Source organism: Pseudomonas sp. EA_5y_Pfl2_R50 (genome assembly GCF_963970475.1).
Taxonomy (GTDB): Bacteria; Pseudomonadota; Gammaproteobacteria; order Pseudomonadales; family Pseudomonadaceae; genus Aquipseudomonas.
In genome coordinates this window covers 172358-230028 of the sequence record NZ_CAXAPT010000007.1, presented here as the reverse complement: position 1 = coordinate 230028, position 57671 = coordinate 172358, and the positions used below count along the sequence as shown (strand labels likewise).

General features: G+C 53.8%; 41 protein-coding genes, 1 tRNA gene and 1 pseudogene (2 of these 43 running past the window's edge). 17 read left to right on the top strand and 26 right to left on the bottom strand.

Annotation, left to right across the window (positions count from 1 at the left end):
* Positions 1-789 carry the final stretch of an ATP-binding protein gene (locus tag AACY19_RS14475; RefSeq protein WP_339451216.1) on the top strand. 2064 nt of this gene lie to the left of the window's left edge, so only the last 789 of its 2853 coding nucleotides appear in the window; its start codon lies off the left edge, out of view; the stop codon is at positions 787-789.
* On the opposite strand, the gene AACY19_RS14470 is transcribed toward AACY19_RS14475, so the two are convergent.
* Together AACY19_RS14470 and AACY19_RS14465 are read right to left on the bottom strand one after the other, a co-directional pair.
* Positions 754-2223: an ATP-binding protein gene (locus AACY19_RS14470; protein ID WP_339451214.1), complete on the bottom strand. Its 1470-nt coding sequence runs from the start codon at positions 2221-2223 to the stop codon at positions 754-756. The two genes, AACY19_RS14475 and AACY19_RS14470, sit on opposite strands and share 36 nt — an antisense overlap.
* Before the next feature lie 90 nt (positions 2224-2313).
* Entirely contained in the window at positions 2314-3264 is a 951-nt protein-coding gene (locus tag AACY19_RS14465) for a GlxA family transcriptional regulator (protein WP_339451212.1), read from the bottom strand.
* 224 nt (positions 3265-3488) lie between these two features.
* On the opposite strand from AACY19_RS14465, the gene AACY19_RS14460 reads away from it, so the two are divergent.
* Positions 3489-4211, top strand: coding sequence for a pirin family protein (locus tag AACY19_RS14460; RefSeq protein WP_339451210.1), 723 nt, complete (start codon positions 3489-3491; stop codon positions 4209-4211).
* A gap of 49 nt (positions 4212-4260) precedes the next feature.
* On the opposite strand, the gene AACY19_RS14455 is transcribed toward AACY19_RS14460, so the two are convergent.
* Positions 4261-4722 carry a hypothetical protein gene (locus tag AACY19_RS14455; RefSeq protein ID WP_339451208.1) on the bottom strand — a complete coding sequence of 154 codons (462 nt, stop codon included), beginning with the start codon at positions 4720-4722 and terminating at the stop codon, positions 4261-4263.
* Between the two features lie 217 nt (positions 4723-4939).
* Positions 4940-5815, bottom strand: a complete 876-nt coding sequence (locus tag AACY19_RS14450; RefSeq protein WP_339451206.1) for a LysR family transcriptional regulator — start codon at positions 5813-5815, stop codon at positions 4940-4942.
* Positions 5816-5928: 113 nt separating this feature from the next.
* Here AACY19_RS14450 and AACY19_RS14445 point away from each other — a divergent pair, with 113 nt between their 5' ends.
* From AACY19_RS14445 to AACY19_RS14430, 4 genes are all read left to right on the top strand, one after another.
* Positions 5929-7200, top strand: coding sequence for a YbfB/YjiJ family MFS transporter (locus AACY19_RS14445; protein WP_339451204.1), 1272 nt, complete (start codon positions 5929-5931; stop codon positions 7198-7200).
* Positions 7201-7272: 72 nt separating this feature from the next.
* Positions 7273-8271 carry an NAD(P)H-quinone oxidoreductase gene (locus tag AACY19_RS14440; protein WP_339451202.1) on the top strand — a complete coding sequence of 333 codons (999 nt, stop codon included), beginning with the start codon at positions 7273-7275 and terminating at the stop codon, positions 8269-8271.
* 112 nt (positions 8272-8383) lie between these two features.
* Positions 8384-9328: an alpha/beta hydrolase gene (locus AACY19_RS14435; RefSeq protein ID WP_339451200.1), complete on the top strand. Its 945-nt coding sequence runs from the start codon at positions 8384-8386 to the stop codon at positions 9326-9328.
* A 177-nt stretch (positions 9329-9505) separates the two neighbouring features.
* Positions 9506-10147 carry an SGNH/GDSL hydrolase family protein gene (locus tag AACY19_RS14430; protein ID WP_339451198.1) on the top strand — a complete coding sequence of 214 codons (642 nt, stop codon included), beginning with the start codon at positions 9506-9508 and terminating at the stop codon, positions 10145-10147.
* 63 nt (positions 10148-10210) lie between these two features.
* Here AACY19_RS14430 and AACY19_RS14425 read toward each other — a convergent pair whose 3' ends face one another.
* A complete protein-coding gene (locus AACY19_RS14425; protein ID WP_339451196.1) occupies positions 10211-10540 on the bottom strand; it encodes a hypothetical protein in 330 nt (109 codons plus the stop codon).
* A 736-nt stretch (positions 10541-11276) separates the two neighbouring features.
* Here AACY19_RS14425 and AACY19_RS14415 point away from each other — a divergent pair.
* Complete coding sequence (locus tag AACY19_RS14415; protein ID WP_339451192.1) at positions 11277-11465, top strand: hypothetical protein; 189 nt, start codon at positions 11277-11279, stop codon at positions 11463-11465.
* Positions 11466-11519: 54 nt separating this feature from the next.
* Here AACY19_RS14415 and AACY19_RS14410 read toward each other — a convergent pair whose 3' ends face one another.
* Positions 11520-12311, bottom strand: coding sequence for a DUF6694 family lipoprotein (locus AACY19_RS14410; RefSeq protein ID WP_339451190.1), 792 nt, complete (start codon positions 12309-12311; stop codon positions 11520-11522).
* Positions 12312-12628: 317 nt separating this feature from the next.
* Positions 12629-13090 carry an anti-virulence regulator CigR family protein gene (locus AACY19_RS14405; protein WP_339451384.1) on the bottom strand — a complete coding sequence of 154 codons (462 nt, stop codon included), beginning with the start codon at positions 13088-13090 and terminating at the stop codon, positions 12629-12631.
* 524 nt (positions 13091-13614) lie between these two features.
* Here AACY19_RS14405 and AACY19_RS14400 point away from each other — a divergent pair.
* The 4 genes and pseudogenes from AACY19_RS14400 (at position 13615) to tnpB (ending at position 18842) form a co-directional block, all read left to right on the top strand.
* Positions 13615-15069, top strand: a pseudogene (locus tag AACY19_RS14400) (tyrosine-type recombinase/integrase).
* A 365-nt stretch (positions 15070-15434) separates the two neighbouring features.
* A complete protein-coding gene (locus tag AACY19_RS14395) occupies positions 15435-18005 on the top strand; it encodes an AAA family ATPase (RefSeq protein ID WP_339451188.1) in 2571 nt (856 codons plus the stop codon).
* 220 nt (positions 18006-18225) lie between these two features.
* Positions 18226-18543, top strand: a complete 318-nt coding sequence (tnpA, locus tag AACY19_RS14390; RefSeq protein WP_084317901.1) for an IS66-like element accessory protein TnpA — start codon at positions 18226-18228, stop codon at positions 18541-18543.
* 77 nt (positions 18544-18620) lie between these two features.
* On the top strand, positions 18621-18842 hold the full coding sequence (gene tnpB, locus AACY19_RS27935) for an IS66 family insertion sequence element accessory protein TnpB (protein WP_143521905.1): 222 nt from the start codon (positions 18621-18623) through the stop codon (positions 18840-18842).
* A gap of 43 nt (positions 18843-18885) precedes the next feature.
* Here the strand turns inward: tnpB and AACY19_RS14385 are convergent, their stop codons facing one another.
* From AACY19_RS14385 to AACY19_RS14365, 5 genes are all read right to left on the bottom strand, one after another.
* Positions 18886-19449: a condensin complex protein MksE gene (locus AACY19_RS14385; protein ID WP_024678242.1), complete on the bottom strand. Its 564-nt coding sequence runs from the start codon at positions 19447-19449 to the stop codon at positions 18886-18888.
* Entirely contained in the window at positions 19433-20839 is a 1407-nt protein-coding gene (locus AACY19_RS14380; RefSeq protein ID WP_339451180.1) for a hypothetical protein, read from the bottom strand. The genes AACY19_RS14385 and AACY19_RS14380 overlap by 17 nt, the downstream gene beginning before the upstream one ends.
* Positions 20836-23784: a hypothetical protein gene (locus tag AACY19_RS14375; RefSeq protein ID WP_339451178.1), complete on the bottom strand. Its 2949-nt coding sequence runs from the start codon at positions 23782-23784 to the stop codon at positions 20836-20838. The genes AACY19_RS14380 and AACY19_RS14375 overlap by 4 nt, the downstream gene beginning before the upstream one ends.
* 2 nt (positions 23785-23786) lie before the next feature.
* On the bottom strand, positions 23787-24638 hold the full coding sequence (locus tag AACY19_RS14370; RefSeq protein WP_090473897.1) for a hypothetical protein: 852 nt from the start codon (positions 24636-24638) through the stop codon (positions 23787-23789).
* Positions 24639-24831: 193 nt separating this feature from the next.
* Entirely contained in the window at positions 24832-28575 is a 3744-nt protein-coding gene (locus tag AACY19_RS14365; protein WP_339451171.1) for a hypothetical protein, read from the bottom strand.
* A gap of 593 nt (positions 28576-29168) precedes the next feature.
* Between AACY19_RS14365 and AACY19_RS14360 the strand changes: the two genes are divergently transcribed.
* From AACY19_RS14360 to AACY19_RS14345, 4 genes are read left to right on the top strand one after another with little or no spacing between them, the layout of a single operon-like run.
* Positions 29169-30218 carry a ComEC/Rec2 family competence protein gene (locus tag AACY19_RS14360; protein ID WP_339451169.1) on the top strand — a complete coding sequence of 350 codons (1050 nt, stop codon included), beginning with the start codon at positions 29169-29171 and terminating at the stop codon, positions 30216-30218.
* Positions 30218-31492 carry an ABC-three component system protein gene (locus AACY19_RS14355; protein WP_339451167.1) on the top strand — a complete coding sequence of 425 codons (1275 nt, stop codon included), beginning with the start codon at positions 30218-30220 and terminating at the stop codon, positions 31490-31492. Before AACY19_RS14360 ends, AACY19_RS14355 begins: the two co-directional genes overlap by 1 nt.
* Entirely contained in the window at positions 31464-32015 is a 552-nt protein-coding gene (locus AACY19_RS14350; RefSeq protein WP_184336804.1) for an ABC-three component system middle component 1, read from the top strand. The genes AACY19_RS14355 and AACY19_RS14350 overlap by 29 nt, the downstream gene beginning before the upstream one ends.
* On the top strand, positions 31996-35190 hold the full coding sequence (locus tag AACY19_RS14345) for an AAA family ATPase (RefSeq protein WP_339451158.1): 3195 nt from the start codon (positions 31996-31998) through the stop codon (positions 35188-35190). Before AACY19_RS14350 ends, AACY19_RS14345 begins: the two co-directional genes overlap by 20 nt.
* A 456-nt stretch (positions 35191-35646) precedes the next feature.
* Here AACY19_RS14345 and AACY19_RS14340 read toward each other — a convergent pair whose 3' ends face one another.
* The 3 genes from AACY19_RS14340 to AACY19_RS14330 all read right to left on the bottom strand — a co-directional run bounded on the left by AACY19_RS14340 (position 35647) and on the right by AACY19_RS14330 (position 39874).
* On the bottom strand, positions 35647-36897 hold the full coding sequence (locus tag AACY19_RS14340) for an RES family NAD+ phosphorylase (RefSeq protein ID WP_339451157.1): 1251 nt from the start codon (positions 36895-36897) through the stop codon (positions 35647-35649).
* Positions 36898-36974: 77 nt separating this feature from the next.
* Positions 36975-38744 (bottom strand): alkaline phosphatase family protein, encoded by a 1770-nt coding sequence (locus AACY19_RS14335; protein ID WP_339451155.1) that lies wholly within the window; start codon positions 38742-38744, stop codon positions 36975-36977.
* A gap of 5 nt (positions 38745-38749) precedes the next feature.
* Entirely contained in the window at positions 38750-39874 is a 1125-nt protein-coding gene (locus AACY19_RS14330; protein ID WP_339451153.1) for a DUF4062 domain-containing protein, read from the bottom strand.
* 437 nt (positions 39875-40311) lie between these two features.
* Here AACY19_RS14330 and AACY19_RS14325 point away from each other — a divergent pair, with 437 nt between their 5' ends.
* Complete coding sequence (locus tag AACY19_RS14325; protein ID WP_339451151.1) at positions 40312-45642, top strand: ATP-binding protein; 5331 nt, start codon at positions 40312-40314, stop codon at positions 45640-45642.
* A 299-nt stretch (positions 45643-45941) separates the two neighbouring features.
* Here the strand turns inward: AACY19_RS14325 and AACY19_RS14320 are convergent, their stop codons facing one another.
* On the bottom strand, positions 45942-47126 hold the full coding sequence (locus tag AACY19_RS14320; protein ID WP_339451149.1) for a GNAT family N-acetyltransferase: 1185 nt from the start codon (positions 47124-47126) through the stop codon (positions 45942-45944).
* A gap of 354 nt (positions 47127-47480) precedes the next feature.
* Positions 47481-50459, bottom strand: coding sequence for a DEAD/DEAH box helicase (locus tag AACY19_RS14315; protein WP_339451147.1), 2979 nt, complete (start codon positions 50457-50459; stop codon positions 47481-47483).
* Between the two features lie 232 nt (positions 50460-50691).
* On the opposite strand from AACY19_RS14315, the gene AACY19_RS14310 reads away from it, so the two are divergent.
* Positions 50692-51495, top strand: coding sequence for a DUF4365 domain-containing protein (locus tag AACY19_RS14310; protein WP_339451145.1), 804 nt, complete (start codon positions 50692-50694; stop codon positions 51493-51495).
* 207 nt (positions 51496-51702) lie between these two features.
* Here AACY19_RS14310 and AACY19_RS14305 read toward each other — a convergent pair.
* The 9 genes from AACY19_RS14305 to thrS all read right to left on the bottom strand — a co-directional run.
* A tRNA-Pro gene (locus tag AACY19_RS14305) sits at positions 51703-51779 on the bottom strand.
* Between the two features lie 88 nt (positions 51780-51867).
* Positions 51868-52224 (bottom strand): MerR family transcriptional regulator, encoded by a 357-nt coding sequence (locus tag AACY19_RS14300; protein WP_003179985.1) that lies wholly within the window; start codon positions 52222-52224, stop codon positions 51868-51870.
* Positions 52205-52507, bottom strand: a complete 303-nt coding sequence (gene ihfA, locus AACY19_RS14295) for an integration host factor subunit alpha (RefSeq protein WP_002553164.1) — start codon at positions 52505-52507, stop codon at positions 52205-52207. Before ihfA ends, AACY19_RS14300 begins: the two co-directional genes overlap by 20 nt.
* A 3-nt stretch (positions 52508-52510) precedes the next feature.
* Entirely contained in the window at positions 52511-54889 is a 2379-nt protein-coding gene (pheT, locus tag AACY19_RS14290; protein WP_339451143.1) for a phenylalanine--tRNA ligase subunit beta, read from the bottom strand.
* A 26-nt stretch (positions 54890-54915) separates the two neighbouring features.
* Positions 54916-55932: a phenylalanine--tRNA ligase subunit alpha gene (gene pheS, locus AACY19_RS14285; protein ID WP_339451141.1), complete on the bottom strand. Its 1017-nt coding sequence runs from the start codon at positions 55930-55932 to the stop codon at positions 54916-54918.
* Between the two features lie 109 nt (positions 55933-56041).
* Positions 56042-56398: a 50S ribosomal protein L20 gene (rplT, locus tag AACY19_RS14280; protein WP_007913489.1), complete on the bottom strand. Its 357-nt coding sequence runs from the start codon at positions 56396-56398 to the stop codon at positions 56042-56044.
* 28 nt (positions 56399-56426) lie between these two features.
* Positions 56427-56621 carry a 50S ribosomal protein L35 gene (gene rpmI / locus AACY19_RS14275; protein ID WP_002553160.1) on the bottom strand — a complete coding sequence of 65 codons (195 nt, stop codon included), beginning with the start codon at positions 56619-56621 and terminating at the stop codon, positions 56427-56429.
* A gap of 60 nt (positions 56622-56681) precedes the next feature.
* The gene (gene infC, locus AACY19_RS14270) at positions 56682-57233 is read right to left on the bottom strand and encodes a translation initiation factor IF-3 (RefSeq protein WP_172604547.1); all 552 of its coding nucleotides are present in this window, start codon (positions 57231-57233) and stop codon (positions 56682-56684) included.
* A protein-coding gene (gene thrS / locus AACY19_RS14265) for a threonine--tRNA ligase (RefSeq protein WP_339451139.1) crosses the window boundary here: on the bottom strand, positions 57233-57671 show its 3' end. The gene runs 1484 nt beyond the window's last position; 439 of the gene's 1923 nt are visible here — the last part of the coding sequence; its start codon lies off the right edge, out of view — the gene reads right to left on this strand; its stop codon occupies positions 57233-57235. Before thrS ends, infC begins: the two co-directional genes overlap by 1 nt.

Below are 57671 nucleotides of genomic sequence, written 5' to 3'. Positions count from 1 at the left end.
GGCTTTGGCGTGCAATACGACCAGAGCGTCGCCTCGCTGACCGTGCTCGCCCGGGTGCTGTGGCTGCAAGGTTTTCCCCAGCAAGCGTGGCACACCGCACGGCAAGCGCTGGACATCGCCGTGCAGATCAATCACGGCACGTCGATTTGCTACACCCTGGCACTCGCCAGTTGCCTGATCGCCCATTACAACGGCGACCGGCAAAACGCCCGGGCGTTATTGCTGATGCTACTGGAGCAATCGCAAAAGCATTCGGTGCTGTTGTTTCACAACTGGGCGCAGCATTACGCCCAGGTCATCGATGCCGATAGCGCGCCGCCGATGCCGTCGGACAGCAGTGGTCTGATTCGCGAAATCATGGTCACGCTGGATGATCGTTTTGTCGATGACGCGCTGTTCGCTCGTGCGCAGACCGGTGACGCCGGATGGAGTACGGCGGAGATTTTGCGCGCGCGGGCGGATCAGCTGCTGGCACAGGAATCAGCCTGCCTGGGTGGCGACCTTCGCGTGCAGGGTCGCGACAGCGTCTCCTCGGACAACGCGCGGATCGCGGCAGCTGAACTCACCCTGCAACAGGCTCTGTCCATCGCCCGCGCCCAAGGCGCACTGGCCTGGGAACTGCGCAGCGCCACTTCGCTGGCACAGGTGTGGATGGACCAATCGCGTTATCGTGAGGCGCAAGCGCTGCTGGCCCCGATCTACCAGCGCTTCACCGAAGGCTACGCCACCCCGGACCTGCGCAAAGTGCGGCGATTACTCGACGAACTGACTTGTCATTTGCAAGGGTGAGGCGCGGCTGATGTGCCCCGGAATGGGCACATAGCGGGGTTCGTCATCGCTGGGTTCGACCCGTGCGGTCCATTGTTGATGGGCATAGCTGCGGGTGGTGTTGAGCATGCGATAGCGCAGCACACCGTTATCCTGCGTCATCGTCAGCAACGACTTGGCCACCAGTTGCGCAATGACCACCACCACCGCCGAGGGTGGCAATTGCACGCAGCAAACCGCTGTCCACGCGTCCTCCAGCGTGAAGCTTTGGCGAAAGATCGACAGTCGTTGCAAGCCCAGTTTTTCCTGCTCGCTCAGGCATTGATAGCTCCAGTCCAACGCGGCTTTCAGGGTCTGGTGGCGCGGCCCGGCGGTGCGTCGACCGTGACTCAACAGTTGCAGGCAATTGCCCAGTTGCGCCTGCAGTCCGACCAGCGCCAGCGCGTCGATTTGCGTCACCGCCAGTTCGATGGCCAATGGCAAGCCATCGAGCTTGCGGCAGATATCACAAACAGCCTCCAGATCCTGTTCGCGCAGCATGAACCCCTGCTGGCGAGTACGCGCGCGGCTGACGAACAACTGCACCGCCGAATAGCCCATCGCCTCCTCCACGCTGGACAACGCGGACGTTTTCGGCACGCTCAGGGGACGCAGGGAGTGCAGTGTTTCCAGGCCGATCTGCAATGCCTCGCGACTGGTCGCCAGCACCGCCAGTCGCGGCCCGGCGTCGAGCAACTGCTGAACCAGCGCCTGACACTCCTCACGCCGCAGCTCGCAATTGTCGAGCACCAGCAACGCGTGGCGAGCGCTAAACGTCGCGAGGTCGATGGCCTGTGTGCTGAGTAGATGCTCAAGCAGCGGCGTGGCGTCGTCGATCTCTGTGAGATCCACCCGCCATACGCCGTCACGGAAATGTTCCAACAATAGCTCTGCCACGCGTAAAGCCACGGTGGTTTTGCCGACACCGGCAGGACCGCAAAGGGTCAGCAACCGACATAGCGGCATCTTGCGCACGAGGCTGCCCACCACTGAATCGCGGCCTATCACCGGGGTCAGGCGCGCCGGCAAATTGTGCTGCGGCGCCTGCAGGCGTTCGACAACCGCTTGTTCGATGTGGTCGTGCGCCACCGGGGCGATAAAGCTGTAACCGCATTGCGGCACATTGACGATGTACCGCTGACCGTTTTCACCGTCACGCAGGGCACGGCGCAGTGCCGCGATGTGCACACGCAGATTGATCTCCTCGACCACCGACGTCGGCCATACGCAGGCGATCAACTGTTCCTTGCGCACCACCCGTCCCGCATGCTCGACCAGCACCTGCAGAATGTCCAGTGCACGCCCGCCCATGCGCAGTTGCCGATCACCTTCGAGGATCAGGCGTTGTCGCAAATGAAACGCGTAAGGGCCGAAACGCAGCACCGGCGCCGAGTTCGAATCGTTGAGATTATCCATGCCAGGTATCTTGGCAGCCTCAGGTGACGGAACAACCGTCACACAGGGCGCAGCACGGACATCCGGGTGCGCCAGACGGACACAACCGCTCTAGCTGAACTGTTCGCGGTACTGCGCTGGGGTCAGGCCGAGCCTTTGCGCGAACAGCGAGCGCATGTGTCGCACGCTGCCGAAGCCGCTTTTATAGGCCACTGTTTTCAAAGGAAGCTCGCTGGTTTCCAGCAGATTTCTGGCGCAATCAATGCGGGCGTTTTGCAGAAACGCCATCGGGGTCATGTTGAGCTCACGGGTGAACACCCGGGCGAAGTGCCGGGGGCTCATGTTGGCCAGGCCGGCCATGCGCTCGATGGTGAACGCTTCGTCGAGGTGTTCGAGCACGTAATGCTGCGCGCGGGTGATTGGCGTTTCCTGCGGTGAGACAGCGGCCATCAACGGGCTGAATTGCGCCTGCCCCCCCTGACGCCGGGTCACCACCAACAGCACCTTGGCCACGTCCTGGGCAAGTTTTTTGCCGTGATCGCGGGCCACCACCGCCAACGCCAGGTCGATGCCGGCCGTGACGCCGCCGGAAGTAATCAGATTGCGGTCTTCGACAAAAATCTGGTCGGTGGCGACGCTCGCCTTCGGGAAGCCCTTGATCAAGCGCTCGGTGTAATTCCAGTGGGTGGTCACGCGGTAGCCGTCGAGCAATCCGGCATGCCCGAGCACAAAGGCACCGGTGCAGATCGATCCATAGCGCTCGACACGGGGAACCGCGCCTTTCAACCAATCGAACAAACCCGGGAATCTTTCGTTGTAGGCACCGGGGCCGCCAGGAACCAGCAGCAAATCATAGTGATCGTGGGCGTCGTCGATATGCCGGTCGGCGTGCAGCCAGACACCATTGGAAGCGCGCAAGGCGCCGTGTTCGGTGCCCAGGGTGATCAGTTGATAATGGAATTCGGGGTTGAGATAGCGGTTTGCGACCGAAAACACTTCCAGCGGCCCGGCCATGTCGAGCAGAAGAAAGTCGGGGAACAGCACCATTGCCACGGTTTTCATTGAAGTTATTTTCGCAGAGATCAAAGAACAATAAACGCACGGAACAAGGTGAGCATTATGGCCAACTTACGGTTGAACGTCGGAAAAGAATGCGTGAACCATGACGCAAAACTGTCAACCTGACGAGGACAGTCTTTCAATTTTCATCTACTTATTGCGCAAAAGGGTTAACAGTAAGCTTCTCCTCACTCGGACGAATTCACGTCCCGCAAGGAGATTTCATCATGCTGACTCTTCGCAAAGCCTCTGATCGTGGCCTCGCCAACCATGGCTGGTTGAAGTCGTTTCACACATTTTCCTTCGCCAGCTACCGCAATCCGCGTGAGCAGGGTTTTTCCGACCTGCTGGTGATCAACGATGACCGCGTCGCCGCCGGTAAAGGCTTCGGCCAGCACCCGCATCGCGACATGGAGATTTTTTCCTACGTGCTTGAAGGCGCCCTGGAACACAAGGACACCCTGGGCACCGGCTCGGTGATCCGCCCCGGTGACGTGCAATTGATGAGCGCTGGCAGTGGTGTGGCCCATAGCGAGTTCAACCATTCGGCCACAAAACCCGTGCACTTCCTGCAAATCTGGATCGTGCCGGAAATCAGTGGCGCCAAACCGCGCTATCAACAGGAGCACTTCAGCGCGCAGAAAAAACGCGGTCGCCTGCAACTGATCATCTCGCCGGAAGGCAAGGATGGCGCGCTGAAAGTACGTCAGGATGCGCGGGTCTTCGCCGGGCTATTCGATGGCAAAGAGAGCGCCACCCTGGAACTGCCCGCCAACCGCTACGCCTATGTGCATGTAGCTCGCGGCAGTGTCGAGTTGAACGGCGTGCAGTTGCAGGAAGGTGACGGCGTGCGAGTCCGTGAAGAACAGGCGCTGACCTTGAGCAATGGCGTCGATGCCGAAGTACTGGTGTTTGACCTGCGGCCGCAGGAGTTGCCACAAATGCCATGAGGCAGTGCCTTGACGCCCACAGAAACGGCCTTCAGTTGAAGGCCGTTTTTTATTGGGAAGGCAAAGGTGTTGGCAACATGTCCCGCCTTGCTGCACCGATGTCCTTACCGACCTGAACAGCCGCAAGCGCCGTCTGCACCGTGGCCAACACGGCAGCCTGATTGGCGAAGTGCGCACCGACAACGAGCGTGATTACGCCAAGAAGATGCACGGTCGTTGCCGCCCAGTAACTCGCTTTTACCGTTGAGGCCTGTTTGTTGGCTGCCTTCGACTCCTCGGTGAGTCTTTGCATCCCTTCCCATATCAAATCGTAGCGTTTGTCTCGTTCCCTATTGTTCTCGAAGTAAGCTTTGTCCCTTTCTGCCTGAGCCAACATAAACGCATCAATTTTTGCCGAGACTTCGTTCACCCACGTATCAATTTTTGCCGACACCTCGTTCACACGAGCGTCCATTCGAGTCTCGATGATCTCGATCCTGGCGTTGAATTCTTCACGTCTGATGTCGCTCATGGCTGGCGGATTCCGACCTTTGCTTGTCGTGTCACTGACTGGATGATGACTGACTTCCCTGACTTTCATTCGACACCTTCAGCAGGTTACCGAGGCCTTCCCTGGCCCAATGACGTCAACAATAGAACCCTCCTCCCCGACCGACAAGCCGGCGTATTCTGACCCTGCTGTAGGCCGTTTCGTCAGCCGATGTAGCCCCGTCAAATCAGCTTCGTCGTCATTCGTTTTCCTGCGCAAAGGCCTCGACAATCTGCTCGATCACCGCCCGCACCCGCGCGGTGTGGCGCAAATCGGCGTGGGTCACCAGCCACACTTCATAAGGCTCTGGCCGGGTGCGCTCGGGCCAGAGCCTGACCAGGCCATCCCGTTCGCCCATATAAACCGGGATTTCCCCCAGCCCCAAACCTGCCGCGATGGACCGACGGACCAACAGACTGGAACTGAGGCCGGCGACGATCCGCCCGCGACTCAGCGGCTCGCTCACCAGCGTCATGTCCTTCTTGCTTTGCAGATACGGTTGGTAGACCACCAGGTCATGGCCTTCGAATGCCGTGCCCGGTTGCGGTACACCTTGCCTATCGATGTAGGCCTGGGCCGCGAAAAGTCCTACGGGCCAGCGCGCGATTCGCCGGGCGATCAAGTCCGGATTGTCCGGCCGCGTATTGCGCACGGCGATATCCGCTTCTCGCTTGGCGAGGTTGAGAATCTGTGTGGAGGCGTCCAGTTGCACCTGCACGTCCACATGCCGTTCATGCAGGCGGGCAATCGCCGGAATCAGAAAGTCGATGGCCAGTGAGTCGGTGGTACTGACTCGCACCGTACCGGTCAGCCGATCATCAAGGCCTTGAATCCGTCGCTCCAGCTCCAGCGCCGAATGCTCCATTTTCTCCACGCTTTTTAGCGCAGCCTCGCCCACCGAGGTCAATGCGTAGCCCTCGGACGTGCGCAAGAACAGCGTGGCGCCGAGGGACTTTTCCAGGGCCGTGATGCGCCGCCCGACTGTGGCCTGATCCACCCCAAGAACCCGCGCAGCCCCACGCAATGTCGCTTCACGACAGACGGCGAGAAACATACGCGCATCATCCCAATTCATGCCTTTCCCCTCTGATGCATTTACGCATCACTGTCATGACAAATCGCTGCATTATCGCAGCAACGATAGCCGATATGCTGGGCGCCATAAACTTTCCACTGGACTGTACCCTCATGCGCACTCCAAACCCCGCCGCGCTCTGGCTGCCGATTTTCGCCGGACTTTGTGCCAGCCTGGTCAGCATTGGTCTGGCACGCTTCGCTTACACACCGCTGATTCCTGCATTGATTCAGGCCCAATGGTTCTCCGCCAACGATGTGGTTTATCTCGGTGCCGCGAATCTGGTGGGTTACCTGATCGGCGCCCTGCTCGGCCGCCCCATGGCCCGTCACCTGGGCAATAAAACCACGCTGCGTCTGATGATGCTGGTGGTCACCGCCGCGTTCTTTGCCTGTGCATTTCCGTTGTCTGTGCGCTGGTTCTTCGGCTGGCGGTTGCTGTCGGGTGTCGCCGGGGGCGCGATCATGGTGCTGGTGGCCGCGACCGTGCTGCCCCATGTCCCGCCGTCGCGCAGAGGTCTCGCCAGTGGCGCAATCTTCCTCGGTATCGGCCTGGGCATTGCCGGTTCCGGAACCCTTGTGCCGCCACTGTTGAGCCTCGGCTTGCACGCGACCTGGCTGGGGCTGGGTGCCTTGGCGCTGCTGCTGACTGCGCTGAGCTGGTTCGGCTGGCCGGCGGACTCCGCACAGCCGACGGTTGCCCACGCGACGACGACTGAGCCGACACCGGCCGGCGTTTATTTGTTGTTTGCCCAATATGCCTTCATGGCTGCCGGTCTGGTGCCAGCGATGGTGTTTCTGGTGGATTACGTGGCGCGAGGCCTCGGAGCCGGGCCCCACATCGGTGCGCTGGTGTGGGTGATGTACGGCGTGGGCGCAATCGTCGGACCGGTGAGTTATGGCTTTCTGGCCGATCAGTTCGGTGCGCGTCTGAGCATCCGGCTGGTGCTGGTGATTCAGGCACTTGCCCTCGGAATGCTGGCCGTTTCCCATTCTTTCCTGGCCTTGGCGTTGCTGGCGGTGATCCTCGGTTCATTCCCGCCGGGCATCGTGCCGCTGGCCCTGGCCCGGGTGCATGAACTGATCCCGCAGCACCATCGCCAGCAAATTGCCTGGAGCCGCGCAACAGTCTCATTCGCCACGTTCCAGGCATTGGCCGGTTTTGCCTACTCGGCGCTGTTCAACGCCACGGGTGGCCATCACGCCTTGCTGTTCGTGATTGCCGGCGGTGCGATTGTCGTGGCGCTGCTGCTGGAACAAGCCCTGAACCTGTGGACCCGCACAAAACGCAGTGACGCAGAACCTGCTCGCGAATGCGATGTTGCTGACGTCACAGTATTGAGTGCCCCGAGCCCTTCGCGAGCCTCCTCGCCCACACAGGGCTAGGGGCAATCGGCCGGAATTTATCAATCACGCAGTACTCCCATTTACACGAACCCTTTGCCTGGAGGAATCACCATGTCCTTGCCCAATGAAATGACCCGAATTGAAATCACCGAACCCGGTGGCCCTGACGTCCTCCAGGCTAAGCAAGTGCCGCTGCCGACGGTCGCAGAAGGCGAAGTGCTGATTCGTGTCCACGCCGCCGGCATCAATCGCCCCGATGCCCTGCAACGGGCCGGCAAATACCCGATGAAACCCGGCATGAATCCGATTCCAGGCCTCGAAGTGGCCGGTGAAGTGGTGGCGCTGGGTGCCGGGGTCGAGCAGTTCGCAGTGGGCGACCGGGTGTGTGCGCTGACCAATGGCGGCGGGTATGCCGAATACGCAGCAGTGCCCGCCGGCCAGACTTTGCCGATTCCCGAAGGACTCGACTGGGTCCACGCGGCCGCGATCCCGGAAACATTCTTTACCGTTTGGGCCAACCTGTTCGGCCTCGGTGGTGCCAGCAAAGGCCAGCGAGTGCTGATCCACGGCGGAACCAGCGGCATTGGCACGACGGCGCTGATGCTCTGCCGCGAATTCGGCATCGACGCCTTCGCCACCGCTGGCAGCACCGAAAAATGCGCGGTGATCAGTAAGCTGGGGGGTCAGCCAATCAACTATCGCGAAGAAGACTTCGCCGCCGTCATCGCCGAGAAAACCGCGGGCCAGGGCGTCAACGTGATTCTCGACATCATGGGCGGCTCGTATCTCAACGCTAACGTCAGCGCGCTGGCGATGGATGGCCGGCTGGTCATGCTCGGTTTCCTCGGTGGCGCGCGTGCCAACGAGTTTGACCTGCTGGCCATGATGGCCAAGCGCGCAGTCATCACCGGCTCTCTGCTGCGTGCCCGCACAGCCGCGGAAAAAGCCGGGATCGCCGATCAATTGCGCAAGCACGTGTGGCCGGCGCTGGCGGCGGGCCGTTGTGCGCCGCAGATCGACAAGGTCTATGCCCTCGCGGACGCCGCCCAAGCCCATGCGCGCATGGAAGCAGGTGACCATATCGGCAAAATCGTCCTGCGCGTCGATTGAGCCATTGCAGCATTTTGTAATCGTTGCATGAGGACGATGGTCGAAAATGTCACGCGCAGACCGAGGCATCTGGTAAAAAGCGTTCTTTGTCTGCGCGCTGGTGAAACGTTTAATGTCCCTTTCCTTCATGACTCGTCTGAGACGCCGCCGTCTGGCGTTCGCCTGCATGGCGGCGCTGATCATTGGCGTGCCGACGAGTTGTGCCGTGCTTGAGCACACCGAACGCAAGCTGCTGTTTCGTATCGAACCCGGCACGGCGGGCTGGTATCGCGGCCTGCCCGACAGCGTGCAGGAACTCGACTTGCAACCGAAGCGCTTCAAGGCGGGGCAAAATATCCATGCCTGGTGGTGGCCGGCAGAAAAGGCCAATGCTCCGGCCATCCTTTATCTGCATGGTGTGCGCTGGAACCTCACCGGGCAGCTGTTTCGTATCGAGCAACTGCGCGCGGCGGGCTATTCGGTACTGGCCATCGACTATCGCGGTTTCGGCAAGAGTCGCGGCGATTTGCCGTCGGAAAGCAGTGTTTACGAAGATGCGCGGGTGGCGTGGGAGCGCTTCAAGCTGCTGCAACCGGACCCGGGCAAACGCCTGATCTACGGTCATTCCCTCGGCGGTGCGGTGGCGATCGATCTGGCGGCGGAGCTCGGTCAGGATGCCGCGCGGAATCACACCCCATCACCGGTGCGCGGTCTGGTGATCGAATCCACCTTCACCTCACTGGCGGACGTTGCCGCGGCGGTCGCCAATACCTCGCTGCCCGTGCGCTGGCTGCTGTCGCAGAAATTCGATTCCATCGACAAGATCGCCGACATTCACATGCCATTGCTGGTCGTGCATGGCCAAGCCGACGCCTTCGTGCCGCCGCGCTTCAGCGAGCAGCTATTCAACGCCGCTGAACAACCCAAGCGCCTGTTGCTGGTCCCCGGTGCCACACACAACAACAGCATGGCGCTGGGCGGGCAGAATTATCGCAAGGCGCTGGATGCCTTGATGCAAACCAGACCACTGCCGCGCGTTGCCGGCCCGGCAATGGTTAAAAACGCCCGGGACACCTGAACGAACCATCGGCCATCCACACAAGAATATTCGCAGCATCGACTGGCATTTGACCGTTCTAACGCGCTCTGGCTGAAACAGAAACTGATGATAGTATTGCGCCTCTTCCGTCACTCCTCCCATCTCGACTCGGTTCACAGACTTCGGTGACTGTGGCAATGCAAGCGGATTTACTTTATGAAAACAATCAGATGGATGGGCGACTCGACGACGATTGGCGCTACCGTTCTGCCCGGTGAGAAGTGGCTGGTCGCGCCAGACAACACCATGGCTACAGCGACACGTCTGCTCAAGGAAAAGTTTGGCGAATCCGCCATCAGCAGTTTCAACGACGGCGCCAGTTCCAGCGCGATCATTGACTGGTATGCCGGTTCCGCAGCGACGCCGAACAAACCGCTGATGCCATCGTTGGCCCAACGGATGACCACGCCCGAGTATCAGGCCATGAGCATCGGTGTGCTGGAAATCGGCATCAATGACGCCACCAAGTCGACCACCACGGCAGACTTCGGATGGTATCTGCAGAAAATCCGCGAAACCTTCAATCAACACGGAAAGACGCTGGTCATTGCTACGCCCAATCCGATCAACCATCCAAACCTGCCACAGCTGCATAACCTTCAGATCGCGATCAAGAGCTTTGCGTCGTGGTTCAGTGTGCCCTTGATCGACCACTACGGCACGATCATCAGCATGCCGAACTGGCGCAGCCTCATGGCCGACAACGGCCATCCCACCAATACGCTTTACAGCGTCAAGGGCGCTCTCGCGGCCTGCACACTGGACGGCCTGATATCGCCAATTCCTCTGCACACCTGAACCATCAGGCCTGGACACCGAGATCAAAAAAAGCCCAACCTCTTCAGGTTGGGCTTTTTCATGTCAGCGCTGCGCCAGTTCGTGCCGGACACACTGCTCGTAATACGTCTGCTTAACGGCCGCAGGCTTGAGCCTGGAAGTGCTGTTGTAAGTCTGCTCGGTGATGCCCATTGCCGTCATACGCATCCACGGTTGCTTGAATTTGCGCACTTGCAGTTGCTTGCGGGCGCCATACAGTGAAACCCCGGACAACTTGGAACGCTGAGCACCGGCGGCGATATCCGACCCCCAAGTACAGGCAAACCGATGACTCTTGCTCAACTCTTTCGCTTCAATACTCGAGGCGACAACAGCCAGGGAAAGCGTTGCAACGGCTATGACAATCGTCCGCATAAAGCCAACCTAACCTTTTGAAAAAAGGCGAGTTTGCCGACGAAATCGGCTTTCGGGGGCCAGCAATTTGCCGCCTTCAGCGTTTTTTTCGAGCAACCCGTGACTGTCTTGCCCTTCTACGCTGGATGCGGATGCCGCCCGTCCGAAGCATGGCACGTTCGGAGCCGGTACTTTTCCAACGCTGTACACGCATGGTTTGGAAGACACCCTCATGAACAGGAAAATAATGGCTCTAGGGCTCACCGCGTTCGTCTCCATTTGCCCACTGTTTGCGCTTGCAGCTGAGAAAACCGGAGGATCTTCCGCACCGCCCACAGCGATGCCTGGGGTGAATCAGGGAGGCTCGGAATCGAAGGAGGACAAGGCTGACAAAAAGGGAGAAGAGGCTTCGGGGTCTAACTCGGGGGCCGAATCCCATGAAACCCAGAAGGATGCAGAAACCTCGAGCGATTCCGCAGATGTGAAGAAATCCGGGCAGTGACTGACCGCAACTCGTCGTCCCAGTAGATGGTGGCGCTGCGCCATAAATGATAGCGTTGGCGATCATAATCACCGATGGTGCGTCATGCTCACACGATGTCTTGCTACAGCGGCGGTCCTGTTGTCTTTTACGCTTGCAGCCCACAGCGCACCTCTGCCCAGCGCTTATGTGGAAGAGTGTCAGCGCGTCGAAAACTCGGCCAAAGCCATAATGAACGCCAGACAAGGTGGAGTTCCCCTCGCGACGGTGCTGGACATGGCCGACACCTACGCAAAGGAAAGCGAATACGTGGGGAACCTGTACAAGGCATTGATCGGGCAAGCCTACGACCTGCCACGGGAGTCGGACGAGGGGAAACAGCAGCAGGTAGTGGCTGATTTCCAGAAGACGTTCTATACGCTCTGCATGGATACGGCACAACGAACAGCCAGCAAAAGCCCCTGAAGAACCAGGCGAATCATCAGACAGCAAAAACCCGCCGAAGCGGGTTAATGAAGATCAGGCGCCGTACTGTTTTAACAATGCATCCAATCGCGCTTGTTCAGCCTCGCTCAAACCGCCGGCATCAAACAAAGCTTTACCGTCCGGGCCATCAAGTCGATAGACCTCGACGGTAAAAATCGCACCTGCCGGCGCTTCGATCTTGCCCCACTTTCCAAACTTGTTGGGCAACAACTGCCAGGTCGCGCCCTCTCCCATTTCGAGGCCGCCGCTGATTTCATAGTTGAACGTGTCGACAAACCACGGAACGGCTCGTTCTGGACTGGCAATGGTGCCCTTGAAGTAGGCACGAGAAACCGGATACGAAGTGCCGTTCTGCACGGTCAACTCGATAACCGGCTGAGCAACTTTCGAGTACTTGTCGGCTTGCTGTTCCAGGAGCCTCGATCTCGACACCGCGAACTTCGCCAGTTCGTTTTTAGCAGTTTCGGCAGAAGCTGCTTTGGACTTCAGTTCCTTGATTTCCAGCAACGCCTGCTCTTTTTGCTTCTGCTCGTTCGCCGCACGGATCGTTGAGGCCATCGTGTGCACATCAGCAGCAGTCTTGCCGTCCAGACTTAAGCTGTTGTCTTGCTGCACGCCCACCAGCGAGGTATTGCCAATACTCAGGTTGCTCATGGCAATCAGCATCAGATCCGCCGCGAACTGTTTTTTTTCATCAGCAGAAAGCTTTTCAGCCACCTTCTTTGAGGACTCCTGCAGCGACGCTTCAGTGGTCGCATCCAGCTTCGGATCACCACACCCTGCAAGTAATGCTGCAACCAGCCCAATCAACAACATCCGTTTCATTAATTCACTCCTGACGAACAGAGCCGCTCGACAGCGGCCCTGTCACTTGATAATGGGGGGGGAAACGGAGGGAATATTAGCGTTTTACGCTTGGCAAAACATCCGATACAGACATTTATGCAAAAGTAGAAATGCCCTTTCTGCGCCGAGAGCATCAAACGCGCAGCGATCAAGTGCAAACACTGTGGCGCGGACATTCCGGCGGCGTTCTGGTCTATGAGAGGCCAGTAACGTCTATCAAGAACCGGCGTTTTGGCGCTAAAAGCAGGGATAAACTATTTCATGGCTAAGATCACCATCAAACAGCCATTCTCGCCTTAATCGAATGCTCCGTTGAGCACCTCGTAAATTATGCCGGAAGCAATAGCGACGAGGATCAAATCATTCCCCGCTTGCTGCCACTTGTAGCCTTCGTAATGAGGCAACTTACTCACCAACCTGCCGTCCAGCTTCTTAGCGATGCCCGGAGGAAGAGGCTTTCCTCTGGCTAGATTCTTTTGTATTCCAGGTGGCAGCGAAGGTCCTGGACTCCAGTAATCACGGTAGCCGTCAAGCACCCCCAATACACCGCCTCGGTCGATACTGGGGCCATGACGCCAATCTTCTGCGCTGGAACCTTGCCCCTTTTTGCTCTGGTTGCCATGGCCTTGGCCGCCCTGGGAGTTGCCTTTCCCATTGCCTTGTCCTTTACCGTTGCCTGGGTCGGCCAAGGCCGGCATTGAGCCTGCGGCCAGTGCAACGCAGGTAACAGCGGCTATAAGCGAACGTGATTTAAACATGACTGTTTTCTCCAGAATGGAATACTCCTTGGAAATGTAGACGGTACTACCAATGTAGTTGGCCGGGTACCAACTATATGCGCGAATTGCCATGCAACGCTTAGCGAACAGATCGAAACACTCGGTCAGCAGTAAGTCGATGGCGCAGGCAGTGTTCGCAGTTCAGCATCCGGCATAGCCAGGCTTTCAACCGATTCGCGTGGGCCGGTGCTGACAATCTTGAAGAGGAAGCAGGCGTGAGAAATCGAGAAGTCACGCAAATGTCACGCGCATGAAAAAGGCCAATGCTGTGAACATTGGCCTAAGTCATTGAAAAATATGGTCGGGACGGAGTGATTCGAACACTCGACCCCTAGCACCCCATCTCCTTTTTCATACTTCTTGAAAGCTTCCAAAATTTCACTCTGGATTTTTCTAAGCTAGTATTTACTTGAGCTCCAGCGGTGTTCTGCTCTACGAGAGTCCAGTAACGTCCATCAAGAGCCGACGTTTTTGTGGGGGTAAAAGTAGGGGGAACCTATTTTATGGCCAAAATTACCATCAAAGAACTCGAGTCGCTGACTCCCAACGATGCCGGCCGAATCCTCCGGGAGGATGGCAATCTGGCCGGTCGAATCTCAGTCCGCAAGGACGGTGTGTCGGTCAGTTTTTTCTATCGTTATCGCTGGGGCGACCAGAACAAAGAGTACGCCTGCGGAACCTGGCCGCGCAAATCCCTGACGGACATCCGCAAGGCACGCAACTAGGCCCGGGCGCTCATCGATGAGCAAATCAATCCTAACGAGCAAAAGAAGACCGCCAAGACACAGGCATACGCCGCGGCTGATATAGAGGCCGAACAGGTAAAGACGTCGAAGGCGCAAACACTGACCGTCCAGGATCTGGCCAAGGCCTGGCTGTTGGATGGCGTCGCGCGTAAAGACGGCAATGCCGAGTTGCAACGACGCTTTAACAAGGACCTTTTGCCAGCACTCGGCAAGACCGTAGTGAGCAGCGTCTCCGAACACGATGTTCGGGCGCTGATCCGAGCAGTGGTCAACCGCGGTGCTCACCGGCAAGCCATCAGTTTCTTCGCCGACCTCACTCAGATGTTCAGCTGGGCCAGAAAGCGTCAACCTTGGCGGGCGTTGCTGGTTGAGGGTAATCCGACGGAACTGGTCGACATCTCCCCCTTGATCCCTGCCGACTACGAAGCCGAAAGAAGCCGCATCCTTTCCCCAACTGAGCTGTTGGAACTGCACAACCGCTTCCAACAAATGACCGCCGATTACAACGCCCTCCCCGCGGGCCAAAAGTACGACGGCATTCGTCCGCTAAAGAAGGAAACGCAGCTCGCGCTCTGGATTAGCCTGGGCACGCTGTGCCGGATTGGTGAATTGCTCCAGGCTGAATGGAAAAATATCGATCTGGACCGGCAGACCTGGTTTCTCCCCAGCGAAAACGTCAAAGGCACTCGGGGCAAGAAACAGGACCACCACGTCTTCCTCTCCCCCTTCGCCCTGCATTTCTTTCAGGAGCTCAAGATACTGACGGGAGACCCCCAGTGGTGCTTTCCGAACAAGCAGGACGACGGGCATGTGGACGTAAAGGTGGTGAGTAAACAGGTCGGCGATCGCCAGGCCCGGTTCAAAAACCGCAAGGCCCTCTCACGACGGCGTCACGACGATACCCTGGTCCTGGCCGACGGCCAAAACGGCGACTGGACGCCGCATGACCTGCGCCGCACGGGCGCGACCATGATGCAGGCCTTGGGGGTCAGCCTAGACGTCATCGACCGCTGCCAAAACCATGTACTGGCCGGTTCTAGGGTGAGACGCCACTACCTGCATCACGACTATGCCGAAGAGAAGAAACGTGCCTGGAATCTGCTGGGCGATCGACTCAGTGCTGTGTTGTCCTCCGCCTACGAGCACCCTCCGGCCGAGTCGATGATTTCTTTCCCAGCCTATACCGAGAATGGATTGCTACCGACTTCATAAGTCGGCATCTTCAGTACTGAGTAATCATAGTTTCGTATGACATCGCCGAGCGCGCTATTTGGCTCGATTTCTGCCCATCATGACCGGCAAAAGTCGGCCAGCAGTTGCCAGTCGCACGTCTAAAAAAGTAGCGGCGATTCAGCCGCTGGCAACGAGCCAAAAGCAGGCACTCAACGCGTCTACTAAACCGGGGACGATTCACCTTGCGTAGTTAAACGAACTCCCACTTGTGCGGCAGCAACAGTGTAAGCCAGCCGCACATCATGGACGCAGCGCGAAGACTGCAATTTTAAAAGCGCGCGCTAAATTGCTAAGCTAATGGCACTCTGCTAGCGTCTCCTGACTTATAATCAGAAGGGAATCGTATGGACGCGCAGGGACAGGTACGCATCTGGCTACTTGAGCAGCCGGACTGGCTTCAGGAGGCTGCTGATCGGCTGCTTAAAAACGGTGACCTCACCCAGGATGACATTTCCCAGATTGCCGCACTGTTAAAAACGCCGTCAGGGCAGGCCGTCTCGAAACATCGAACATTCGATGAGCTAACACACGCTCCAGCTGGCTCTGTGCTCCGATTGCGAAGTATTGCAGACGTCACAGGAATTGAGAGCCTTGGTCCCAGGGCGCCTTTAGACTTTGGTACCGGCAATTTAACGGTTATCTACGGGCATAATGGCTCCGGCAAGTCCTGTTACACGAGGATTCTGAAAAAAGCGACAGGCAAAGCTCGCGCCAGTGATCTCAAACCAAACGTTTTCCAAGCGGCTCCAGCTTCCAGCAAATGCACCCTCAGCTTTGAACTGGATCAGTCATCGGAAAGCGTTGAATGGCATATCACCCAACCCGCGATTGAACAATTGCGGGAGATAGACATCTTCGATAGTGAAGAGGCGCTCCATTACCTGAAAAGCGAAAGCGCGGCCACGTACAGCCCGCCCATCATGGGTTTGTTCGAGAAGCTGGCCAATGCGACTGATTCGGTTAGGGACACCTTGCAGGCTGAACAAGATCAGCTTGTGAGCCAGCTCCCGGCTATCCCCGCTACCCTCAAAGACACGAGCGCCGGCAAGAGCTATCAAGGCCTTAGCGCGCTGGCACCATCAGCTGTCGATAATCTTTTACGCTGGACTCCAGAGAACGCAGGTAGTTTAGAAGCGCTCAATGAACGACTGAAGACCAGTGATCCCTCATCGCTTGCGAAACAGAAACGCGACACCTGCGTCCAAGTAACCAATATCGTCAAAGGCATCAAGATAGCCGTGGCGGCGTTCGGCGCTGAGCAGATCCAAACTATCCGCACTCAGCGATCAAACGCCCGTGACAAACGACGTATTGCGATCGAAGGCGCGCAGGCCAAATCAGCGATTTTAGAAGGCGTCGGTACGCCGACATGGAAAGCAATGTGGGAGGCGGCTCGCGCATATTCCCAAACGCCGTATCCGGACCAGCATTATCCAGTTACCGTGGACGGGCGCTGCGTGCTCTGCCATCAAGAACTATCGGCTGAAGCCCAAGATCGACTCAACGATTTCGAGCTGTTTGTACAAAGCCGCCTGGAAACAGATGCAAAGTCTGCCGAGCAAACTTACAGCGAAACTCTCCGTATGCTTCCTAACAGCCCGACGGAGGCCGAGGTACAGACGCAGTGCACTGCGGCAGCTTTGACCACGCCCGAGTGGATGGCAGCAGTGTGGGGCTTTTGGAGAGGTGTCGGAGAATCGAGGAAAGCCCTGCTGGATCACGAGCAGTCAGGCTTGGCGGGTACGGTCCCCGATGTAGCCGCGAATCTCCTTGTACTTGAACAATTCGCGCAGCAGCTGACTTTGGAAGCAGACCAATTCGATCAAGATGCGCTTCAGTTCGACAGGCCGAAAGCTGTCGCTGATAAAACCTCATTGGAGGCTAGCCAATGGGTTTCGCAGCAAAGTGAAGCAGTCAGGAAGGAACAACAGAGGCTCAAGGACCACAAGCTGCTCGACAAGCTGAAGACTAGTGCAAGCTCTCGTCGTATCTCTAACAAGGCAACCGAAATCTCCGAAAGCGTGGTTACCGAGTTGTACGTCAAGCGCTTCAATGATGAGCTGCGTGCTCTAGGTGCCACCCGAATTCAGGTTGAGTTGATAAAGACCAGAACCACTCGGGGTAGAGTGCTTCATCAACTCAAACTCAAAGCTCTCAAAAATGGTGATCACTCGCCTGACAAAGTGTTGAGCGAAGGTGAGCGTAGGATCATATCCCTTGCAGCTTTCCTTGCGGACGTTACCGACAAACCAGGTGTCGCCCCTTTCATTTTCGATGACCCAATCTCGTCGCTAGATCATGATTTCGAATGGAAAGTCGCATGCCGCTTAGCTGAATTGGCTAAAGAACGGCAGGTCCTTATTTTTACGCACAGGCTTTCGCTTTACGGAGCGATGGATGACGTTGCCAAGAAAGTTGGTGATTCTTGGAAGAAGGATAACTTCCAGCAAATGTGCATCGAGTCCTTTGGTGGAGCATCAGGACACCCTGCTGATCAAGCAGTGTGGAATAGCTCGACGAAGACCGCAAACAACATCCTGCTGACTCGCGTCAGGGACGCCAAGAAAGCGGGCGAAGATTCAGGTGCAACTGCTTACTATGCCTTAGCTCAAGGTATCTGTAGCGATTTCAGGAAATTAATCGAAAGGTCGGTTGAAGATGACCTTCTGTTTAAAATCGTCGTACGCCATAGGCGCGGCATTTCCACAGATGGTCGTCTGCCTGCCCTTCTCGGGATCACCCGTGAGGATCTTCAAAAAATTGACGAGTTGATGACCAAATACAGCTGCTTTGAGCACAGCCAGTCTGATGAGATGCCGGTACAAGCTCCAGAAGAGCCCGAACTGAAAGCCGACATTGAATCGCTCAAGCAGTGGCGAGATGACTTGGAAGGCCGAAGGAAAAAGGCAGCTTAAACTCAGAAACCACGCAGAACAATCATCTGATTGCGCCGCTTGGCGAGCGGCGCAATCAACACGATTAACGGATTAACCGTTCGCTGACGACGACTTGGGGTAACCATCCGGGCATCCCACCTTGCGCTGAGGTGTAAGCGAACGGTGAACACGCCTACCGATCTCCCAAATTAAGGGCGATGGTGTCCGCTTATTTTTAAGCGGACGCGATAGCCCTTAAATGCGCCAACGAAGCTCTTACTCCAAGTCGTTCAAAGCCCAGGTTGTCCAGGAATGCCTGCAGCCCGGCGCCTCCATTTCCAGCGTGGCCATCAGTCATGGCATCAATGCCAACGTGATCCGTAACTGGCTACCACTTTTCCGAGATCAACTACCCGCAACCCTGTCGGCGTTTGTTCCGGTAAAGGTCGCCCCGAAAAGGCAGGCCGAGTCATCGGTGATCATCGAGCTGCCATTTGGCGAGCACACCATCACGGTGAAATGGCCGTCTTCCGATCCCGAAGGATGTGTCAGTTTTGTCCGTGGACTTGCTTCGTGATCCGCATCGACGCAATTTGGCTGGCCACCGAACCGATGGATATGCGCTCCGGCACCGAGTAAGCGCTCGCCCGGGTCGTGGCTGTCTTCGGTGCGGCGCAGCCGCACTGTGCTTATCTCTTTGCCAACCGCCGAGGCAATCGCATGAAGGTGTTGGTGCACGACGGACTGGGCGTTTGGTTGGCGGCACGGCGTCTGCATCAGAGGAGGTTTTCCTGGCCGAGTAATCGGCACGGCGACCTAATGGAGCTGAATTCTGAGCAGCTCCAGGCATTGGTGGTATCTATGTCGAGGATGTGATGGAGGGTAAAGAAACCATCTACCAATTGATAAAGCCGGAAACTCAAGCCACCATAACTGCACCTGGTTCAGCATTACTGTACTTAAATACGTCGTCAAAGAACGCTAATCCAGCATGAGTCAATACCAGATTGCCTTTTGCATTCCTGTAGGCGATCCCACGCTGCTCGAGATTTTTCCTAACTGCAGATGCAAGAGCCTCCCCTTTCATGTTGCTGGCAGACATGACATCTTGTTTGTCTTCTCCCTTCCCGATCTCCTCCATGATCCCATCAGACACACCAGCTTCCCCGTCGCGCAGAATATCAAGCTGGTAGCCCTGTTCATGCAGTCCGCGAGCAAGGATCAACAGCAGAACCTGTATTTTCCTGACCACCTCGCTGTACTCCTCATCGCGCTCGACTGAACGGATGTAGATAAAGCCATTCCGCATCACCAACTCAAACCCGATGTTCAAGTACAAGGGCTTGTAGCTCTGATCGTAGTTATTGAGCATCTCTTCGAAGAGCGGGTTGGGTTTTATTTCACCATTCTCGTAGGTGTCTTTGTTGATCACCTTCCCCGACATCAACTCTTTGTAGATGGCTTGGCTAAGCTGTTGTCTCACTGCCCTGCTCCTCGATCCTCAATTTGTAATAGGTCAACTTCTGCCTGTCATCCTCAATCACCCCTAACTGGAATCGAGGGGTTAGCACAATGTCCTCTCGGTGCTTTAGCCAAGACACGCCTTCCACTAGGTCAGCAATTTCGTAGTCGCTGATCTGCTGGGCCAGATGTGCGTGAAGCGACGCATGGGCGTCAGGCCCAACCTGAACATGCCACTCATCTATCAGCCTTCCAATTAGTTTTCTGCGCACGTCTAAAGCACGCCTGGCTTTGAGCACGTCCTCTCCAACTGGCTCAACAGACGTTGTTGTTACTTGGGTATTTTTAAGTGAATCCAGGCTACTCCGCAGATGCTCCTGAATGTGAAGCCAATGGTCTACGTTGTGCCATTCAATCTTGCTATCGGCTCTCTGCCTCTTCATGCCTTTGAAGGTAGAGAAACGCTCCAGTACCTCATGATCTTTAGGGATGAGGTTGCCCCTTAGTTTCCCGTCATGGAGCTCCCGACAGGCAGCCAGTAGATCGTTGAAAACACTCTCAACCTGGTCGTACTCACGACGCTGACGTTCATTCTGATGCACGTAGCGCTGCAGAGACTTGCTGATGACCTCCACGTCGTAGCGATAGGAGCGAATGGATGCCACTGCATAGAGAACCTGCTGACCCAATTTTGGCAACTTGGCATCGCGGAACATCTCGGATATCCGCAGCAAGGCAGTGAGTGCCGGCAGGCCTTTCTTCAGAGGTTCCCTCTCGTTGAGGAACTGCAATGTGGGGAGAACATGCCTACCGTAGATTCGGGTGATCGCCTGCAAAGCACCGCGAGCCTGCTTCACCTCGTCGAGGTTCTCAAGGCTCATCACTTCGACGATCTCCGCCAGGCGAAGAGTCTGCCCCTGAAGACTGTCCACGTTCTCCTTGATCTTCCCTTGAGCGTAGCGGATGCGTTCCCGGAGTAGCTTAAGCTCATCCTCGAACGTGTCGTTCCCCTGCTCAATCACTGTCAAATCGCGAAGCTTTTCAAGACTATCATTGAAGCTGTCGCACAGCGCCTCAAGATCGGCGCTACTCAGCTGTCGAAGACGCGATCTATCAAAGTGGCGAAATAACTCGATCAAAAACGGGGCGAAGGCAATGACTCCTCGCTTGGTGTCATGGTGCAATATCAGGCTTGCTCGGACGAGGTTACGCACGTCGAAGGCCGCTTCAATTTTTTGCCGATCGGACTTACTGTCTCCCAGCGAATCAAGCAGCTTCATCACTTTGGACTCGTACAGGCGAGTTGACACTTCTTCGCCAGCCGAGCCTTCATCCATGATGTCGATAAGATCAAGAAAAATGTGCTTATGCTCGATCATGAGCATGACCGTTTTGTCTGCTGCAACGATCATCCGGCAGTGATCTCCGCAACAGCATCGGCGGGATCTTTCTTTGTTCTCAGCGACTCGCTTTCACCTGTGTAGATCACTCGACGTAAGTGGCTGTATGCCCTGTCGGTGGCGAGAAAATGCGAAAGGTCGATGTAGTTTTCGATTACTTTCGCGATAGTAGACGTCGGCTCCGGCGTTGCCCCGAACAGCACGAACCCTTCTGACTCAGCGATGCCACGCGCAGCCTTCAGATTCAAGTGGCTCAGATTCGACAGCTCATCCATTACCAATGGCAAACAGATCTGTGTATTCGCAACCAGCAGCCTACGCAGAAGAATCGATAGCAGGCGGCAGTTAATCATTGCCGTAGTACCGTTGGATTGATCCTCTTCGGTGTACTTGTCATGCCCACGCTTGCGGTACCGATATCCAACCCGATCAATCAGTAGGCTCATATCCAGGGTGGTCCCCCGACGGCCACCGTTAACAAAGAACTCGGTACAGAAAGCTCGTAATCGTTCATACAAGCGCTTCTCGTGGAGCCCGGTTGTCATGAGGTTTATGGAGTCAATATCGACCAACAGCTCTTCGAAATGGGGATTCAATACGCAGTAAATCTCGATCGCCTCGAGGTCAGACACACTGAACTCCGAGAGCTGGTCATCTACCTCTTTCTCGAACTCCTTGATCATCCTTCTGGCGTGTTTGATTTCGTCGATTTGAATAGAGGTATTCGAGTTATGCGCGGTGACCTTGGCCTGGTAGGTCTGCTGCTCACCTTCCAAGGTGCCAAACATCGCCGCGAAAGCTCTCCGACAGCTACGCATCCGACTCAAGTCATGGAAAGCATGGTAGCCAAAGTCTCTGCCCTCTTCGCCCAGCAAGTTACGTTTCAGCAGTTCATCCAAGGCCACTTGCAGAGCTTCTCTGCTCTTGGCTACCTCAGAAGCGAACTGGGAAATCTCCTTGATCTGGCTAGGGTGAAAGAAAGTATCGCGAGCTTTCAGCTTCATTTCGCGGATCGAAAGGCATCCTAAAGTGATCTCAGCTACGTTCCGGATCTGCTCAAGGTAATTGCGCAGATCTTCGTTTTCCTTCCTGCCCCTGGCGAGCACTTCTTTTGCGCGCTCAACCTGTACCGCTAGGTCCTCCAGCTCGCCGGCGGCATCCGCCACACTCTCATGTAGCTTGGCCAACTCTACCGTCTGTTCCCCCACCTCAAGTTCCAATGCTTTCTGCTGCTCGCGCATGTAGCCATGCCGACTGAGTAGTTGAACCTCTTCATCAATTTCAATCCGCTCGCGGGTCAGCTTCTTAGCTTTCTCCTTGGCCTGCTCAGCAGTCAACTTGCTGTCATCGTTTAGGCGCTGAATGAGGTCATCACAGTCCTTGATATCGTCATCCAGTTTGATCAGGTCTTGCTCGTGCTGCTTCCTTGCTCTGGTCGGGTCGAAAGACATGAAACCAAATGAGGTCTCCTGGCTCAGGAAGCTGATGAAAGAACCTCGCTCCTGGAATAGGCAGCCAAACTCTTTGATGGCTTGCTTCTGGTCAGAGTTGAGTCGAGGAGTCAACTTGGTGAACAGCGTAGAGTTCAAGCTACTCAGAACCGACGCACTGTGACGATCGACCTGCTCGAGAACAGTTTCCACATGTTCATCAAGAATTTTTCGGAGTTGGTCGCGCTGATGGAAAAGACTGTTCTTATTCCTGATCGCCTGGGCTAGTTGTTCAGCGCTCTGAACCTTGTTTGTCAGGGTCTCGATCTCTGCGGTCAACTCTGCGGAGAGATCGGATAAAAGCTCGCGGACCTCATGCTCTGTTGTGCCAGGGTAACGCCGAAGAATCTCGCTGACCTTGAATAGCTGCTTTTGGACACCGTCCAGATCCTTATGCCGGAGACTCAGTGCTCCAGCCAGCTTCAGATACTCAGCCTTGACCAGACCGTGGTGCTGTCTCTTAGCTGAGTGAGCCACATCAAGAGCCTGATATCTCTCGGATGCTGCCTTAACATCATCAAGAATGCTGGACTGCCTTTCAGCCAAGGCATGCTCAACATCGACGATACTCTGAACGATCAGTTCGGATTTCGTCTCAAACAGTTGGAACTGGTTATCAAAGCTCTCCCAAGACCTCCGCGCGCTTTCTATGTCCGCCAGGCGATCGCCTTCTTTTTTCAGGTTCTCATAGTCATCGAGGATCTCGCTCAGGCTGACACTCAGCTCTGCATTCTTACGGTCCTTATCCCCCTCGATGATCGTAGCGATAGTATCCGGCAGAGTGCGGTTGTCCTTCGCCCCAATGTCGAAGGCCAGGTGGATTAGCATCTTCCACGCTTCGATCTCGCGTGCTGTACCGCCATTCCTAAGAGGCAGCAAGCAGAATCGGCCCTCCTCACGATTAAGAGCCTGTTGACCGAAGAGCCGCTGGCGAATGACAGCACCGTCGTTCATTGCCTCCCCGCCCCGAGCTCGGAGATCCGAAAGCACACCAGAAAGTGAGATGCCTTCTATCGGAGCCCCCATGCCTCCATTGATGGGCGACTCAAGGTCCCAAAACATGTGCTGGATATCGGCATACATGCAAGGTACTGCCATACGGCCGTATGAGAATGGTCGATTCCCTCGGTGCAGGACCAAACAGAACGGGCCGTGCATGTTCTCTGCTTCGAGGATGATGAAGGAGTGGTTTTCCGGGAAATAGTAGCTGTAGCTAGCATCAGTCGAGTAGTACGTCCCGGCCGGCCCCTTGAAGGCGAATTTCTTAGCGCAGCTCTTGAAGTTCTCGTGTGGCAGCAAAAAAAGCTTCAATGCATTCAGCATCGAGGTCTTTCCGAGGTTGTTCTGGCCACACAAAGCGGTGTGCTTGTCCACGCGGATTACGGTGTAGGCATAGGCAGCACTGTTAACAAAAATCAGCCTGTGGAATTTGTATACATCCTGGAACGCAGAGGAATCGCTCAACATCATCAGTCCCTTGTCGTTGTCGACATCAAATAGGTTTCCTGCTCTAGCGCTTTTTGGCTGTCTCGCATAAGTCCGATCAGCTCATTGGTTTCCTTGGATAGACCAACGAACTCAAGGAGATCTTGTCTCGTTTGCTGATTTAGTGAGTATTTGGAAGCGCTTAACCGGTGTGCGATATCATCAGGGTACACAAACACGACCCGGTGCCCGTCTGGCAGCCCTTTGAGAAGGGTTCGATACATTGTCAGTCCACCTAAGTCGACATCAAAAAGGCAGTACAGCCTCTGGTATTGGCTGAGAAATGGCATATTCAGTCTGTTGGTGATCTGATTACCGGCGCTGAAAATGACATCGAAACTTTCACTTTGCTCAGCTACGCCACAGTCGGCCAGGATGTCGACGGTCTGTTTGAGAGCTAGGAAATTCTCGAGATTTTCCACCAGCAACGCCGCTGGCCGGAGAGTGTTAGGTGCTTCCCATCCATGCTTGCTCAGAAGAACTACGCTTGGATGAGGATGGACCATGCTTCGTGTTATCAAAAGCGAGCCGCTTACTGCTGCTGCGTGGCTACTTCCGTCCAAAGCAGCACCAATACGACCCGCAACTTCTGATGGAGCGTGTTCACGAATCAGCTCCGCAAAGCGATCCTCACGCAAGACAGCCACCTGATAGCTGCTCTTTCCAATTTTCGACGTTGAAAACGTATCGAACAGATAGCCAGCACCTTTGCCATGCTTCTTCAATTCCTTAGCAAAAGCCTCAAAGTTGATCGGCTGACCAGAGCTGATTGAGTTCAGATAGGTGTAGATCCTCGACATTGCATCCCTTGCGCTCTGCGAAACAAGTGAAACCATAAGCTCTCTTGGCTATAGCATATATCGCTCGTCGCGGGTATCGAAATGGCGAGGACACATTGGCGATGTGTAGGCCGAGCAACTGAAGCGATGACTCGAAAATCATGAGCGTTATTTGTGAGAAATCACATCAGTTTCCAGCTTAACACTGGCAACGGTCCTCAGAGCAAGACGGACTAATGCAAACGTGGAGCTACTCATTTTTCAGGTCCAGGAGAAAATGGTAAATATGGACTGAACTGCGCGTATCAACCATCTTTACCTCTCTGAAAATTTTCAAATGCGGCTTATCTTCAGGCGCAACCCTCTCCAGCGGAACATAGTTTTTTCCTGAGAAACCTAGGTAGCGATGCTTCAAGACTTTTTCTTCGTACCAATTGCAAAGTTCATCAAACTTGGAAGCAACCGAGTACACCACCACGCACAACACGGAAGCACCGACAGTGTTATACCCCGCCAATTTGTCCAAATGCTCAGCGACTGTGCTCGAGTTCTTCCTCCCCAGACGAAACGCTTCAAGAATCGAAAGCGTGCTATGGCGACCTGACAGAACAGCATCCACCTCGCCTACTCCGCCCCGAGATCCCGAAGCGCCCATTCGAGACTGATCCGTCACACTCCATTCATAACGGTTAACCCTGCTATGCCAGATCTCGACCAACCAATCGTTTATCATGTTTTCTTCATCGAGCGGCATGACCTGCTTTCCGCCATTTTTACGGCGCCTCAGATTGCTCTTTCTCTTGAGTAAACTCTCGCAAACCTTCCTGACATCGCAAAGGACGGTCTCTGCAATCTCGTCGGTATCGTATTCGTTGGGCCCATGCGGTAGAAGTGCCAGTTTCCTGCTGACTGCATCGTCGACAACAGTCGACAGTTCATCATTTTTCAGCCAACTACCCAACAGATCTCGCTCGGTTTTCATGCTCGATTCATCGAGCAGCCCAGGGGTCTCGCCATGAATGTTCTTAAAAAAGTCGAGGTATTGTCCAACAGGCAGTGCTCCTCCGTATCGTTGCAGATAGTCGCGATGCACCTTGGCAACTTCGGGTGATGCTCGTTGAAAATCAGAAAGCTGGTTCCAGTAGTACTGATAGCCCGAAGAATCCTCAGCCTCGGACAGAACGCCGAGCACAATCGCAAGATCGGCAGCCGACAGCTCGGGAAATTTCAACGCTTTGTAATCAGCGTACCAATCCTGATATAGCCTCTGGAATTCTGATTTTCGACCACCTCCACCGGCCTTGATCTTACCTAGGCTGGCCTTGAGTTTCCCAATCAGGTATTCGAGCTGTCGGCGCTCTCTATAAAGCCTCGTAAAGTCGCTCACAGCCTTGTCAGGGTCCATATCAATCAACACGTGAGCGATGAGATAACGTTTGAAGTACTCGAACTCGTTTTTCCTGACGCGAAATGCATCCTTCTCGGTGTCAGCATGCACATCAACGTCAATCTTGCACTTCACAAGAACGTTGATCTTGTCCTGACCGACGAGATCATCAGTGTCGAAAATTTCTTTCAACCGGAACAAATCCGACAATGTCTTGAAGCTCTCCCTGTGCTGTGCGCGCGCGTTCTCAAGCCCATAATCCGCCAGGTACTTAGCGATTTGGGGAAGGCCACTGTTGGCCGCGAGGATTGACATGGCACGAATCTCGGGCGTCCAGAACAACTCATCATCCCTTACATGCCAGGTAGTTAGTATGCCGTGGACCTGCGTTCTTCTCTGCTCCGACACCGTTTCGCAATACAGCCTGAGCAGACAACCCAATGTACAGGGCTCTTCCTTCAGGATATGGAGGAGATGGCTGAATTTCTCGTCATCGAAGTCATTCGCGGCACGGGCAACCGCCAACCAAAGCCTGACGGGGGTGTATTCCGACTGTTCGTTCAAGACGGAGAACATCCCCGAAAGGCATTGGGGGTCAAAGCCAAAACGTTCCACTAGAAGCAGCAGTGCTTCCGTGGCCTGATCCCGAATACCCTTCTCGTTACCCCGGGTTAGAATCTGCAGCAGCACGCGAGTATGCATCCGGGCAGCACTGACCAGTTTTCGACGATCAGAAGAATCTTCTACAGCCATAACCGGCTCGTAGGTCTCCATCACGTGAATGAATCGACTGAACAATCCAGCAGAACTGGTTTTACTCAACAACCACCAACCCAGCTCATCAAATACCAAAGGTTCGTCACCCCCCGAACCATTCTCCCCCGTCTTTTCCTCAAGTACCTTTAGGTAGTCGTGGATCAAGTAGTTGCCCGCCGCCTGAATCCTTTGCCGCACACTCTTGTCGTGAACAATACTTGCGGGCCCCATTCCCTCCAGGCACCAAGATAAAAATACCCACTCGCCTAAAGGCACCTCGCCTGGACGATAGTTGCGAGTACGTCCACGTTTCATCACGATGGATGCGGTGGATGAGGCTCTGTCCCCCAGGAGGAAACCTCCGTTGCCATCGCTGTAAGGAATTTCCTCCAGCACCGCTTTCAGCTTTTCAACGAATGAGCCTGAGAAAATATGGCGGCTGGGAGAACGAACGAATTCTTGTTCCACCAACCACGCGACCAAATCATGAATGTTGCAAATAGCCTCTGGTGCGTTTTCATTCACCCCAGATGAATGAACGATTGAATAGATATGTAGCGCCTGTTCCACCAGCACACCCTTCCAGATGTGTGAAAAGTCGACAGCATCGGATAGATTCAGAAGGATACGCGATGCTTCCTTGTAGATCTTAATAAACCCTAGGTGGCTTGTGCCGAGCTCGGACAGCAGGAAACAGAAATACTTGGTGAGGTTCACCTCAACCAGCAGGTATCTCGCCATTCGGGGCGACTGATAGATCAGTGATACAAGCTGCTGAGTGCGTAGAAAAGACGAATGTGAGCTATGCGATAACCGTTCGTTTTTCACTATGGCCAGAACCATATGGAAGAGATAGCCATAGTCCGAGTATCTGCCTCTTTGCGCATCCACCCACCAATCCATCATATCCAGCGCATCGACCGGCGCTCGACGTGCCAAATCGTCCAGGATCCAGTTCAATTGCCTGATATCAAGCTCGCTGCAGTACGCCCGAACGACATTCCCCTTCGTTTCTGGAACAACATCATCTTTCGGTGTTGCTGTGAACGACATTGGAGGCCCAGCGTCATAGGCAAGGATGTCGAGCCTGTTGCTTGCCAGTGCGACATCGATAGCGCAGTCTTGCCAGGTGTCCCGAAGTGAATCATCCGCCAAAATAAATTCCAGCATGATGTCAAGAAAGTCGTCCTGTTCTTGGCAACCGCGAGGAAAGATGTCAAAAATAAAGTAGTGCCCAGATGAAATGGCCATCTTGACCATCCAGTTTAAGAACACTCTCTGGGAATTCCGTGACCGGTCTCGCATCATTTTCCAGAGCGCTCTGCCAACACCGACAATATCGTCCATCGTTACCGAGACACTTACACCGTCCCCCATCGGCTCCAGATGGTCAGCTAGCATAAGCAGGTGCGATGTATCCACCTTACTCCGCAAGACCCTTACATACGGCTGAACGAGACCATCTCCCCGGCGGATTCGATCCAGAAACGCTAGCGCTTCGAGTTGACTCTTGAGTTTTTCAGGCATGTCCTCTTCAGGGCTGACCAGGCGGACCATCTCCAGTAACCCCGCAGAGAACGTAATGACTCGCAGTTTCAGCAGCTCATCAAGCGAGACGCTTATGGATAGCGATTCATGTCCGCCATCGTGCGTCGGCCACGGCAGTTTGCTCTCCAACAATCTACGCACTACTTCTTTGGTGAGCGCCAAAGGATAGATGTCGGCACAAAACAATAAATTGGCTAGTATCTGATGATACGAAGCGGCCTTGGAGGGATTATCAGGAGGCAGGGGTTGATTATAAAACCGTAGTTTTTTCTCTAGATCCCCAACAAGCTCGTGGACACTCATTAATGCTACTCAGGTCAATAATCTGGAACCGCACACGTCGATAGGTGAGCGCGCATCAGGCAGTGATGCAATAAATCCGTTCATTTAGAGCTTAAACGGAGGGTGAGGCAGCAAGTATCTTTCAACGTATATCGAATAGATGCAAGAAAAGACGGAGGGTCAAAGACTAGGGTAAAAACGGCAACACAACGCCGAACGGCAGCCTAAAAGCCTATGAGCGGCATGAAAAAAATTGCCCCAAGGCTCTAACCACTAGTTGTGAACTGTCCAATTGCTAGGCCATGGGAGGCAATGTATCGGTTTTTCATTCAGAAATCAGCCGCTCTGGCATGACCTAGGACGCGCTTTGCTCCATCCTCGCCCTTGGTGTCACTAGCTTCCCCATCTGCTCAAGCTCATCGTTGTGAGTGACTGTAGCTGCTCAACGCCTCTGAATAAGGTCTTTGGTGTAACTGTGCTATGCGCTGATCTAGCGCTCGCAATTTGATCGCATTGGAATCAGAGCTCTTGGAAGATATCTCGCGAAGCGCTATGTTAGTGGCGTTTTGATAATCGATCCTCCGCTGTGGGGCTGGGCGATACAGGGAGTTTGAATGAGCATCAAGGTACGCGTCCTGCAAGCCAACCATGGTGACTGCATCCTCGTCACGCATGAAGGTCCTGATGGTGTGTTTAACCTGCTGATCGATGGTGGAAATTCGGCCACTTTCAAGCGGGGAGCACCAGCGAGGCACAAGGGAGCCCTTTGCGTCGTTCTTGACGAATTGAAAACGAAGGGCCAATGCATTGATTTGGCTATCCTGACCCATATTGACGACGATCACATTGGCGGATTCTTGAGAGCATTCAAGGCGCCGGGTTATCTGAGCGAGATGGTCAAATCCATATGGTTCAATTCCTCAAAGCTGATCACTGACTACTTCAACACACTAGATATCCCCGAGAACAATGTTCGCCTAGGCATGAACTCGCCTGATACCAGTGTGCAACAAGGCAGGTCGCTTGAGGCCGTGTTGAAGGAAGTTGGTTGCAAGCGTGCACCATTGATTCGGGCTGGTCAGACGATCAAAAGCGGCCCTTTCACTTTCGATGTGCTTTCTCCTGATGAGGCTGCCCTTAAGAGACTTCTGTGCATCTGGCCGGAGGAAAAGAGCCCTGCTGAGACTTCCGTTGCGACCGACTACCAATTGAGTTTCGAAGAGATACTGGCAAAAGATTCATTTGAGTCGGACACGTCTATCGCCAATGGAAGTTCCATCGCATTCATTCTTAGAGCCGACGACGCTACTATGCTTTTTCTGGGCGACGCTCATGATGGAGTGGTGGTTTCGGAGTTACACGCTTTAGGCTACAGCCCCGAATCCAAACTACCCGTAGACCTAGTCAAGGTTTCACATCACGGGAGCCAGTACAATACAAGCCGAGTTTTTCTAGAGTTGATAGAGAGTACTCGATTCATCATCTCTACTAACGGTGCGATCCACGGACTCCCAAATAAGAGAGCTATCGCCAGGATTCTAGCAGCAACCAATGCGACAATATATTTCAATTACGAAAAAATCATTAGAGAACTGCACCTGCCCGAAGAAAAAAATTCCTATCCTGGGCGTCTAGTGGGACTCAATCAAGAGTTTATTTTTTAATGACTACTGATGAGTCGATTATTTCGTATGCAGTTAAGGTTAATAGCGGTAGCGGAGTGCTAGTGAGCGCCCTGTCACCAGCTTTCAGTTATGTTCTGACAGCACACCACGTTATCGGTGATCCAATTGTTGTAAATCGCAACGGTCAGGAATTAAACATTATTGGTGTTCCCTATCGTCATCCAGACTATGACTGCTCGATTATAAAAGTCGAGTATCAGTCTGATATTTCACAACATATATGGCGAGGAGAGCTAGACGCCGGATCTAGGATCTCGTACGTAGGCTATCCTAGGTCGAACGTTGGCTCGGATAGGCCGTACAAGATTTATACAGGTACATCTAACGATCAAGCTCATCAGCTTATTGTCTGCAATTTGGACAACAGCCCAAGCCAGGAATCCATCGAAGGTATGTCAGGCGGTGGTGTCTACTGCATCCGAGGAGGCCATCCATTTCTGTGGGGGATAGAAGCCCGGATGGATGACGAAGATGCCGACGCGCGTTACGGTCGAATTCGATGCCATTCCATGGAGTGTTTCGATCAGATTATAGAAGCCAATCAGCTAGCAAAGATGGCTCCTTTTTACATGCGATGCTTCTCTAATTTAAAGAGCGATATTTTTCACTTTAACGCTGCAAACCCGGGGAACGTTGAGAAGCTGAGGCTGAAACTTGGTCAACTGGCTGAGTGGTTAATAGAGCAGAATATGCCAGCGCCTCATGACTTGATGGTACGGTATAAACGAGAGTTGCTGCTAGGTGATAAAGAGCCTGATTCGACAGTATTGGATAGAGACCTCTGGGTCGCTTACCTGGAGTTCGCGGTAGTTTGTTCAATACTTGATGCTGTTGACGTGATCGATGAGGCTTATCTAGAATCGCTGGATCGTAGGCGCCGCTTCATGTACTCCTGTAGCGATGACAATTGGTTGTGGAAACTATCAGATCTAATTAAGTCCGCCAGAGACATGCTGGATGCCAACGGTGCTATTCTCGTAAATAGTCCACAGGAAAACGCCGCGGATTTGCCTGGTGCCGAAGATATCCAGGACGTACTCGATGATATTGCTTCTTCACCGAATTTCAGAGCGATGACTCGAATCGACAGCGCCCACGGCGACATTGTAAAAACTTATTCTTTCGCGCATCTGAAAGGTTTGCGTAATAAACTCGTGCTGGACAAGCACCGAGAATATGGAAGGTCTTCGTCCGGCCAACAGCTGGCGATATTCAAGGAGTATTATGATCGCGCTATCAAAGAAGGATCATGATCTCGATTTTTTAACCTCTGAATTTGAGGGTTTGAGATTCGAGCTGTTTTCCGCTGATGAACTGAGCTTCATAAATTGCATAGTCTGCTGGTTTGACTCCCCTCAGGAACTGGTTGCGAAGTGGAAGGCGCTCCAGAGCATCATTTCTGTTAGGTTCAAGCCTGAAGCCCGTTTCTCTAAGTGGAACATATATCTGGTAATGCTGTGCCCAGATTCGGTAGATATTCGAGACAAATATGTCATTGAGAATGACCGTTACGCGGCGAGGAAAATAGTCCTAGATGGGCTAGGAAAACAGCTAACCACTGAGGAAGTCGAGACCAAAGTCAATATAGAGTTGCTTGGCGCAGATCTCGAATTGCGGAAAACCACCCCATCTCCAATTTCAAACATCAAACTTGCCATCGCGCCGCTGATCAAAAATGCGCCTATTGACTCGACAAGCAAGTCGAAAGATAAAAGAGGCGAGATCGTGAGTAAACTAGTCGAGTACTATAGGCAAAATGAAAATAAAGAAAGTTGAGATCGAAGGCTTTCGTGCCTATAAATTCAGAAAGGATGGAATTTTCGACTTTACCCTCGATGACGACACTCCCTCAAATTTTGTCGCGCTGTATGCTCCCAATGGATTTGGGAAAAGCTCGTTTTACGATGCAGTGGAATGGGCATTTACAGCAAACTTGGAAAGATACACAGCAGAGCATAATAAGAAAAATAATCATAGTGCCGCCCGGGGGACCAAGCAAGATCAAGTTCCGTTGAAAATCCTCCGCAATAAGGATGTGCCGGATCATATTATCACTCGGGTGGAAGTAATCACCACGCGTGGGGATTTTCCAAGGTCGCTTCCGAAATTGAGATCCAACTCCATGGATCTGAATCTTGGACCAACCAAGAATAAAAATGGAAAAGAAGGGAAGGGTTTTGAGAAAATCATTCTCTCGCAAGATGCTATTGATCGTTTTCTGAGAGAGGCAAAGCCGCAAGAGCGATATCAGCTCTTTATGCAGCATTTCGGTGGCGAGGCCGAGGCGCTGCGCACTGAGATCACGGCGATTCTCACCGAAAACAAGATGACCTTGGACAGTCTTCGAAAGCAGAAATCGGATGTCAAAAAACGCCTTAAAGCTCCAGTCGACCCAACGATCTTTGAGAAATTCAATTCTTTAGCGGAAAGTTTGAACAACGAGGGTGAATCGATCTCGCTTGTCACTGAAGCATTCGATTCAAGCGCGGAATACAAGCTCGTTAGCTCGATCATTGAACGCAAACACGCGTTGTCGTCCAGCTGTGCGGTAGAGCGACAAAAGGAAAGGTCATTATTAGAGCAAGCATCCCGCCTGGAAGAGTTTCAGCTCAATCTAGATGTAATTACTGAGCAAAGCTCCAGGTTTACCTTTCTGACCAAGGGCGCTACTGATTCTCAGCATTATCAGGCTCTTTCTGCCGCCTATGATAAAAACCAGAAAGATTGGCAACAATACACTGCGCAGTTGACAGAGCTGGACGCTATTGAAAAGTTCATCCCTGGCTTTCTAACCGACGAATCGGAGTCAAAAAAGGCGACCAGTGAGCGAGAAGCATTAATTAATGAGAAGGCCGATATTTCTTTAAGTTTAAATGCAGCCCAGTCTAGTGTTAAACAGTGCCAGGATGCTCTGACTGCGACTGATCAGCGTGCATTAGCCCTGCGATCAATGATAGCTGGTAGTTCAGCGATTTATTCAGAAATTTCAATGCATAAGGATGGTTTGCTGGGGCTGCAATCTCAACTCCAGAAAAAACATGATTCCATTAAGATAGACAAAGGAGAGCGGGATCGTATTACATTAAATCTGAATAAGTTGTCGGCGCTTCCCGTCACTTCAGAATCGTTAAGAGGGCCGGACGGCATTCTTTTTGAGCTACCGCCCTCCCGCATTCAAGAAGTTTATTCTGCTCAGCAGGAACTGGAGTTACTGCAGAAGCACGACTTTGCAATCAGAACCACTCAGTTGGCGCTTACACGGCAGAAACAAGCAATAGAACTGTTGGTTTCGCATGGTCTGACTTTCCTCGCTAGCTGGCCTAGCGATAACTGTCCTTTATGCCGAGCAAATCACCCCTCTTCAGACGCCCTCACATCGGCGATCAGGAATAATGATCTCCTGACTGAAGCGGAAAGGCAGAATGCGATTCAGTTAGAGCAGATCGCAGCGCGTATAATCTCACTTAAATACCTCGTTGATTCAGCTTTGACCGAAGCCAAGGATCGACTTGGCAAGAAAATTATTGGTATTAAAACTCAACTTAACCAGCTATCCTCACGAATCCATTCCGTTGAACAGGAATGCCATTCACTTGCCACAATAATCAGTACCACTGAACAAACCATTGCAGCACTGCAGCTTAGAGTTTGGAGCTTAGACTCCAATGAATTACACACGCGTATCGATGCGGAGTTAGCCAGTCTTTCTAATGCGAGCACTTTACAACGAGAGCAGCTTAGCCTGGCCAATAAACGTCTTATTGATGTGCAGGCTCAGATGGTTAAAATCAGTAATCGTATAGAAGCGCTGCACCTACTTGTGGCGGGCATCACCGCAAAGGAACAAAACAAGACAATTGTAGCGTTTGCAACGAAAGAGGCGGTACGGGACTTCGGTCACCTTCAGGGACATTGCTTCCAGAAACGGGCCAATCTCGAACGCTCTGCCCATGAGAGCTCAACTCAAATGGAGGCTTTGTCTGCGCAATGTCATGAGCTACACGAGACCATGCTCGATGACGGGAACTGGATTGATTTCCAGTTACTAATCGCTCAGAAAGATGATGTATCCAGAATTATCAGCGATGCAACATTCGTTGTGGACTCTTTCTTAGGTAGCCTCAGCAGACTGTTAGGGGAAGATATTGAGCCCAACCCAACTTTCATCAAGTCCAAAATTGAAATGGCAATTCAAGCCGCGGCTAAACAATCCGCTTATTTAGCGACGAAGATCGACAGACTTGAGCTACTGACAGTCCAGTTAGCAGCATTTAAACCTTATCTGGAAAGCCTGGTATTGCGTGAAAGGCTTGCTGAGATTGATAAAAAAATCCTAGAACACCAGCTAGTCGATTCGAAACTGTCAGCTGATCGTGAACTGGTCTTCGCGGAACTTCGGGAACGTATTGGATCTTTCTTTTTTTCTGATCTTATCAACGCCATATACAGTAAAATTGATCCTCACCCCTCTTTCAAAGAAGTTGATTTTATTCCTGATTTCGATAGTGCTCAGCCAGGGCTCAATATCGTGATAAAGGATGATTTCGGTGGTGTGATCTCGCCAATACTGTATTTCAGTGCCGCACAACTTAATATTCTAAGCCTCAGCGTTTTTCTGGCCAACGCTCTGCACGCCAAAGACGACAAGGGCAATTCGCTTGACGCCATTCTGATTGATGATCCTATTCAATCGATGGATTCAATTAACGTGCTCGCGGTAATCGATCTGCTTAGAAATATTTCGCTACGTTTCGACAAGCAAATTATAATCTCAACCCACGACGAAAACTTCTTTGATTTGCTTAAATTGAAAATTCCAACCGAAGTATTTGGCTCCAAGTTCCTGCAGCTCGAAAGCTTTGGTGTCGTCAGTCAGATGCAGAGCGCCCGTGATTTCGTTGCAGGATTGCCAAGATCCGCTATAACAGATGATGGCACTCACGACGAATAGCTCCGGCTTGATACCAGGGGGTTAGATAGCCCCTTTGGTTACTGGCAGCGGCGTTTTTCAATGACGAACACCTCGTTGAATGCCTACCCACCAAAAAACTGCATAAGCGATAATCTCGTGCTGTGGCCTAAAACTCGCAATGAACAACGTGAGAAACTGCATGTAAAAATTCGTGCACTTTACAATTATGGAGCTATTCAAAATAGTATGGGAAACGCCAATGCTTAAATTGGCTCACAATTGGCGTTTCCGTTGTTGCCGTCGCCAAAGTTTTCCTCAAAGCGGGCATCCTCCTTTCGACTAAGGTGTTTTACGCAGTTGGCGACCGACAAAAACCCACCAATCTCTGCAGCGATTTATAGCCTTCCAAACTCGTCTAGCTCCGGTTCGAAAGACTTTATAAAGCCGACTCGACAGCTCTGACAGCATTGTCCGACCAAAACATTCTTTAGGTGATCAATAGTCCCATTCACCATAGGGGTCTTGCTCGTAACGCCAATCCCTTACGACGGCATCGCCGTTGATAACTAGTGGCTCGACCTCAAAGGTGACACAGCCGATTTTGTGAGCCTCTAGTGTATCGGGAATGTACACAAGCCCAGATGGGAAAGGCCCATTGCCGATGATGGGGTCCTCCTCGGTTCTCTCCTGATAAGGAATGCTGGCGAGCACACGTGAAAACAGAGCAATGTTGATCCCATCCTGGTGCTGAACAGAGGCAAACATCACCCCATCAATAGGCGGATCAACCTGCGTAGAAAGGTACTCTGCAATCACTTGGGTCAGTAGATATTCCTGCTCTTGATCAGGCGTGACTGGCGAACTAATTTTGCTGTGCAAGGTGCGTAGAAACTGCCTTCGTTCCATATTCGTTCGATACGCCGGATCAAAACAACTCATAGGCTGAGAATCGAATATGTTCTCCAACACACCAAAATCGAGTACCCGTGCATCCCGTAATAACTGAAACGCCCCCGTTAACACCATACCGCCCACCGAGGGGCGCAGCTCGGCGATGCACGTGTCGCGATCAAATGCGCCATAAAACACAGGTACACCAACAGGATTCATTCTTCCTGCACACGCCTTTTCCTTGGGCGGTGCCGAGAGTTCAGTTTCCGGGGACACAAGAATGCTTTTACGATCCGATGACGGCGGACAGTAGCGTCCTCGATACAGCTCCCAACCATCTTCTACTCCAAATAATCGCACCACCTCCTGGTTGTTTTCGTCTTTGAGGTGATGAATACCTTTAAACAACCAATCGAGGAACGCTTTACCGTGATCATTAAAGAAACGACTGCGGTGCATCACACCACTTTTGAATTCTTGCCATTTTTCCTCGACGTCTGTCGGTCGGATGCTCCGCCGCATGTACAGCGCATTAGCCTCAAAACGTGGTTCAACGCCTCGCTTCAAGCAAACAGTGAGCAATTCGACAATGGCAGAAGTGACGGAGCCTTCACTATCGTCACACTCAAGAATTTCGGCGACGATGAGCGCCAAGGGGTGGCCTGCGCAAATGTATCGTCCCAGCCCCCCAGCACCGGAAGTTCTGATGACCGGATCAGTCCCGTAGAAATTGTAAAGAATCTCTGCAATATCATCCGCTAAAACCTCAATGACTATGCAGGGCCGCACATGCTCACAGACCGAACACTTAGCCATATCGCATTGATCACCGAATACGCTGCCGAAGAAAGACATCCCCCACACAGCCATCGCATACAACTTCTACGCTGCCTCTCACATCATGCCCCTTGGAAGCGTCCATCCTAGAACCACTATTTCTGAGCCGGATGTACCGCCTGCAGATGGTTGGAAAAACCTGCCTCAGTTTCACAACGCCATGTCGCCCACAGCTTGCATCCCGTCTCGCCCCCCATGTCCAACTCAAACGCCAACCAGTTCCGAGCCGGCATCACATACCGATTAAAACCCGGGAACAACATCATCTCGACACAGTGCTGCACATCGATGGATTGGACCTTGCTGGCTGTATGGTTCAGCAACTGAAGAAAAAGCCGTTCGGCCACTCCAATCAACGAAGGATGCACCACGCCTGACGAAGTAAATTGCTGAATCTGCGCCCAGTTCGACGTCGGCGGAATATCCCGACGGTAGCAACTGCCCCACGCTGCGACATGCACGTCCCCGGAAGCAATGGATACCCGCAGCATTCTCTGCTCAGCAATACGGGTTAGCGATTCCAGGAGTCGCTTGCGTTCCCCCTCATGATCCCCGTGCGACCAATGATCCTTAAGGTCATCAGCATTGCTGTCGAGCACATGATCCTGCCCAAACGTATCGAGCAACCCTTCAGCCAGCGACAATTTGGGGTGCGCGACCGGAACCGAGGACATGAAGATCAAGTGCTGACATTTGCTTCCAGGATGAGCAGGCTTACCGTCACGGAGCGTGTTGAGCCAAGCCTGCATAGCAGTCCAGGTATCGGCCCCCAGTACCTGGGTACGTGAACGCTCAGTGCGCAGATCAGCAACAAACAACGATACCGGCCCCAAGTGATAGCCGAAACTAAAGCCCGGTTGACCATCCAAGAGCGGCAAGGCTAATCGATCTCCATTTAATCGTGCACTCCATTGCACCGGCTCATACTGTGGGTCCTGCTGGGAAACGTTTGCACGTTGGAGCAATTGCAATGGCGGCAAATCATCAAGGGCATGCTGCAACTGAAACACCCAGAACGCCTTGCGCGCATGACGCATCAGCACCTGGAACAACTCGCAATGCTGCATAGCCGGACTGTAGGATCCCCAACCGTCGAAGATGTCGTGGTCGTCCCACATCATCACCGTAGGAATTCTCGCCATCGCATCAGCAGCATCAAGGTTCGGCTTGGGATGCACCCAGTCACGCCTTGTATCAGGCAGCCAACGATTGGCATAGAGCCCGAAATAGTAGGACTCGATCTCTTTCTCCAGCGCCGCGCTTACCTTGAACGCCAATTGCTCCTTGCGCGACAGTCCGACCCATTTCTTGAGGGACTTCACATCCTCCCAAATCGAGTCAAAATAAATCTGGTCGCCCCCCATCAGCAGCAGTTGGAACCGCTTCAAGCCCTTGTCATGAATTCGTCCTTCATGCCAAAGCTGTTCCTTGTCCAGCACGTAACCTGCAGTACGCAAGCCACTGTCATGATTGCTGATCAGGTCAGCCCAGACGGCGTTTTCAGGACGCACCAACTTGCGCATCCCACTAGGGTCCGAAAAGCCATTGCAAGAGACGTAGGCCATTCTTGGGGCATAGTCTCGACCGGGAATGGAGAACTGCCATTGCGCCCCTTCCTGCCCTACACCAAACTTTACTGTCCGCTCCTGGGCCTGCTGATCACAGCTCAAGTCGTAACGAAGGATGGTTTCTTTCGGACGCTCCAGCAAAACCTTCGGCACCGGACAAGCCTGGCCGTCAACAGAAAGAACTGGAAATGCGGCGCCAGCTACAACTCCGACTAACGCGGTCACCTGCCACTGCCCGGTTTTGCTGACGCCTCGGAAGGACAACACGGGCCCCACAGTAAAAAGTGCTTTTGACATCCCTGTTATCTCCCTTCAAGTTCGGCGGCAATAACTTTGACAATCTTGGCGCGTGAAGCGGCTCTCTTGGCCAGAATTTGCGCTTCACCTGTTTGATCCAACCATTCCCTAAAACGCTGGAACGCGTGGCGCGTTTGCGATGCATCTCGACAGTTAGCCAGGAAAGCAAACTGAACTTTCTGTACATCATCAGCGACAAAAATACCGAAGGAACCGCTGACAACCGTAGCATCAGGAAAGCCTAGCAACGCAGTAGCCTGAGTCTCTGTCGCTCCACGGTGACAGGCGATTAAATGCAACGGCCCTTCTGCACCTTTCAACAGATCAGCATGCTCATGGTCGTGTAGAAAAGGCTTCCCCACCAGCTCACGCGCAGCAGCAACCGTGAACGCAGCCGGGACTGCATGGACGAGCACAGCGACATTGACTCCAGCAATTGGAACAATGGCGAACGCTTCGCTGGCAGGGGCGTTGCCACCATTGAGCGCCTGCAGCAACACCGTTTCCATAGCTCGTTTGCGCTGACGGAAGTCCATCCGTGTCCAATCCAGCGCCTGACCCATATCGAAACGGCTCGAAGCCGCAGCGGTTACACCACGTTGGGTTAGAACAACCAACGCATCAAGAAGCGCTTCCTGAACGCGGGTACGCAGTTGATCCACGGTAGAAACCATTCCCCCCCTGAAGGGTGTCTGTTGTGCAATAAACGCCTGGAAGCGCTGGTTACGTGCAGCCTCAGCCTCCCGGCCATCGCCTGCTGGGATACTTGGCATAGCGATGAAGCGCACCTTCCCCCGAGTGGTGGCAATTCCCTCCATGTACTCCGCATGGCAAATACCAATGTCGCCATCACCGCTGGCCCAGCCGGCATTCCCGTTGGACAGCACTAGTAGCACATCGCAATCCCTCACGGCTTGCAAACAGGCGTCCCAACTGTCCTGCATGCCATCCGCAGGAGGTGCATCTTCGTTAATCCAAACTTCAAATACCTGTTTGCCAAATAGCTTCGTGCCTTCTATCTCACGCTTGAGTTGCTCTCGGATGCTGCTGAGCGTTTGATCGCTGTCTGCGGGAAAGCGGTCATTACAACGACTGGACAGCATGACTTTGATTTTCTTTGACTGGGCCATCCTTGCTCCTGACCCCACTCACGAGGTCTCAAGATTCTTTTATCAATCAATACCTTCTCGCCCTATGCATATGTCAAGCGTGGACCTTATCTAAAAACCACCTAATGGCATTGAAATGCAATCAATTCGAAATGCGGAACAACGTTATCGACAGTATTTTAGTAACTATTTATGACTCTCCATGACCATCCTGCACATGGCAACCCGAAGCATATTGCAGCCTCATTTTGCCCCAGCAGCATACTAACTTCGCGATGCCAAGCAGGATGCTGCACCTCATGAGTCCTCGAGAATGGATGTAATGATGAATGCCGATATAAAGCTATTCTCGCGGTCGACCGTCCTTAACAACCACGTCTATTCTGGTGGTGTGGATACTCTGCACACTTCTGAAGGTACGGACATCACAACGCCATGACAGCCAGGGAAGCTAGACAATGAGTATCGACGTAACTGCACCAGCGTCAGGGGCTTTCTCAGAAAGCGACACGCGCACGATTGAGATTTCACCCTCCGGTTACCTTGAGCAGATACTTGATCGAGAGCTCAAGCTCACGCTCCACGGCATCGAGCTGGGGTCCGAGCGAGATGACTCCATGCGTCAACTCACCGACACTGCAGCAACCCTTTACGATGGCCGCATTCTGCGCGAGCTCATACAGAATGCGTACGACGGCGCTGGTGAAGATGTCGATGCCCATATCTTGGTGAAGCTGGATCTTGCCTCCGCCCCACACGCTATGCTGGACGTCTGTAACACTGGCAATGGATTCTCCCGGGCCGATGTCGACTCAATCGTGAATCCGGCAAGAAGTAGAAAGCAGCCCGGAAACTCCATTGGCCACAAAGGACTTGGATTTCGCAGTGTTACGTTGATCAGCCATGATCCTCAGATCTACTCATCTCAAGCTGACAATAAGGCAGCGCAGTTCGACGGGTTCTGCTTTCGATTTGCTGATGAGCAGGCCCAACGCGAGCGACTTCTGCACCTAGCCGAACCCGACCTTGCGGAAAGGGCGGTCGGCAAGACTCACAGCTTGCAACTGCCGCTCGTGATAAATAGCTTCCCCGATGACATAAAGGACTATGCATCGCATGGATTTGCGACAGTGATAAGGCTGCCGTTGACCGACCGTATGGCCGCCTCTCGCATGGAAAAAGAATGGCAGTCACTTTTTGATGAGCGTGCCCCGCTTAATCTCTTTCTACCTAAGCTCACCAAGCTCGTATTTGAAAAAATTGACCCGGACGGCACTACTTCGCGTCGAGAGTTAACACGTCGTCGATACCCTCTGAATCGACCGCTGAAAATTGACAGCCTTGAGATAGAAGAAATCGTTGTCGACAATCGGTCGTATTTATTCATCAGTCGCGCCGTCGATCAGATGCGATTTTTAAGAGCTGTAGACGCGGCTGTCGAACAACGTCACAAGGTTGAGAGGTGGCGAAATTGGACAGGCGCGCCCACGGTCAGCATCGCGATCCCCCTAGGGTTCGAGGTTCCGGAGGGTCGTTACTATGCTTTTTTACCCATGGAAACCCCCTGTCCTTTCAACGGTCATTTGGACGCTCCGTTTTTCCCAGACCCAGACCGTAAGGGCTTAAGTCTGGACAACGCCCTTAATCAAGAGTTGGTCAAGGTTGCAGCAGAGATGTGCATTGACCTGATATACGGTGTAGCTGCTGCCAATATCAATCTTGTCTCATACGTGCACGCCGCTGTGGACGCCATCACATGGGCGCCGGCAGACCACGTCTTGACTGCGTTTCAGGCTAAAGGGGTCGCGCACGAAACGCTCCCACTTCCAACAATGAGCCCACCTGGCAGCGATGCAAGATGGGCAACCCTTGACCATGTTTTTGACTGGCAAGACGACCAATACAAATCTCTGCGTGCGACTTGGATTGCCAAGGTTACAGGCGAATTTTTGCTGCGACGCAAACTGGGAGCTAGGCGAGTTGCCGCCTTGCGCAGCCTTGCTGATGATGTGGGGCTTCCGCTTGAGCCGGAGAATGAACGCCTCGCAAAGTGGGTACCGTTACTCGCTGCCGACCTTGAACGCCAACGCAAAGCAACAGCCGCGAATTGGGAGGATTTCTATACTGACCTAAGCGTGCGCAAGGACATCCTTGAGCAGCTTCGAGGCAAACCCATTTTTAGAAACGAAGCTCGCAAACTTGTGAGAGCCGAAGGAGCTAAATCCGTAGCGGGAGAACCAGTTCAGTTTTTCATCAATGCCGACCCTGGGCGTGTCACCAAGAAGAAAAAACGCCTGGATGACGCCGGTGTTTTTCCTCCAAGCTGCATAACCAAGGGGCTCGAGTTCGCCGACCCGACGCTTGCCTGGTCTGCGGATGTGGTCACGGCGTTCGTTAACTCAGGACTTGCTTCCGAGTTTCGTCTCATCAACTTGGTTTCAAGATTGGGAACACTCCTCGGAACTCGCCCTCGCGCACGCGACGCTTTGTCAGTGCTTACCTGGGCCTTCAGAACATGGAAGCAAAATCGCACCCCGGACTTCGACGAGGCCCTTCAGACCGCAGGACTCTGGGTTCCCTTGGCCAGCGGCGGAATTGGCAAAGCGAGCCTCGCTTATTTCTCAGCAGGATGGCGCGACACGCTAGGTAATTTGCTCACTGACCTCTGTAAAGAGGCAAGCCACGACAAGCAGATTGCCGGAATCGCAAAGACGATGCTTCCTGATTGGAACGAATGGAATACCGGCCCAGGGCAAAGTGCTCAAGACTGGCGGGACTTTTTGAAAATCGCTGGCGTACGGGACGGACTTCCCTGGAGCAAAGGCGCCGCTGTACGAATGGACTCACCAGCCTGGCAAAGCTTGAGGTATGGTTTTTTACCAACACAGAATTTTGAGCTGGAGCTGGGAATTTTCTGGCGCAAAGCCGTCGCTCAGTCACGAGACCTCGGCTACCAAAGCGGTGACTACGTTACGAATGGCGTACCCTACCTATACGGCCAGGCGAGCTACGACACAATGAACGGGGCTGCCCGCTTGGCATACGGGCGACTGATTATCAACGCGCTCACAAAGATTCCAGCCGAAGCTATGGTGACAACGCTCTCCCGACGCGGCGTCCGTTCCGACTACATTCACTGGCCTAGCGCCATCGCCGCTTTTCTGAAGTCGACTGCTTGGATTCCCGCGTCGGCGGGCGACGATTTCGAAGGGTTAACTTTAGGTCAGTGCTGGTTAGGCAGCAGGAGTGACATACCTCGTTTCGTACCGCGGCCGGAGCGCATGGTACGAGAGCTGATAGAAAACAACCGCTACCTTCAAGAGATGTTGTCCGGCAAATTGAATGTACCTGCTTGGTCGGACCCAAAAAGTGCACCCCGACGTATTGCCGCACTTGGCGAGCTACTGGAGCGCGGTATATCAGAGGCTTTTCTTGATGACTTTCGAAAAGCCTACCGCGAAGCATGGACAGAGTACGCTCAGCTCGACTTGCGCCCAGCTCTGCCTTCGACACTCGTAATCCCTAAAGACACTATTGATGGCTTGACGGCCGTGACGCTTCACAAAAGCGCTCCACTCGTTGAAACGATCTACATTGACGACGGTTCGCGGCCAACTTTTCAACAAATTTTGGCTTCTTTTGGTCGCATCACAATTGATGTGGGAGGTACAGCGACTGCAAGCTGTATCAGAGCGCTAGCAACGTATCTGGGTTGTAAGGCCCAGCCAATTCATGAAGACTCGATATCCGTCACCACAGACGGCGTTCCTTTTTTTCCGAGTGCAACGGATGAGCTGCTCGTAAGCAAAGATTGTGAATGGATCGCCGACCTCGCTGTTCTGGTGCTGGAAGTGAGCTCAAATCTAAGCAACCAGAACACCCTTCGAGCTCGCCAGGCGCTGGGAGGGGCTATCCGTCGAGTACGGCTGCGTTTTGTCCGAGAAATCACGGTCTCGATAGATGGAAGCTCAAGCACTCTGCCAGACGAGCTTGACGGCATACTTCCGGTTGCCAACGAAGAATATCCAACAGTCCTGTGTGAGGGGCAGTTTTTGAATTGGTCTACCCTGTCCATGATCGCGTCGGCCGTGCCCGCGGCGATAGGCAGACCGGGATTAACGGACGCTTTTCGCCTGACATTTTCTGCGTTTGGAAACGAGATGTCGCGGGACGGTCATGAGCTGAAAGCACCCTCGGATTTGCAACTCGCTCGAGCACTTGGACGACCCGTCTCTCGGATCACCGAGCTGAGGCGATCGCTTCGTGCGACCACGCCGCGTTTATTGGAGTATTTGATCCCGTCCGTCCACGCCATGGGGCATACCGACCTGGCTGCAATATTGATCGAGCGGACCGACGAATTCAGAGATGATTCCGACGTGATGGCCGTTATTTCTGGTTACGGTATACCCTCCGACCAAGCCGAAAGAATCGTCAGCGCCTGCCGAGACGCCGACACACTTAGCGGCCTACGGCATGAGCTAGGGCTTGAGTTCAACGTACTGAACGCGAGCCTAGTTGCGCTTGGTCGATCTCCGCTGGAGTTCAAGAAAAGGTTAACGGAGCGTTTCTCCTCCCGCGTTGAGCATCGGCGTGCTGAAGTTGAGCGAGCCGTACGGGATGCGTACACCCAATCCATTGAAGCAGACGGAGCCCTTCAGGCCTATCGCGAAGCAGTCGCTTTGAAATGGCTCCACCTGCCAGATGATTGGGTGGAACGATTCGATGATATTGATACACAGCAGATAGATGAGGAAATCGATAGACAGGTAACCCTCCGCCTTGGTGCAGGCCCTTTTCCCAATGGCAGTCCCATCGACGGCGTCCGCCAGCACAACCGCCAACTACTCACGCGGATTGCGGAACATTTGCAACGTTTGGTCAGAGCTTGGGCGAAGTGCAATTCGACGCCACTTGATGAACTTTGGTTGCAAGGACCTGAACGCCTGATTCGAGCTGCCCTGTCATCCGGTACGCTTGACTTCGAGTCCCTCAACGAGAGATCCGTCCCCTCCGCACTTCACCGAGCGAGCCTCTGGCCAAATCAAATGCCGGAAAGCCTGGACACTGTTGCGCTCGGTCTTTCCGATAGTGATCTGGCATTCGAAGCATTAGAGGAGCGTGAACGAGAAACGCGCAGACAGAAAGAACGTCGTAGTCTGCAGTTTGGGGAATTAGAAATCGATGGTGGTGCTCAGGGTTGGTATGATGCAGTTGCGCAAGCCATGCAAGAGACTCTTGCGAGTGGAGGATTCAAAACGCGGTCCGGTCCTGCGGCATTACAAGTCTTTGGCCCTCGAACTGCCCCTAGACCGACTAAGCGCGGCACAAGCAATCGAGGTGATGATCCACAGTATTTGAGTCAAGAACAACGCGACCTCATCGGTTTCGCCGGGGAGCTCGCCGCCTATCAATATTTACGCAATAAACATCGAAATATGCGGCCCGAATACTGGGTATCTTCGATGGGCCGCAGGTATCTAGGGCTTCCGCCAGAAAGTGATCAAGGATTCGACTTCAAAGTATCGGACGCGAAAGGCTTCATTCATTACGAGGTCAAGGCGCATGTCGCGGATCCAGGACACATCGACCTAGAGCGGTCTCAAGTAACTGCGGCAGTAACGATGCGCCATGATGGAACCAACCGCTGGCGTATTCTCTATGTCGCGAACGTACGAGGTCCTAACGTCGCAGTTTATGAGCTGCCCAATCCATATTCCCTAGGTGCAAGTCGGCTATTCCGGGAAAGTCATCAGCAGGGTGTCCGTTTCACTGTCATGCGTGAATAGCAATTGCCCGGTGAGCGCATGCGCAAATTATTCTGTTGTTGGCTCACCAACCGTGAGCCAAACTTTGAATTGCCAACCAAGATGTAAGCATGCCAATCGCCCGCGCCCGCTTCCAGCTCGGCTCGAATGCCCAGATCCAGTAATCGTTTATAGATGGCAATCTCGCCAAGAAGGCCAGCCACCAATCGCTTCTCATTGAGTATCCCGGGGCAGGCCACGCGCACCGACCTTCTGCTAAGTGTCAGTGCCGACCTTCAGAGCACAGTTTAAAGCCTTGAACGGACGACCAGAGCTTTGAGCTATGGCGATGGTAGCCAGGCCCTCTGATCAGCAGTGCCATGTTTACGGAGAAATGACTGCATTGCATCCGAGACTGGTCGCTCAATATGAAAGTCTCCGTAGCGCTCAAGGAAATCGGCCCAGCGAGCCAACAACAAACCCCTCCGCCGATACTTCGGCGCGAACCATATCCAGTGCAGCGCCCACTGACCTTTGTGCGGGCCCGACGATTCAGGTAAAAATCCACAAGCGCCAGCGATCGTACCTTCAGCGTCTCCAGCGAAAAGATAACCGTGCCAACCCTCTGAGGCTGGACTAGTCGCAGAACCATCCCACTGAACCCGGTCGTAGCCAAACTCGCGCCTGAACGCCCTGGCTCGCTGCAAGACTTCCTCATGCATCCAAAGCGGGCTTGACGGATCAACGAGCTCCCCCCTAGGGACGACAGCAAGCCGCTGCGCGAACAGAAAGTTCGGCAAGGGCTCGTAGAGCTGGCGAGTCCACTCATGCTCTGCGTGGTGGATGCGTTCGTCTACAGAGCTGTTGGTAAGGTAGCGATGCTTGCAGTAGTCGCAAATGACGAACTCCTGTGGTTTAGGTTCGCTGTAGTTGGGCCCACGCACTTCAAGCCGAATCGCAGCTTTTCCCCTCCAGGTCATTGCGAACTTATATCCCGAAGCGTCCTTGTGGTGGGTTACAGAGATATCCCCTTCCCCAGCGTTTGGATCAGCTTTGAGCACAAAGCACTGCTTTCCACGGTAGTGTCGGTACATCAGGACCGAAAGTTCACTGTTCGTCAGCAGCTTCTTCTCGTTGATTTCCGGGGTCAGGGCGGCGACCAACCTGCTCGGGTCTACCTGCAGGCCGAGATGCTCCATATCGATCAGCAGCCCTACCGTATCCACTGCCGTTAGCCCCTCATACCCACTCACTTCATCTTCAGGGTATTCCGGCTTGTAGTAGACGGTCTGCCTGGGAATCGAAAGCGGATCAATTAATGCCTTGAACAGCCGTTCGATCGCGCTGTAGCGGCGGCGCTCAGTCAAGATCAGATAGTCGCCAAACTCTACAAAAGCCGTGACTCGATTGACCATGAGCTGACGCTCAAAGCGTGTCATCGAGTGGCTGCTGGATAGCGAGCGTCTATCCTCACTGAGGATACTGTAGAGCTCAGCAAGCGTGTTGCTCTCAATAAAACGGTCCATGAGCATCCAAAGGGAAGGCGAATGCAGCATCTTGCCAACCGTTCTCGGAGCACGCAATGCGCTTTATGCGCCAAGCACATAGCGTCATTGTTGCCGGCTGACTTCGCTGAATCCTTCTCGTATTTCGGCTGGTGGAGCGAAAAGCGTTGTGATCGGCCTAGTCAAAATCCCGCATTGATCTACATGCTGGGAGCACGGCAAACCGTTGGTTAAAGACTGTCCGTAAAGACTGCAATCTGGAAATACGAAGAACCGAAAGTCCGCCCGTGGAGCTAAACGCTAGGTAAATCTAGGTCATCCACGATGGCGAAACACACGAAGCGGCCAGGCGTACTCCTCAGCCGCTTTGTGGAATCAATTCTCTGGTTCGTTGACCAGCCAGTAAGCCTTCGCTGCCCCTCCCTGCCTCGCGTAACTGATACAGAACGCCATAAGATCACTCAGGTGAGCATTGATAGCCGAGCGGCGAATGCCAGGCTGAACGCCGATCACGGAAAACGTGAGCTTGGTGGCCGGTGTAGTTTTCAACAGCTGAGTAACGTCGGCTCTGTTGCCGCGAACAAAGTAGGAGGGTGATGTGTGCCTTGGAAGCATCCTATCTTCCATGTGCTGAACAATCGTCGGCACGTTGCAGTAATAGACCGACTTGACCAACTGTCCTGCCACCTCGTAGACATCACCCACACGGCCTCCACTTGGTGGCCCACCCGCACCTTTGCAGTGGTAGAAGCTGACGTTGACCTCATCCTCAGCATTCTTGGTGACGCAGATATAATCCGCGGCCTCCCCCGCCCTGTGGTCGTAGAAGAGTCCTTGAACATCCGGCAGATTGACCAAGTGTCGCTCCAGGTGCTCCTGCACGGTCAGGTTTCCCGCGAGCAGGGCTCGCTTTCGCAACGTCTCGGGGGATTGATCCTGGGGTAGAAATTCGATGTGTATGCCACAGCCCCTCCAATCGATGATCTCTGCATCGCCAGGAGCCAAACGTTCGGTTTGCAGCAGCGGTGCAGCCATCAAATTCATCCCCTCAAAGGATGATTTATCGGCGGCATAGAACACTGGACTGTGTTCACAGAGCCAGTCCGCCATTGCAACCCAGGAATCGTGGGCAGATTCGATTTCGACGGAGACTTCAGGATCCAGACACGTCACCATCCGTGCGTTTGCCAAGTGAAATCGCATTGGCACCACGCCGAAGGCGCTAACCAGCGAAAAGGTTAATTGTCCCGCCGGTAGATCGCACTGAAAGTTCTGGATGTCCCACTCAACCAATCTCGAATATTGAACGCGCTGTTGGGTGGCAGCCCGAAAGCGGACTTTCGGGTTGTTTTTGAATCCGCTTTTAGGCCAGTTCGCCGCTATGACCACATCTGGTAAACGACTCAAAGGCTTGCTAGAGCGCACGATGTCTAACTGGGTTGCGCTAAAAGGCACATTACCGGAGAGGCGTCCGTTCAAGGTTTGCACCCACTCAACGAAATCAAGGATCGAGAGGCGCTGATTGCTCCATATCCGGGAACTGCTGCTTGCGCCAATCGTTTCCTTGACCTGTCCATTCATACCGCTGCCGAAGAAGTGTCCTTGGGAGAAGACTCGACTGTCGCCAGCTGTCACCGCCCTCTCCGCCTGGGGGCCAGTGAGGGTTCGATAAGTCTCTCCCTGCGAGTTGAACGTCATGTTCTTCAGCCCAACGTTGTAAAACTTGACCTTCTCCAAGCCCGCGCGCGCCCTGCTGGTCTGTTGGTAGCTAAGCGGTCTGCAGCCACCGGGAGCAATCGTGTCCATGATGCTGAGGTAAAGCTTTTCCGTTCGACGGGTCGACCCTATGTAGCAGAGTTTTGCCGCCTCGAAAAACATCAAGAGAAACACGTCGTGACGCACATCGATCAGAGCATCAGAGATGGCCCAATTGGGAGACGTCTCGTCTGCCGTCAAAACCAACGAGATTGTCCCGTCTTGCGTTCCCCACTGCTTCACAATCCGCAAATGCCGCCCAATCGTGGAGTCAAGGAGCCCAAAATTCGGTGGCTCGTCACACTCGAAAACACGTACATGGGCATATAAATTAAAAGACAGCAGCGAGACAGATTCGTAGTCAGATTCGGCAATCTTCCTCACGGGGAGCCTTTCCATAAACTCCTGCTCCTCCAGAGATCCCGCGAGTTGAGCGATCGCAGCCTCATCAATCATCTGCGCAAGATTTACGCCTTCCTTAAGAAGAGACGCTGTTGCCTCCTTGATACGGAAAGTTGGTGCAATCAGCGTTGGCGGGCCTGTGGTTTCGTCCACACGGGCGAAGCGTCCAATGAATTGAATTGTGGGCACCAGAGACTGGTGGGGAGCATGGAGCGCCGCCACCTTGAGTTTCGGAAAGTCATAACCCTCCCCGAACATGTCCACGCAAACGATCGCTTCCAGCGCACCGGTGATTAGCCTTTCCTCAATCGCCTCCTGCTGACGTTTCGTAAGTTTGCTGCTAATGGCCTCGACCGCTATGCCCAGGGCTTGATAGAGCGGCACTAGATCCTGTGCGGCCTTGATAGTCCCTGCACGCACAAACAGCCTATGATCGAACCCGTTTGCCCTGTCCTCGTTAAGCTGCTGAACAGCCGCCCGAGCTATGGCTTGATCAACGTGTTCATCATCGAGTTCGTCCTCGATCGGTGCCGCACAGAAGTTAGTTGGCTCAAAGGCCCCCTCATCGACAGCCCGCATTACCGGATATCGATAAACGAGCTTCCCTGGAATGACGCGCCCATCTCGTCGAAAGGGCGTTGCCGTGAGAAACAAGAACCGAGCTTTTGTGAAGTGTTCTACGTAGGCCATCCAGGAATCGGCCGGAGCATGATGGGCTTCATCGAAGATCACAAGATCGAAGAGGTCCGACGGCGCACCAGGGGCTAGGTCGGGTGATGAGCTTGAAGGTGTCGAAACGACGACGTCGTAGGCTTGAAGCAATTGCCATTCTTCAAGGGATTGAGGACGGCCGATATGCAGGTGCACGTCGGGAAGCGGACAATCTTCAGCTAGCGCACCAATCCGGCGGAGTGTGGACATGACAGAAATATGTGAATGCACCTGTTTTCTCAAGGCGCTTGAAGGTTCCACTATCAGTACACGCGCCGGCCCCAGCAGCATGGGAAGCGCCATCATCAAGGAGGTCTTTCCATAGCCAGTGGGTAAACAGACGATGGCAGGGTCGTCCTGCACGGAAAAATGCGCCAAAACTGCGTGCAACGCACCCAACTGTCCAGGTCTGAATCCATGATTGGGAGTACGCTGCTGTTGAAACAGATTCAGCGTCCCCGCTTGCTCAACAAAAAAATTCGGCACCGCAATCCCTCCTTTGGATCCGATTGAAGCGTACTCTGGTGCCGTTTTTGTGCAAGTGGTAAGGGTGTGGTTGGGTTGCGGGGCAAGTGAATTCAGCACCGACGACGGATCACCACCGGCCTGCAGAGATCATTTGTAGTTAGCTAATAAACATGCGTCATTTTATCCAGTGATCAAAAAATAAAACGGCATTGAATGTCCCTCCTCCAACAAGCGCAAGAGACAGAGTTAGATGGACCTAATGACAGAAAATCTTCCTATGAGAACGAAGTCCCATGTAGTTGACGATCAAGCAACCGCTTTAGTAAAAAAAGCCGTTGCAAAAAAAGGCTGGATTTATAGAGACTTACCAAAAGACTACGGTCTGGACGCGGAAATTGAGATTGTCAAGAAGCGAGGCTCAGTGACCGGCGCACTTATACGATTGCAGATCAAAGGAACCAGGACTGATAGAGGTAAAATCCGCCTGAAGTCCACGACCGCGCGTTATTTGTCTGTTTCGTTAATTCCCGTGCTACTGATCGACGTAAATGTCACTACCGGGGCCATTCGGGCTCTACCTGTCGAACAGGGTCATTTGACCCCACGTAAACCCACCGCCAAAACAATCTCTGTAAGTATGAAAGGATCCTTCCAGCTCAGTAAGGGATGGAAGGACATCAAGAAGATCGCAGTCGAACATCAAACGTCCATCTTAGACATCAACAGATATACACTTTATAACGCTTCGGCCCAGCTGATTCGCTACATCGACCTGCTGATAAATTTCGGAGGGGACGCAGATATCATGCTGAAGTGGATGCGGGCATTTGCGCCCGACGATGCCTTAACTTCCAACTACGGTTACGCAGTCCACTTACGAGACCAGCTTAAAAATGATCCTAAACTTCTAGATCGGTTGCGTCTCCTCGTAATGGATTTTTATCCGGAACTTGAGAAAAAAATCGACAAATCAATTGCATTGCAACGCTCAGGAGGTCTTTCAGAGCGAGCGAGGCAAGTAGTCGCCATCAGCTACCCCCACAGCAAAAGCTGAAAACTGCCTGACGAGCCGTCAACTAGGTCCATCCCTGCCCTCCATCGCCGAAATTACTGCGGGGGGACATTGGCACCCAGAAATCTTGCGCCCATCTCCTCCGAAAGAGGTGAGGATTCCACCCAAAGCCAGTCGTTTTGTAGGGGTAAAAACGATCAAAAATAAAAAAGGGTCGCGAGATAAAATCTCGCAACCCTTTGAATTATATGGTCGGGACGGAGTGATTCGAACACTCGACCCCTAGCACCCCATGCTAGTGCGCTACCGGACTGCGCTACGCCCCGACTGGTGTTACAACCGTTCCTCATCTCGAAGAACGCTCAAGAATATATCGCAAGCGTTTGAAAACTGGAAGTATTCAAACGCAGCTTTTTATTTCTTGAGAACCACCAACACGTCTTCCAATTCGGCAATCATCTGCCGAATCATCTGTTTGTATTGGGTGGTGTCATCTTTGGCTTCATCGCCGGACAAACGCAAGCGTGCGCCGCCGATGGTGAATCCTTGATCGTAAAGGAGCGCGCGGATCTGCCGGATCATCAGCACGTCCTGGCGCTGATAATACCGGCGGTTTCCGCGGCGTTTGACGGGATTGAGCTGAGGAAACTCCTGCTCCCAGTAGCGCAGCACGTGTGGCTTTACGGCACACAGCTCGCTGACTTCACCAATGGTGAAGTAGCGTTTGCCCGGGATGACGGGTAGTTCGTCGTTATGACTTGGTTCCAGCATAAGCCTCAACTCGGGCCTTCAACTTCTGCCCTGGACGAAAGGTGACCACACGGCGAGCCGTGATCGGGATTTCTTCCCCCGTTTTCGGGTTGCGGCCAGGCCGCTGGCGTTTGTCCCGAAGGTCGAAATTGCCGAAACCGGACAATTTGACCTGCTCGTTGTCTTCAAGAGCGTGCCTGATTTCCTCGAAAAACAGTTCGACCAATTCCTTGGCTTCCCGCTTGTTCAGGCCCAGCTCTTCATACAGACGTTCCGCCATCTCAGCTTTCGTCAAAGCCCCCATACGTCACTTCCTTAACGTGGCGTTCAACCTTTGTTCGAGCGAGGTGAGGATATTTTGCGTCGTCGAATTCACCTCATCGTCATTAAGAGTGCGCGATGGATGCTGCCAGGTCAAGCCAACTGCAAGGCTTTTTCTATCAGGATCAATACCTTTACCCTGATACACGTCAAACAGCCTGAGATCTGTGAGCCATTCGCCTGCATTTTCACGGATTACGTCCAGTACGGCCGCGGACGCGACGTCTTTGTGCGCAATCAGGGCAAGGTCACGACGCACTTCAGGAAAGCGCGACAACTCGTGGAATTTCGGCATTTTACCGAGTGCCACTTCAGCCAGAACCAGCTCGAAAACGAAGACCGGACGGTCCAGACCCAAGGTTTTCGACAATTCCGGGTGAATCGCACCAATGAAGCCGACTTCACGTCCCTCGCGCTCGATGCGCGCGGTTTGACCCGGATGCAACGCCGGGTGTTTGCCCGGTGCGAAGGTGAACGAATCCAGTGCACCGGCAAAGCCCAGCAGCGCTTCCACGTCAGCCTTGACGTCGAAGAAATCGACGGTGTCACGACCTTGTGCCCAGCCTTCCGGCAGACGGCTGCCGCAGACAACACCGGACAGCATCGGCTCTTGCTTGAGGCCTTCAAGCTGACCGACGAAGCGCAGGCCGCTTTCGAACAGACGCACACGATCTTGCTGACGGTTGAGGTTGTGCTGCAGCGCTTTAACCAGACCCGGCCACAGCGACGAACGCATGGCAGCCATGTCGTTGGAGATCGGATTGGCCAGCAACAGCGGCTCAACGCCAGGGTTGAACAGTTCGAACTGACGCGGATCGATGAAGCTGTAGGTGATCGCTTCCTGATAACCGCGAGCCACCAGTAGACGGCGCAGTTCCGGCAGATCGCTACGCGCTTCAGCCTTGGCTTGCGGCGCCAGACGCGCTTGCGGGTAACGAACCGGCAGACGGTTGTAGCCATACAGACGCGCCAGCTCTTCGATCAGATCGACTTCCAGGCTGATGTCGAAGCGATGGCTTGGCACTTCTACCTGCCATTGGCCTTCACCGTCGGCAGTAATGCCCAGACCCAGGCCGCCGAGCAAACGCTCAACCTGGGCGGAATCCATTTCCATACCGAGCATCTGGGTAATGCGCTGGGAACGCAAAGTGATCGGAGCGATCGACGGCAGGTGCTGTTCGCTGACGCTCTCAATGACCGGACCGGCTTCACCACCGGTGATGTCCAGCAGCAGGCCAGTGGCGCGCTCCATGGCTTCACGGGCCAATTGCCAGTCCACGCCACGCTCGTAACGGTGTGAGGCGTCGGTGTGCAGGCCGTAGGAACGAGCCTTGCCAGCAACAGCGATCTGGTCGAAGAACGCGGACTCCAGGAAAATATCCCGGGTGGTCGCCGAAACACCGCTGTGCTCGCCGCCCATGACACCGGCAATCGCCAGAGCGCGGGTGTGGTCGGCGATCACCAGCGTATCGCTACGCAGGCTGACTTCCTGACCGTCGAGCAAAACCAGCTTCTCGCCCTCTTCCGCCATGCGGACACGGATGCCGCCATTGATTTCAGCGAGGTCGAAGGCGTGCAGCGGTTGACCCAGTTCGAGCATCACGTAGTTGGTAATGTCGACGGCAGCGTCGATGCTGCGCACGTCAGCGCGACGCAGACGCTCAACCATCCACAGCGGCGTTGGCCTGGACAGGTCAACGTTACGGATCACACGACCCAGGTAACGGGGGCAGGCGGCTGGCGCCAGCACTTCCACCGAACGCACTTCGTCGTGTACGGCAGCAATGGTCATGACCACTGGACGAGTGACCGGAGCGGTGTACAGCGCGCCGACTTCACGGGCCAGACCGGCCAGGGACAGGCAGTCGCCACGGTTCGGGGTCAGGTCGACCTCGATGCTGGCGTCTTCCAGATCCAGATACACGCGGAAATCTTCGCCCACCGGCGCGTCGGCTGGCAGCTCCATCAGACCGTCGTTACCTTCACCGACCTGCAGCTCGGCTTGCGAGCACAGCATGCCGTTGGACTCAACGCCACGCAGCTTGGCTTTCTTGATCTTGAAGTCGCCCGGCAGTTCGGCACCGATCATGGCGAACGGAATCTTCAAGCCCGGGCGCACGTTTGGCGCTCCGCACACGACCTGGAAGGTTTCCGCGCCATTGCTGACCTGGCACACACGCAACTTGTCGGCATCAGGGTGCTGCTCGGTGCTCAGCACCTCACCTACCACCACGCCGCTGAATACACCGGCGGCCGGCGTAACGCTATCGACCTCAAGACCGGCCATCGACAGACGAGCAACCAGCTCGTCGCGATCTACCTGCGGGCTAACCCAGCCACGCAGCCATTGTTCACTGAATTTCATCCTGCTCTCCTAAGAATTCGTTACGACTAGCGAAATTGCGCGAGGAACCGCAAGTCGTTGTCGAAGAACAGACGCAAGTCGTTCACGCCGTAACGGAGCATGGCCAGACGCTCGACACCCATGCCAAAGGCAAAGCCCGAGAACTCTTCCGGGTCAATGCCGGACATGCGCAGCACGTTCGGGTGAACCATGCCGCAGCCCATCACTTCCAGCCAGCCAGTCTGCTTGCAGACGCGGCAGCCCTTGCCGCTGCACATCACGCATTCCATATCGACTTCAGCGGATGGCTCGGTAAACGGGAAGTACGAAGGACGGAAACGTACAGCCAGTTCTTTCTCGAAGAACACGCGCAGAAATTCTTCGATGGTGCCTTTGAGATCGGCAAAATTGATGTCGCGATCAACCAGCAGGCCTTCGACCTGGTGGAACATCGGCGAGTGGGTGATATCGGAGTCGCTGCGATACACGCGGCCTGGGCAGACAATGCGAATCGGCGGTTGCTTCGATTCCATGGTGCGAACCTGTACCGGCGAGGTATGGGTACGCAGCAACATGTTGGCATTGAAATAGAAGGTGTCATGCATCGACCGGGCCGGGTGATGGCCTGGGATGTTGAGCGCCTCAAAGTTGTGATAGTCGTCTTCGACCTCCGGGCCTTCGGCAATGCCGTAGCCGATGCGGGTGAAGAACTGTTCAACACGCTCCAGAGTCCGGGTCACCGGATGCAGACCACCGGAGGTCTGACCACGGCCCGGCAACGTCACGTCAATGGACTCGGCGGACAGTTTGGCAGCCAGTTCGGCTTCTTCAAACAGAGCCATGCGCGCATTGAGAACGTCTGTTACACGTTCCTTGGCAACGTTGATCAGGGCGCCTACTTGCGGGCGCTCTTCAGCCGGCAAATTCCCCAGGGTCTTCATCACCTGAGTCAATTCGCCCTTTTTGCCAAGGTATTGAACCCGGATTTGCTCCAGGGCATTGATATCTTCAGCGCTTTGCACAGCCTCTAGTGCTTGAGAGACCAGCGCATCCAGGTTTTCCATGTACAGACTCCAGATACAAAATAGGGGAAGAGCTTGAAGGCTCTTCCCCTATTTAAGACGTTTACCACCTGGCCCCACGGAAGTGAGGCCGGGTGATTGTCGGGGGTACTTAAGCCAAGGTGGCTTTAGCTTTCTCGACAATCGCAGCAAACACCGCTTTTTCGTTCACTGCCAGATCAGCCAGAACCTTACGGTCGATCTCGATGGACGCTTTTTTCAGGCCAGCGATGAAACGGCTGTAGGACAGACCGTTAACACGAGCACCAGCGTTGATACGAGCGATCCACAGAGCGCGGAACTGACGTTTTTTCTGACGACGGTCACGGTAGGCGTATTGGCCTGCCTTGATTACCGCTTGCTTGGCAACACGGAATACGCGGGAGCGTGCGCCGTAGTAGCCTTTAGCAAGTTTCAGAATTTTTTTGTGACGCTTACGGGCAATGACGCCACGCTTTACACGAGCCATGAGTTACTTCCTCTATTCTTGACTAAAATTAACGAAGGCGCAGCATGCGCTCGACTTTTGCCACGTCAGACGGATGCAGCAAGCTGCTACCGCGCAGTTGACGCTTACGCTTGGTCGACATTTTGGTCAGAATGTGGCTCTTGAAAGCGTGCTTGTGCTTGATACCGTTAGCAGTTTTCAGAAACCGCTTAGCAGCACCACTTTTGGTTTTCATTTTTGGCATGTTCGGATACTCCGCATTCAGTTGATAAACATAATCAGAAGGCCTGCCGTGCCCTGTTGATTACTTCTTCTTTTTCGGGGCGATGACCATGATCAGCTGGCGTCCTTCCATCTTAGGATGCTGTTCGACCGAACCGTACTCGAGCAGGTCAGCTTCAACCCGCTTGAGGAGTTCCATCCCCAGCTCCTGGTGGGCCATCTCACGGCCGCGGAATCGCAAGGATACCTTGGCCCTGTCCCCGTCACTCAGGAAACGTACCAGGTTGCGCAGTTTTACCTGGTAATCCCCTTCCTCCGTCCCTGGACGAAACTTGATTTCTTTAACCTGAATCTGCTTCTGGTTTTTCTTCGCTGCTGCAACCTGCTTCTTCTTCTCGAAGATCGATTTGCCGTAGTCCATCACCCGGCAAACCGGTGGGACTGCGTCAGCAGAGATTTCTACCAGATCAAGCTTTGCTTCTTCAGCAATACGAAGCGCTTCATCAATCGAGACGATGCCAATCTGCTCGCCATCAGCGCCAATTAACCGAACCTCGCGTGCCGAGATATTCTCGTTGATCGGGGCTTTCGGTGCAGCTCGTTTATCTTGTCTCATTTCACGCTTAATAATAATTACTCCGAATCTGGGCGACCACGCCGGGAAACCGCTTGCGCGAGAAACTCAGCGAACTGGGCGACGGGCATTGAGCCCAGGTCAGCACCTTCACGAGTACGCACAGCGACAGTCTGCATCTCGACTTCCTTATCTCCGATAACCAAAAGATAGGGAACCTTGAGCAAAGTATGCTCGCGGATTTTAAAGCCGATCTTTTCATTTCTCAAGTCGGACTTGGCACGAAATCCGCTTTCGTTGAGAGTTTTTTCAACTTCTGCAACAAAATCCGCCTGTTTATCAGTGATATTCATGATCACCGCCTGGGTTGGCGCCAGCCAGGCAGGGAACGCACCTTCATAGTGCTCGATCAGAATTCCGACGAAACGCTCGAAGGAGCCAAGGATCGCCCGGTGCAGCATCACAGGGTGTTTGCGGCTGTTGTCTTCGGAGACGTAT

Bases quoted from the DNA above. Each gene is read 5' to 3' on its own strand.
- AACY19_RS14470 (WP_339451214.1), bottom strand. From the start codon at position 2,223: ATGGATAATCTCAACGATTCGAACTCGGCGCCGGTGCTGCGTTTCGGC.
- AACY19_RS14465 (WP_339451212.1), bottom strand. From the start codon at position 3,264: ATGAAAACCGTGGCAATGGTGCTGTTCCCCGACTTTCTTCTGCTCGAC.
- AACY19_RS14460 (WP_339451210.1), top strand. From the start codon at position 3,489: ATGCTGACTCTTCGCAAAGCCTCTGATCGTGGCCTCGCCAACCATGGC.
- AACY19_RS14455 (WP_339451208.1), bottom strand. From the start codon at position 4,722: ATGAGCGACATCAGACGTGAAGAATTCAACGCCAGGATCGAGATCATC.
- AACY19_RS14450 (WP_339451206.1), bottom strand. From the start codon at position 5,815: ATGAATTGGGATGATGCGCGTATGTTTCTCGCCGTCTGTCGTGAAGCG.
- AACY19_RS14445 (WP_339451204.1), top strand. From the start codon at position 5,929: ATGCGCACTCCAAACCCCGCCGCGCTCTGGCTGCCGATTTTCGCCGGA.
- AACY19_RS14440 (WP_339451202.1), top strand. From the start codon at position 7,273: ATGTCCTTGCCCAATGAAATGACCCGAATTGAAATCACCGAACCCGGT.
- AACY19_RS14435 (WP_339451200.1), top strand. From the start codon at position 8,384: ATGTCCCTTTCCTTCATGACTCGTCTGAGACGCCGCCGTCTGGCGTTC.
- AACY19_RS14430 (WP_339451198.1), top strand. From the start codon at position 9,506: ATGAAAACAATCAGATGGATGGGCGACTCGACGACGATTGGCGCTACC.
- AACY19_RS14425 (WP_339451196.1), bottom strand. From the start codon at position 10,540: ATGCGGACGATTGTCATAGCCGTTGCAACGCTTTCCCTGGCTGTTGTC.
- AACY19_RS14415 (WP_339451192.1), top strand. From the start codon at position 11,277: ATGGCCGACACCTACGCAAAGGAAAGCGAATACGTGGGGAACCTGTAC.
- AACY19_RS14410 (WP_339451190.1), bottom strand. From the start codon at position 12,311: ATGAAACGGATGTTGTTGATTGGGCTGGTTGCAGCATTACTTGCAGGG.
- AACY19_RS14405 (WP_339451384.1), bottom strand. From the start codon at position 13,090: ATGTTTAAATCACGTTCGCTTATAGCCGCTGTTACCTGCGTTGCACTG.
- AACY19_RS14395 (WP_339451188.1), top strand. From the start codon at position 15,435: ATGGACGCGCAGGGACAGGTACGCATCTGGCTACTTGAGCAGCCGGAC.
- tnpA (WP_084317901.1), top strand. From the start codon at position 18,226: ATGCGCCAACGAAGCTCTTACTCCAAGTCGTTCAAAGCCCAGGTTGTC.
- AACY19_RS14380 (WP_339451180.1), bottom strand. From the start codon at position 20,839: ATGATCGTTGCAGCAGACAAAACGGTCATGCTCATGATCGAGCATAAG.
- AACY19_RS14375 (WP_339451178.1), bottom strand. From the start codon at position 23,784: ATGTTGAGCGATTCCTCTGCGTTCCAGGATGTATACAAATTCCACAGG.
- AACY19_RS14370 (WP_090473897.1), bottom strand. From the start codon at position 24,638: ATGGTTTCACTTGTTTCGCAGAGCGCAAGGGATGCAATGTCGAGGATC.
- AACY19_RS14365 (WP_339451171.1), bottom strand. From the start codon at position 28,575: ATGAGTGTCCACGAGCTTGTTGGGGATCTAGAGAAAAAACTACGGTTT.
- AACY19_RS14360 (WP_339451169.1), top strand. From the start codon at position 29,169: ATGAGCATCAAGGTACGCGTCCTGCAAGCCAACCATGGTGACTGCATC.
- AACY19_RS14355 (WP_339451167.1), top strand. From the start codon at position 30,218: ATGACTACTGATGAGTCGATTATTTCGTATGCAGTTAAGGTTAATAGC.
- AACY19_RS14350 (WP_184336804.1), top strand. From the start codon at position 31,464: ATGATCGCGCTATCAAAGAAGGATCATGATCTCGATTTTTTAACCTCT.
- AACY19_RS14345 (WP_339451158.1), top strand. From the start codon at position 31,996: ATGAAAATAAAGAAAGTTGAGATCGAAGGCTTTCGTGCCTATAAATTC.
- AACY19_RS14340 (WP_339451157.1), bottom strand. From the start codon at position 36,897: ATGTCTTTCTTCGGCAGCGTATTCGGTGATCAATGCGATATGGCTAAG.
- AACY19_RS14335 (WP_339451155.1), bottom strand. From the start codon at position 38,744: ATGTCAAAAGCACTTTTTACTGTGGGGCCCGTGTTGTCCTTCCGAGGC.
- AACY19_RS14330 (WP_339451153.1), bottom strand. From the start codon at position 39,874: ATGGCCCAGTCAAAGAAAATCAAAGTCATGCTGTCCAGTCGTTGTAAT.
- AACY19_RS14325 (WP_339451151.1), top strand. From the start codon at position 40,312: ATGAGTATCGACGTAACTGCACCAGCGTCAGGGGCTTTCTCAGAAAGC.
- AACY19_RS14320 (WP_339451149.1), bottom strand. From the start codon at position 47,126: ATGGACCGTTTTATTGAGAGCAACACGCTTGCTGAGCTCTACAGTATC.
- AACY19_RS14310 (WP_339451145.1), top strand. From the start codon at position 50,692: ATGGACCTAATGACAGAAAATCTTCCTATGAGAACGAAGTCCCATGTA.
- AACY19_RS14300 (WP_003179985.1), bottom strand. From the start codon at position 52,224: ATGCTGGAACCAAGTCATAACGACGAACTACCCGTCATCCCGGGCAAA.
- ihfA (WP_002553164.1), bottom strand. From the start codon at position 52,507: ATGGGGGCTTTGACGAAAGCTGAGATGGCGGAACGTCTGTATGAAGAG.
- pheT (WP_339451143.1), bottom strand. From the start codon at position 54,889: ATGAAATTCAGTGAACAATGGCTGCGTGGCTGGGTTAGCCCGCAGGTA.
- pheS (WP_339451141.1), bottom strand. From the start codon at position 55,932: ATGGAAAACCTGGATGCGCTGGTCTCTCAAGCACTAGAGGCTGTGCAA.
- rplT (WP_007913489.1), bottom strand. From the start codon at position 56,398: ATGGCTCGTGTAAAGCGTGGCGTCATTGCCCGTAAGCGTCACAAAAAA.
- rpmI (WP_002553160.1), bottom strand. From the start codon at position 56,621: ATGCCAAAAATGAAAACCAAAAGTGGTGCTGCTAAGCGGTTTCTGAAA.